Genomic DNA, 54,589 nt, shown 5'->3' with positions numbered 1-54,589 from the left:
CAGGCGGCCGGCCAGCAGCCGCTCGTGTTCGGTCCGGTCGAGGGGGCCGAACCGGAACAACATGGCGTCCACCGCCGGCTCGTCGAGATCCAGGAGAGAGCGCACCTTCTCCTCGGAGAGAGCGCGGCTGCCGGCCATCGCCACCTGGGCGGAGGGGCCGTGGGCGGCCACCACCGTCTCGCGGACCGCCGGGGACGGGTTGCCGAAGACGAGGAGGTGCTGCACGGCCCGCTCGTCGAAGTGGGGCACGACGGCGAGTTGGGCCTCCTCGGAGGCGCACGCCAGTGCCTTGAGGTAGGCCGACCGGGCACCGTCGGGTTGCTCGGCCGGGAACTGCGCCGGGGCCGGCCGTGGCCAACTCTTGTGACGCTGCATGCGGGCATCGGTCGCGTTGGCGTCCGTGGCGGTCACGTTCGTCACGGTGGCTTCCGTCGCCGTGACGTCCCTTGCAGCGGCGTCCATCGCGGTGACGTCCGCGACGAGTTCAGTGACGCTTCCGAAGGCCGTGCTCAGCCGGGCATAGAACGTCAGCCAGTTGACGGGGTCCGGGCCGAGCGCGTCCAGCAGATCCGTGAGTGCCTTCCTGGTCGGGCCGTGGTCGAGCGGGAGATGCGCCAGGACCGCCTCGGCCGGACCCACCTCGGCCAGCACCCGCTTCACGGGCAGCCGCCCAGCGAGGATGCCGCGCTCCAGGGCGTGGTACAACACCCCGTTGCGCTCCTCGCGGTCGGTCCACAACACCGTGAACGCCTCGAACGGGAGCTCCGCGGCGTACTTGGCGGTCTCGACCGGATCGGCCCGGAAGCTCTCCCACAGCAGATGGGCGGGACACCCCTCCCACTGGGTGAGCAGGAGCAGCGGGGTGACCGCCCGGCCGGTGTCGTCCGCAGGGAGGTTGTCCCGGTGGAAGGACAGGCGCTCGTGCTCCCGCCGGATCAGCGCCCAGTCCAGGCCGTCGGGCCTGGCTGTGAGGCCAGGGCATCCGCAGCGCACCCTCGCCAAGGCGTACAGGTGCTCCGGGTCGGTCCACTCCTCCGTGGCCCGGTGCCCCCGGAGGTACGTCTCCGGGTCGGGGACCGCGAGGGCGGCGCGCAGCATGTCCGGCAGCCACGGATGCCAGTGGCTGAGCAGCGGTACGTCCTCGTGCATGCGCAGGAATTCCTCAAGGGCCGCGGTGGTGCCCCAGAGGGCGAACAGGCTCAGACAGGCGTCGACGACGGCCGGCGGCGGGAGGTACGGGTTGAAAGCGGCGAGGAGATCCATGGAGAGCCCTGCGGCCCCACTGGTCAGGGCGGGGACCATCATGGCCCCCTCGGCTTCGTAGACCATGTTGAGCAGGCCGTCTTCGGCGTACCAGCGATCATCCATGAAGTCGGCGGCCTCCAGCAGGATCGCCAGCAGCCCCGGCGCCTCCTCCACCGCGCGGTTCTTGCTCCCGTCGTCGTCGCGGTATTCCGCACGCCACAGCGCCGGGCCGAGGACCGGATCTCCCGTCCCAGCCGCCGTGGCGAGCCATTCGACCGGGTCCTCCTCCAGGAGCGCCCGCAGCCGTCCGGCATCCTCCCCACCGAGGAGTTCGCCCACCAACTCCCGAGGGAGGCCCAACCGGTCGGAGAGCAGGGCCAACAGCTGCGGCCGCATGCGCTCGGCAAGCGCGTCGGCGGTGGCCGGATCGGCGAGGCGCAACGCGAGACGAAGCGCGGAGCGGGAGCTGTCGCTCACGGTCGGGTCCCTTCACGGCGGTGTGGACGGGCGGGAATGCGGTGTCTGCGCGCGGGCCTGCTGCGCAGCGGTCCGTACGCACCGACCCGACGTCTACGATCGTGACACAGCGCACTGACAACGCCCGTCGGCGCCCAACCCTCGCCCTGGTAACGGCAGTTCCCTCCCGGGCAGTCGAAATGTCCAGCCGTCAGCCACGGAGGCGCTCACCTTCCCCCACGGCGGCGCCCCCACCACCTACCGCCCGACCGCCCGACACGGAACTGCTGCGGCGCCTCCGCACCGCCGACCGGAGCCGGGAGCGCGGGGGCGACGGCCGGGTCGTCCGGTCCGGCCGGTGGTGATGCGGGCTGCGCGGGCACGGAGACGGAGACGGGCGAATCCTGTGGTGTGGACGGATCCTGTGGTGTGGACGCGTCCTGTGACGTGCACGGGTCGGTCGGTGCGGTGGCGGCCGGTGGGCGTGGCTCGGGTCGGGGTGCGGTGCGGTGGGCCTCGGCGCGTACGAGGGCGGCGAGGGCGGCGAAGACGTCGGCGGGCATGCCGGAACTCCTGCGGTGCGGGATGTCGTGGACGCTGCTGCGGCAGGCCGCGACCTCCCCTTCGGCCCTGTGGTGCGGGGGCGCGCGGGGAATGGTGGTACGCGGCCGGGCGCGCTCAGCAGCGCAGAACGGTCACCCGCGCGGGCAGGCCGGTGGCGGCAGACGGGAGGGCGGCCCAGAAAGCGGCGCGTCCCGGTGCGGCCAGGGGCTCTTCGACATGGGATTCCCGCAGGGCCTTGCCGTTCGGCCCGGACGGCACGTGGTGACGCAGATGGCAGGCGGTGGCATGGCACAACCGCCGGAAGCCGTTGCCCGGATGGTGGTGAGCGATGCCCTCCGTCGATGTCAGCACATGACTCGTGGTGTCGCAGATCCGGTCCGCGGCACTGGTGACGGACGGAGCGTCGACGCGGGTGGGGCACCGGCCGGCCCGGACGTCCGCCGCGTCGGCGTAGCCGGTGGTGAGCGCAGCGAACAGCAGGGCGAGCAGCCCCAGGAAAAACAGCATGCGGCGACCGCCGGACGCCGCGGAGCGGCCGGTGTCGACGGTGTGACGCATGCGGATCTCCCAACGCTCTTCCGAGAAGAAATTCCCCTGGGAGAGATCGGGACATTCGGGAGACACGGGAAAGAGTCGGTTATTCCACTCGTTCCGGCTATGTGTCGTATGCGTGACCCCACCGTGGCGGCGTGCGCCTCAGTGGCGAGCGACGGCATACGGCGTCATCGAGGCGGACGCCGCTCACCGGCGAAACCTGCGCCGGCCGCGCCGGCCGCGCCGGCCGCGCTACCTCAACGCCGCCGGGCGACTGCCACGTTGACGCACCCCACCGGCCTTCGTCACTCGCTTTCCCGGGCGCGGGCGTAGTAGTGGGAGAACCGCTCCAGCGGCTCGCCCTCCGCGTTCCACGGCCAGGGCGTCCCCACACCGCCGGTGGCGCGCAGCACGTTCGCGGCCTCGCCGGGGCGCGCCGCCTTCATCAGCGCATACGCCAGCAGGTTCAGGTCGGCGAGTGCCTGCGCATGATGGAGGAAGCCCTGGCTCGGCCAGTAGTGCGCCGCGTGGTCGAGCACCGTCACGGCGTCGTGCCGGCGCCAGAACTCGCCCGCGCCAAGCGCCGTGACCCCTCCGGGGCCCATGGTCCGCTGGTGGTTGCGGACCAGGGCGGTGAGTTCCAGGCCGGCCGCGGGAGCGTTGGTGGGCATCGCGGAGCGGACGCTGTCGAGCAGGTCGAGGACCTGGCTGCTGGAGCCGCACTCGTCCGGCGAGAGGTAGCCCAGTGCCTGGAGGTGGGCCTCCCGGTTCCACGGGTCGCGGGCCTTGATCTCGCGCCAGATCGCGGCCAGTTCGGCGGACGGGCGGCGCTCCAGGCGGAGGATGGCCAGATGCAGGGTCCAAGGCGTGGGGTCGGCGGGCAGGAGTTCGGCCGCGCGGTGGCAGGTCTGCCGGGCGGCGTCCAGGTCGACGGCGGAGCCTTCCTGGCGGGCCTGCAGCAGGTCCGACCAGGCATGCAGCAGCAGGGCGTCCTGGTTGTGCGGGTTGTGCTCGCGCCAGATGCCGGGCAGGGCCCGTCCCGCGGCCGCGGCCAGGACGCGCAGACGGTGCGCTTTGCGATCCCAGTCGTCGCCGACGTCGCTGAGCACGTCCGCCATCAGGGCCATGACAGGCGTGTCGAGCGAACCGCGGTCCCAGCAGGTCTCGACGCGTCGCCTGACCTGTCCCAGGGCGGCGTCGTCGAGTTCGGGGAGCATGCGGGGACGGCTGCCTTTGCGGCGTCTGAAGACGGGCATTCCGCGGTGGCCTTCCGGATGAGGTGCGAATGGACGGAGTTCCGGCATCGTACGGGCGACGGTCGGCCACGCAATCCGCCGCCCGCACTCCGAGACGCACCCGATACCCGGGCGCGTCCATTTCGATCCCAGAACATACTTGTCCAGAACCTTCACCCGCGTGGCACATACTTTCAACCAGTTTGTAAAAGCCTGGCCATGAATTGATTACCTTTGTGCATGCGGTGACACCGGCCTCAGTCGCGAACGATCACCGGTTCCTCATCCGGGGAAACCCGGGCGTACCGCACCGGCCCGGTCAGCGGCACCCCGCCCACCGTCGGCGAACGTGCCGGCTCCGCGCCGAGCGCCACCACCACCCAAGTACCGCCGGGAAAACCGGCGATGACGGTGGTCCCCTCGACGGTGCATCGTACGACCGGAGGCATGGGGTCCGCGCCACGGCCGGTGAGACCGACCAGGGCGACGTGCACAGTCCGGGCCGTCGCGCGCCGGCCGACGGCATACGGGACGGCGGTGTACCGGCCGAAGGCGCTGGTGCCCTCCGCGGTCGCCACGTCGAGCCGCGTATGGCCGGCGAGGGAGACGAATGTGCTGGTCAGGCCGTTGTCGGCGGCGGCTTCGGCCCGGTGGTCGACGAACCGGACGCGCGGGGGCCGGTCCCCCGCGAGCTGCCACCCGCTGTCGTGCAGCGGCAGGTACGGGGGCGCATCGACGAGATGGGCGCGCAGTTCGAACGCGCCCCAGACCACGCTCGCGGTCTCGATCCGGGCCTCGGTGTCTGTCCAGTCATGCCGGTCCGCTCGAACTTCTTGGCGAGCGAGATGCTGCCGCGCTGGTCGATGCCAGGCAGGTTGGTGCCAGGACGCGGCACAGTGGTCGTGGAAGTGCAGGCGGTGGATGCGCGTGCGGCGGGACAGGCCCAGCTCGGGGTGGTGGAGCGCCACGTGGTTGTCGGCCAGGAGACGAGGGGATGCGTCGGCCAGGTGGCACGGGCCGGTCGCCGTGGAGTAGGCGAACCGCGAGTAGAGCGGATCCCCGGTTGTCCGGATCGCCGTGTAACGGCCTGCCGCCCGGCGGCCCCGCGCCTGGTCGCCACCGTCGTCGGCCGTCGCGTAGTTGTCGCTGCCGTGGTTGAGGAGCCGCACCACGCCGTCCGCGCGGGTCGCCGAGATCAGGAAGCCGGGGACGGGCAGGGCCCGGATCCGGTCGCCCCGTTCGACGGGCAGCGGCTCCTCCGGCTCCGTCCAGCACGGGTGGTCGGCCGGCAGCAGCAGGCCGAGGAATGCCTTGGCGAGCCAGTACGGGGACGCCGGGCCGGAGTAACCCTGCACCAGTGGTGGGTACGGCCCGTACCAGCCGAGGGTGGGGATGCCGTTCCGGTCACGGAAACCGCGGTCGGTGAAGTGCCGCAGGGCACCACTGGCCAGTCGCCGGGTCTGGCCCGGTCCGAGCGGGGTCGCGTCGACCAGTGCGCCCAGCCACGGGGCGGTGGCCGCCGCGAACCGGTAGATCAGCGAGCGGCCCTGGTGCACGGGGGCGCCGTCCGCGCCGAAGAACAGCGCGTAGTCGGTGAGGAAGCGCCGCAGTCGCGCCTTGAGGGTCGTTCGATCCATTCGATCCGTGGCACGCTCGCCGGCCATCGAGGACCACAGGAGGGGGTAGGTGTGCAGGGCCCAGCCGTTGTAGTGGTCGAAGTTGTCGGCGGTGCGGGCGTCGCCGCCATCGCGGTACCAGCCGTCGCCGACGTAGAACTGCTCGATACGTGCCAGGTCGTCGTCCATCGCGGCGCGGTCGTGGGCGGCTCCGACACTCGCCAGGAACTCGCCGACGATCACCCGGAACATGTGCCAGTTGTTGTCGGGTATCCGCAGCCCCCAGGCACCCTGCAACCACGTGACGACCCGCTCCTGCACCCCGTCCGGCAGCTGATCCCACAACCACGGCCGCGTCAGGTGCAGCCCCAGGGCCAGGGAGCACGCCTCGACGAGGGTCTGCCGGCACTCCTGGCCGAGTGCCGGCCACGCCTCGGAATGTCCGGGGTCGGTGCCGGCGCCGATGCCCGCCGCGTAGCGCTGGAGCAGGCCGGCAGGCGCCTGTCCTGCGCAGCCCGCGGTGCGGAAGGCCAGCAGGAGGAACGTACGGGCGAAGCCTTCGAGTTGGTCGGAATCGGTGCCGGAGGACGACGGCCTGCCGGGCAGCACGAGGCGTGCGCCGGACGGCGAGGCGAACCGGTGCGCGTCCGTCAGCAACCGGTCGGCGAGGGCCAGCCAGTGCGCGCGACCGTATCCCGTGAAGGGCGAGAGCGTGCGGTCCTCAGGTGGCAGTGACGGTCCGGTCCCGCTCGTACGCGGCATGGGGCTCCTTGAGTCCGGTGCTCTGCGGTGGTGTGGTGGTCGTCGGGTCGCCGTGCGGCAGGTGTCGGGTGTGCCCCGCGTCAGCATGGCCGCCTGCCGGCGAAGGCCACAAGCACCCGAAACGGACGGGACGCGGGAGCCCCGGGCCAGCTGCCTCGCACGCCGGCCGACCCGTCGACGTCCTTCGAAGGAAAGGCTGATGAGGTTGTCCAGCAGTACGGAGCAGGAACCGAACGACCGTCAAGTGAGGGGAAATCAGGAGGAGTTGGACGTGTCTGAGGCGTCCGAGGATCAAGAGACGTCACCGACTTCGGAGGAGCTGCGGCTCGCCGTGGTGGGGCTCGGGATGCGTGGGACGCTCGGCGGGCATGTGGCCGAGGAGCGTCTGCGGGCGCGGGTGGTGGCGGTGTGCGACCCGGTCGCGGCTCGCCGGGAAGGAAGCCGGGAACTGTACCCGGGGGCCGAGCGGTACGCCGACCACCGCCCGTTGCTCGATGCGGGGCTGGACGGGGTGATCCTGACGACGCCGGACGACACCCACGAGCAGCTGGCCGTCGACTTCCTGACGGCCGGCGTCGCGGTGTTCGTCGACAAGCCCCTGGCGATCACCACCGCCGGATGCGACCGCGTACTGGAGACGGCGCGACGCACCGGCACCCGGCTCTACGTCGGCCACAACATGCGGCACATGCCGGTCATCCGGACCATGCGCGACCTGGTCCGCAAGGGCACCATCGGCGAGGTCAAGGCCGTCTGGTGCCGTCATTTCGTCGGCCACGGCGGGGACTTCTACTTCAAGGACTGGCACGCGGACCGGCGTCGGACCACCGGTCTGCTGCTGCAGAAGGGGGCGCATGACCTGGATGTGATCCACTGGCTGGCCGGCGGCTACACCGTGCGGGCCCAGGCGATGGGCGGGCTGACCGTCTACGGCGACATCACCGCGCGGGGCGGGCAGGGCGAGCGGACGCTGGCCGAGTGGTTCGATCCCGAGAACAACTGGCCACCCACCTCCCTGACCGGCCTGAACGACGTGGTCGACGTCGAGGACCTGTCGATGATGACCATGCGCCTGGACAACGGGGTGTTCGCCACGTACGAGCAGTGCCACTACACGCCCGACTACTGGCGCAACTACACCGTCATCGGCACCCACGGGCGGCTGGAGAACTTCGGTGACACCGAGGGGGCGGTGGTCAAGGTGTGGAACGGCCGGCGCAGCGGCTATCGCGCGGACGCCGATCTGGTCGTCGAGGTGCCCTCGGACGACGGCGGGCACGGCGGGGCCGACCCGCGACTGATGGCCGAATTCGTGGGCTTCGTACGCGACGGCGGGCACACGCTCACCTCACCGGTGGCGGCCCGGCAGGCGGTGGCGGCCGGCTGTGCCGCCACCGCATCGCTGCGTGCCAACGGCGTACCCGTCAATGTGCCCGCATTGTCACAGGAGTTGGCCGACCATTTCTCCACCAATGGCCAGGGAATGTGAGGTGAAATCCGTATTTCGCGGAGGCAAAGCCTTCGTAGTGTGCAGATCGGTGGATTCCTTCGGCGGGTGCGGCTCGGTGTGAATCACGTCCCATTGTGGCCATTGGTGCGGCATGGACACCGTAGGGCGGCTGATGTGGGTAGCAATGACCTGGACGACCACGGGGATTCCGGAATCCGGGTTGCTGTGCCTCTCGGCCGACACACATGCCTTGATGCCCGGCAATCCGGTTCGGAATGCCCCGTGACCATCGAGCGAAACACACAAAAGGAGCGAGGGAATCATGGGCATGGGAAAAGTCATGGGCAGCAGAGCCGCGCTGGTACTGGGGCCCGTGCTGGGCGCGTTGGTGGCACTGCCGCTCCCCGCGCAGGCGGCCGTTCGCCCGGAATCACTGCCGAGCAAGAGCGAATGGCTCAAGGACGTCGCTCCGGTCGCCGCCTCCCTCCAGGACTACCTGACGCACCGTCTGGCCGGGGGAAAGAGCAACGAGAAGCCGGCGATCGTCCTGGACATCGACAACACCTCCCTGGCCACGCACTACGACCGGGGGAAGCCGATCGAGGCGATCCTCAAAGCCACGGAGTATGCGCACGAACACGGCGCGGCGGTGCTGTTCGCGTCCTACCGCGACCCCAACGAGCAGGACGCCACGACCCGGGAACTCACCGCGGCCGGCTACACCGTCGACGGCCTCTGCCTCAAGCCGCACGGCGACAGCCCAGGAAAAGCGCAGGTCAAGCTCGGCTGCCGGAAGAAGTACGAGTCGCAGGGCTACACCCTCGTCGCCAACGTCGGGAATCGCAGCACCGACCTTGAGGGCGGACATTACGAAAAGGGCTTCAAGCTGCCCGACTACGACGGGCAGTTGAGCTGATTGCCGGACTCCCGGACCCTCTCCTGGACCTCGGACTCCCGGATTCCGCTGTCCCCGACTTCGCAGCACGCGTCATGACTTGTGAGTGTGGGCCCACCAAGCACGGTGGGCCCACACTCATGTTGAATTCCAGGCAACCGTATCGATCGCTACGCATCCGCCTCGACGATGCGCACCGCCCGGGACGGGCAGAGCAGACCGGCCTCGCGTGCCGCCGTACCGTCGTCGCCGGCCGGGGCGGACTCCAGCACCGTGACGATCCCGTCGTCGTCCTGGTCGAAGACGCCGGGGGCGGTCAGCGCGCACAGTCCGGCGCCCACGCAGACCGTCCGGTCGGCACTCACTCGCATGGTCATCGCACTCCCCCTTCCTCTCCCCGCGTCACCAGGCGACCAGAAGCTCGTTCACGCCCTGGATCGTGGTGCCCGGTCGCAGCTTCAACTGGTCCACGGGCGTGGCGAGTCGAAGTGTCGGCACGCGGTCCATCAGCGCGTTGAGGATGACCTCCAGCTCCAGGCGCGCGAGGTTCTGCCCCAGGCACTGGTGCACGCCGAAGCCGAAGGACAGGTGGTGGCGAGCGGAGCGGCGGACGTCGAAGGCGTCCGGGTCCTCGTACACCGTGCCGTCCCGGTTGGCTATGGAGTTGATGACGAGCACGCCCTCGCCGGCCCGGATGAGTTGGCCCTCGATCTCGATGTCGGCGGTGGCGACGCGGCCACCCGCGATGTCCGCGATGGCCAGGTAGCGGAGCAGTTCCTCCACCGCACCGGGAACAAGGCTGCGATCGTCGCGCAGGGCCGCGTACTGCTCGGGGTGTGCCAGCAAGGTGATCGCGCTGAGCGAGGTCATCGAGGCGGTGGTCTCGTGGCCGGCTACGAGCAACAGCAGCGCCGTGGAGATCAGTTCCTCTCGGTCGATCTCGCCGTTGGCGAGCTGCTCGGCGACCAGGCTGCCCACGAGGCCCGAGCCGGGCTCGGCCTGGAAGGCGGTGATGAGGCCGTCCATGTAGTGCCGGAGGTCGTCGCGTGCCGCGGCGGCACTCGCCACGTCCGTGGACTGCACCAGGCGCCTGCTCGCGTCCTGGAAGAAATCGTGGTCGGCGTAGGGCACGCCGAGCAGCCGGCAGATCACCATGGACGGCACCGGCAGCGCGAACCGGCTGACCAGATCGGCGGGCGAGCCGGCGGCGAGCATCTCGTCGAGGAAGCCGTGCACGATCTCCTCGACCTCGGGGCGCATGCCCTTGATCCGCTTGACGGTGAACTCGCTGATCGTCATCCGTCGCGCGACGCCGTGCTCGGGCGGGTCCATGCCGATGAACGCCGGGCGGCTCTCCCGGGCGATCTCGAAGCGCGGTGAGGTGGCAGGGAAGTTGGCGTCGGCGCGGTCGGAGGACAGGCGCGGGTCGGCGAGCAGCTTGCGCGCGGCCTCGTGCTTGGTGACCACCCATGCCTGGCGACCGTCGTAGAGGGTCACCCGGTGCAGCGGGCCGGGAGCGTCCCGGAGCTGGGCATAGCCCGGCGGTAACTGGTACGGACAGGTCCGGTCGCTCGGGAAGGCGGGCGCTTGGGTTGCCTGGGGCGTGGTGGCGATATCGGCCATCGGTCCACTCCGAATCGAAAAGCTCATGGTTAAAGAACGCGGTGTTCTCTAATTTGGAGAATAGACTGGGCCCATAGAGAACACAACGGTCTCTACGAGACATCTTCGGGAGTCACGCTGTCACCCCACGCCGATCCCACCGCCGCACCCGCCGCCGACCACCGCAAAGGCCCCCGCCGCCGCGGCGCGGAGCTGGAGAAAGCCATCCTGAGGGCGACCCTGGAGGAGCTCAGCGAGACCGGCTACGCCCAGCTGACGATGGAACGGGTGGCCAGTCGGGCCCGCACTGGCAAGGCCGCCCTCTACAGACGCTGGTCCAGCCGTGCCGAACTGGTCATGGACGCCTGCCGGTCGACCGGCCTGACCGCCGTCGAGGCGCCCGACACCGGCGCCCTGCGCTCGGACGTGATCGACCTGATGCGGCACCTCGCCGCCAAGGTGGCCAGCCCGCTCGGCGGCATCCTGCGCGGCCTGCTGGCCGAGATGACCCGCGACCCCGACTTCGCCAAACTGGTCCGGGAAAGCGTCCACACCGTCGGCCCGGCGGCCCTGCGGACCATCCTGGAACGCGCGGTCGAACGCGGCGAGATCCAGCCCTGGATCCTGGACTCCCGGCGCGCCACGGTCGCCACCGACCTCCTGCGCAACCAGTTCCTGCTCTTCGGCACACCCGTCGCGGACGACGTCATCACCGACATCGTCGACGACATCTACCTCCCCCTGATCCTGCATCCGGCCCCGAAACGCGCGGACGACGGGACTTCGGACTCACTCACCTAGGGAACCACACCGCCCCAGGCTGCCCCACGAGTTGACTCTCACATCGATGTGAGGCCCTAGCGTCCCCGGCATCAGCAGGCGCCCGCCACGTCCGTTCGCGGGGCCACACGAGATGACAGGGAGCATGCCATGACCACCAACCGTCCGCTCGACGGGAAGATCGCCCTGGTCACCGGAGGCAGCCGAGGCATCGGCCGGGCCATCGCCGAACGCCTCGGGCACGATGGCGCCGCGGTCGCCCTGACCTACGCCCGCGACGAAGCGGCGGCGGACGAGACCGTCGCACGCATCCGCAAGGACGGCGGCCGGGCGGTCGCGCTGCACGCCCCGCTCGGCGCCCGCGGCGATGCCGCGGCGCTGTGGTCGGCCTTCGACGCTCGCATCACGGAGCTGTCGCCCGACACCGGCACGGCGGTCGACATCATCGTCAACAACGCCGGTATCGGCATGCATGTGGCGCTTTCCGCACTGACCGAGGACGACTTCGACAAGGTCTTCGCGGTGAACGTCCGCGCGCCGTTCTTCGTCGTCCGGGAAGGGCTCACGCGGCTGCGCGACGGCGGCCGGATCATCAACGTCTCCAGTGCCGCGGGCCGCCTCGCCATGCCCGTCGCCATGGCCTACGGCGCGACCAAGGCCGCCCTCGACAACTTCACCCTCAACCTGGCCCAGGAACTGGGCGCCCGGGGGATCACCGCGAACGGGGTCGCCCCGGGGGTCATCGACACCGACGTCAACGCCGACTGGCTGCGCGGCAATCCGGCCGCGGAAGCGGATGCGGCCGCCCGCGCCGCGCTGGGCCGGGTCGGCCGGCCGGACGACGTCGCCGACATCGTCGCGTTCCTCGCCTCGCACGACTCCCGCTGGATCACCGGCAAGGTGCTCGACGCGACCGGCGGGGTCCGGCTCTGACGGGCCATCAGCCAGCTGGTGCGCTCCCACGGGAACGGCGGCGGCCCGCCGTTCGAGGGACTACGGGCGCGGCGACGGGTCGCGGGCCGGGTGTCTGCCGTTACGAAGGGACCGACCCTGCGCCGCCGGGGCGCTCCGCCCGCACGGTCGGCGTACGACTCGGAACGAAAGGACCCCACGTGTCCGCACCGACCGCGATCGACCACCGTGCGAGAGCCGGCTACAGCCTGCCGTTGGCCTACTGGCTGGCCCAGGCATCGGATCTCGCCTACAAGGACGAGGCCACCATCGAGTCCCGGGCACGCGACTGGGGCTTCGACCAGGTGCGCCACCATCAGACACGGTTCACGCCGCCGTTCCCGCTGGAGGACACCCAGGCGTACACCGCGGCCAGCGACCACATGATCATCACTGCCTTCCGCGGCACCGAGCCGGCGCAGATCCGTGACTGGCTGTCCGACGCCAGCACTCCCCCGTGGCCCGGCCCGGCCGAGACGGGCTACGTCCACTACGGATTCGCCGAGGCCCTCCAGTCGATCTTCCCGGATGTCAAGGAAACCCTGGCGGAGCTGCGCACCGACAACCAGACCGTGTGGTTCACCGGGCACAGTCTCGGCGGTGCGCTGGCCATGCTCGCCGGCGCGCGGATGTACCTGGAGGAGCCGCGGTTGCAGGCGGACGGCGTCTACACCTACGGGCAGCCCCGCACCTGCGACCGCATCCTGGCAGCCGCGTACAACAAGGGCTTCAAGAACCGCATGTACCGCTTCGTCAACAACAACGACATCGTTGCGCAGCTGCCTCCCGAGCCGGTCTTCACGCACGTCGATGCGCTGCGGTACATCGACTCGGGCGGCAGGCTGCACGAGTCCATGGGGCTGCTCGGCGGCATGGCGGACCGTGCCAAGGGGCTGACCGCGGACGCGTTCGCGCCGGCCTCGGACGGACTCCGGGACCACTCGATCAAGCGCTACATCGCCGCCATCGAGCAGAACCTCTCCTGACGGTCGGTCAATTGACGGCCGGCTCGGGCCGCGAGGGGTTCGCGGCCCGAAGGGCGACCGGGGGGGGGCGGTCGCGGCGTCCGTCAGGCGGTGTTGAGGCTGGTGTGGTTCCACCAGCCCTGGCGACCGACGATGAAGTCCACCGTCTGGTTGCCGGCGCTGATCTTGCCCTGGTACTGCTGGTCCTTCTTCAGCAGGCTCTCCTTGATCACGCCGTGGGGGTCGTTGATCGAGTCGATGACGACCGGCGGGACCTGCTTCAGCGTCGCGTCATCGATGGACTGCTTCGTCGTCACGGTGATGACCTCGTCCCAGTTCGGGCGCTCGGCGAGTTGGTGGGCGAGGTGGACCTCCTTGCCCGCACCGAACGCCAGGTAGGTGAGGCGCTGGGGGTAGGGCAGGGGCCGGTCCGCCATGTCCCGGAAGTACAGGACGTCCTGCGGCCGGCACGTCACCGGTACCGGCGCCTCGGTCGGGGTCATCTGCTCGAACTTGCGGCTGCCGTCGTTCTGGACCACCACCCGCTCCAGGTAGACCCGGAATTCCTTGCCGTTCTTGAGCTCCGGCAGCTCGAAGTGGTGCGGGCAGCGCAGGGCGTAGAAGACCCGCTTGTCCTCGTTCTTCTTCAGGTCTTCCAGGTACATCTTCTTCAGGTCGTCGCCCTCGATCTCGAAGGTGAAGACCGCCTGGTAGTGGTGGCCGAGGTCCGGGTTGTAGAGGGACAGGTGGTAGAAGAACAGCTTCTCCTTGCCCAGGATCAGGAAGCGGTGGATGTGCTCGTGGCCGCCGTGCTTGGGCGATGCGTAAGGGGTGTTCATAGGGCGTGACTGCCTTTCGCTTTCGTGGGGTTGGGGGTGGGATGCCGCCTGGCCCAGAAGGGGTGGTCGGCCCATCGGGTCTCCTGGGCGTGGACGGCGCGGTGGCCGTCCAGGTAGGCGGCACGTGCGGTGTCGACCTTCGCCGCGTAGTCGGCCAGTGCCGTGCCATCGCCGCGCAGGTGGCCGTCGACCGCCTCGCCCGCGCTCAGCCCGGTGTAGAGGGCGGTCAGGATGCCCTGGGAGCTGAGCGGGTCGAAGGCGGCGGCCGCGTCTCCGGCGGCGGTCCAGCCGTCCCCGTGCACCCGGTCCAGATGGGCGGTGTGCGCGGGGGCGCGGCGGGGCGGCCGGAGGGCGCCGAGCCCGTGCGGACGAGCCCGGCGGGAGACGTGCCGGGTGGCCAGCAGCCGGTCGCGGAACCCCTCGGCGCCGCGGACGGCGGCGAGGGGCAGGTCGGGGTCGGTGAAGTAGGCGACCAGGCGCTGCCGGGAGGGCAGCAGGGCGGTGTACCACCAGCCGTCCTGGTCGGACTCGACCAGTGAACGGCCGTCGGTGGCGCCGTCCCGCGCCGGGTCGAGGAGAACGTGCAGGGCGGTCAGCCGGTCGCCGGTCCGGCGGCGGGCGCCGGCGCGGACGGCGAGTGCGGCGCCCCGGCCGGTGGCGTCGACCAGCCACCGGCAGCGCACCGTGCGCTCGCCGCCCCGGGTGCCGCGGTCGCGCAGGGAGACCCGCCAGCTGTCATCGGGCTGCCGGACGGGGCCCCGTACGGCGGTGCGTTCGGCGACGTCCGCGCCCGCGGCCCGGGTGGCCGCCCGCAGCCGTCGGTCGAACAGCGCGCGATCGAGATGCCATCCGTGGCCGTGGGGGTCGCGGAGGAAGTCCACCTCGTGCAGTGCGGACGAGCCCCAGGCCGACTGGTTGCCGTGGCAGGGCAGATGGCCACTGCCCAGCACCGGGCGCTCGACGCCGAGGTCGGCCAGGATCAGCCGCCCCACGGAGACCAGCGCCTCGCCGACCTTGGGCGGGCCGGTGCCGGCGTCGGCCAGCAGCACCCGGTGCCCCGCCCGGACGAGGGTGAGCGCGGCGGCGCAGCCAGCCGGCCCGCCGCCCGCGACCACCACGTCATAGGTGGGCGCGGGGCTCAGCGGTTCTCGGCTCACTGGCTCTCGGCTCACTGGTTCTCGTGGAACGGGTCGAGCTTCTCCAGGTAGCCGGCGGCGATCGCCGTCTCGTCGTAACCGGTCAACTCCTTGGCCTCCTCGACCGCCTGTTGGACCAGGGCGGACTCGACGTCCTCGGCGGAGAGGGCGCCGCGCCAGGTGCCGGCGGCCGCGGCCAGCTGGGGCACACCGGCCTCGGGCACATGGATGTTGATGAGGTTGGCGTGGTCGGGGACCGGGCCGTAGCCCGGCTCGGACTCGACCTGCATGTACTTGGGGAACTTGTCGTCGCCGACGGTGTATTCGTGGGGCTCGACGATGCCGAACTTGAACCAGTCGTCGATCATCTGGCGGCGCTGCTTGTTGTAGGACACCTTCTTCAGGCCGCGCAGCCAGACCGCCCGGTTCTCGAACGCCTTCTCCCTGGCGGTGTCGTCGCCGCCGCCCGGCTTGGTGTTGACGGTGTCGAAGTCGGCCTTCTTCAGGACGTGGTTGGGCATCTGGGCGGGCCAGAAGGTGGGCAGGTAGGGGCTGTAGCGCGGGCCGAGCTGGCTCACCACCTGGTAGCCGAAGCGGCAGCTGGCGGTGTCGCACTGCCAGGGTGCGGCCATCCAACGGGTGAGGTCGCCGGGGCCCTGCGCGTAGAGCGGGCCGTTCTTGCCCAGCATCTCGTCGACGGTGAACTCGTCGCCGTAGTCCGGCTCCTGGGTGCCCTCGGCGCGGTGCAGGATGCGGAACGGCTCCGAGAACATGGTCTTGTGGCGGACCGGCCAGGTGACCTCGCTGCCGGGGTGGAAGGCGTCGGCGGCGCAGTTGTCGAGTGCGGCGCGGTCCAGCAGGCCGGGCTGTTGGGCGACGGGGGCCTTGTCCACGTCGGGGTGGCCGGTGCGGGCCGCCCCGGGGACGAAGTCGCCGTCGGCCCACCGGGCCAGGATCCGGTCCTGGGTGGGCGAGAGGGCGAGGTGCTGCCGCACGGAATCGGGCTTCTTGGCCGTCATGGCGTCGCCGTACAGCCATGGCCAGGGCACCGGCGACATGCCGTCCCGGTCGTAGTCGCGCATCTGGTGGTAGATCTGGCGGCGCAGGTCCCGGCTGGTCTCACTGGTGTCGTTGAGGCGCTTGCGCATGGCCCGGTCGAGGAAGTGGTACGGGCCCTTCCAGCCGAACTGGGTGGCGAAGCCGTGGTTGACCCACTGCAGTTCACAGAAGCGGGCCAGCAGTGGTTCGACGTCCTCCGGGTAGGAGGGCGGGTCCTTCAGTTCCAGGGTCTGCTCGGTGACGAACACGTCGAAGAGCAGGTCGTAGAGGGTGCGGATGGTCTTCACGCCGGGGGCGTAGTGGGGCGGGCCGACGACTACCCAGGCCGGACTGGCGGTCTTGGTCACGCCTCCGATGGTCACCTCGGCGGTGATCGGGCCGTCCGAGACGTTGTCGTACCAGGTGTCGTTGTTGGCGACACCGGAGATGGGGTTGTTCTTCTCGTCCCAGGAGGCCGATGCACCGTCTCCGCCGGTCACGACCAGCCGACCGCCGGACTCGGCGAACGCCTGGCCGAGCTTGATCGGCTTCCCCATGATCTCCCCGGCGAGGGTGAAGGGCTTCTCCTGAGGCACCTCGATGGCCTGCCGGCCGGAGTCGATGACGAGCTTCTTGCGCTCCTCGCCCTTCACGCCGGCGTTCCGCCGACGCCGCATCTCCGGCTTCAGCTTCGTCGGGTCCTTGGCCTCCGGGATGTCGAGCGGGAAGTGGAACTGGTACCAGGCGGCCTTCTTGTTGGCCAGGTGCACCGACCACCGGATCTCGGTGACGTCGTCCTGGCCCATCTTCAGTTCCCGGACGACCTCGCCGGCCTTGTTGTAGCCGTACAGCCGGAAACGCGCGGCCTGCTTGATGATCCTGCCTGAGCTGTCCTTGTACGAGCCGGGTGGCAGCGGCGGCTGGTCCGGCGACTCCGGCCCGATGAAGGCCGTCTGGTCGCTGTTGCCGACCCGGGCTATGCCGATGGCGGGGTGGATCTTTACCTGGGCGATCTGCTGATCCATTACGGGACCTCATAGTGGAGTGGTGTCTATAGCCCCCTCAGTTACGTAATAGTCGTTACCTTCGGATGCCCCGGCGATCCGGCCGCGTCCTAACGGGTACACCGTTCACTCCGTTGCGCCGCCGCGCCGGAGAGGACGGCTTCCCGGCGCGGCGACGCGGGGCCGGACGGGTGGTCTCGCCCCTCCGGTCGGGTGCTGCGGGTGAGGCGGACGATTGCGGCGCGGTCAGGCGGTGTTCGTCACCGTGGCGAGCCGCCGGCCGGAGACCGGGTAGACCGGCGACCGCGTCGACGGGACCGTCCGCGTAGGCGTCCCCGTCGGGGTGGACGGCATGCACCGTCAACCAGGCCACGGAGAACCGCAGTTGTCGCAGCTCACGCCGGGTCTCTTCACTCCCGGGTCGGCGGTCGGTCGACACCGAGTCCGATCGTATGTCAAGCAACTGACGTGAAACCGGGCGCGCTTGTGCCGTGGCGGAGCCGCTCCGGCCCGCGGCGCGGACCAGCTCAACTGATCGAGTGCACTCCGGGTCAGGTCGTCGTTTCGGGGGCGCGAGCCGGATACCCTCCGCGCCATGGGGACCTTCGCCGACGAAGCCCGGTCACGGCTGGCGAATCTGCTGCGCATGGCAGGGAACAGCGAGCGGGACCGGGCGCTGATCATCGCGTATGTGGAGTCCACGCCCGAGCCGCCGCCGCTCGGGCCGCGCGGCATCCACACCAGCGGCTGCCCACTGTGCCGGAACACCATGTGGGGCCAGCGCGATCGGGACGGGCATCCGATCGCCGTCTGTGCGCGGTGCGGATTCGTCAAGGAGGCCGACTGTGGACTGTCCTGACTGTCGCTTGCCGATGCTTCAGCCCGACCCGCAGAGTAATCGACACTGGTGTTATCGATGCGGTCGCGTTGCGGCGACCGGTGAGACCCCGGACGACATCACCCTTCGCGAGCGGTGTCGCCAGGAGGCGTTCGTCCTGCTCGACTACGCGATGGCGCTGCGCGGCAGGTGCCGCATGCGCTCCCCGAGGGAGGATCTGCCCATGGGCCAGCTCATTCAGACCCGAGGCTGCAGCAAGTGCGGCGGCACCATGTACCGGACGGTCGAGACGGACCGGGACGGGAACCCGACACAGGAGAGCCAGTTCGTCTGCTCCGCCTGTGGCCACATTGAATGACGGATCGTCAGTTTACCGCTGCAGACCTGCTGTTGACGGTGCGTGCCAGGTCGTAGGGGCAGGGTCCCCCTCGTTCGGAGTGGTGGGAGGGGCGGGGTCGAGATGCGCAGCAGCAGCGCGTGCAGGGTGGTGCGTTCGCCCTCCGCCAGGGGTTGGAGCAGTTGGCCGGTGACGTGGCGGCTCATCCGGTCGGTGTCGCGCAGGAACGCCCGTCGGTGAGGACCACGACGCGGCTGCGGCGGTCGCCGGCCGCGGCCGGTCCCGAGACACCGACCGGCTTCGCGGGCTCACCGCCGGGCGAGGGCGCGGTCGGTGAGCGCCGCCGCCGCGCCGGTGTAGTGCGCCGGGTCGGTGAGGGAGACCAGGTCAACGCCCCTCAGGGCGGGCTCGGAAGAGAGTGCCTGGGCGAGACTGCCGCCGCTCGTGCGGACGGTGTGGGCGGCCTCGCTCAGCAGGTCGCGGGCGCGGGCCCGGCCCAGCCGGGCGGCCAGGACGGCCGTCAGCCGCTCCGAGACCACCATTCCCCCGGTCAGATCGAGGTTGGCCCGCATCCGCTCCGGGTGCACCCGCAGGCCGGTGGCGAGTTCCCCGGCGTCCCGGGCCGCTCCACCGACCAGTCGGAGCAGATCCCGCAGGGTCTCCCACTCCGCATGCCAGGCACCGGCGGGGCGCTCGTCCTCCGCAGCGACGCAGCCGTACAGCACGGCGGCCAACGCGGGCGCCCGGCGCGCGGCGGCGGCCAGCAGCGTGGCCCGGACCGGGTTCGCCTTGTGCGGCATGGCCGACGAACCGCCGCCGGCGCCCTCGCTCAACTCGCCGATCTCCGTGCGGGAGAGCACCAGGACATCGGCGGCGAGCTTGCCCAGCGCCCCGGCGGTGAACGCCAGGGCTCCGGCCAGATCGGCAACCGGGGTGCGCAGGGCATGCCAGGGCAGCGCGGGCTCGGCAAGCCCGACTTCGCGGGCGTAGGCACCGGCCAGGGGAAGCGTCGATTCGGCCGGCACCGGGCCCTCGTCCGCCGCCTCCACCGCCGCCTCCGCGTACGCCTGGAACGCCGCCAACGTGCCAGCGGCGCCACCGAGTTGGGTCGGCAGGCTGCGGCGTACGGCACCCAGACGGTCCCGGGCATCCAGCACCAGACTGCGCCACCCCGCGGCCTTGAGTCCGAAGGTCGTGGGGACGGCGTGCTGGGTGAGGGTGCGGCCCGGCATGGGGGTGTCGCGGTGCGCGGCGGCGAGACGGGCCAGGGCGCCGGCCGTGCGCTCCAGGTCGGCCAGGACCGGCCGTGTCGCCCGGTGGGCGACCAGCATCGACGCCGTGTCGAGTAGGTCCTGACTGGTGGCGCCGCGGTGCACATACGGCGCCTGGGCGTCGGGCACCGCCGCGGTCAGCGCGGCGACCAGCGGGATGACCGGATTGCCGCCGGCCCGGGCCCGCAGTGCGAGATCGCGTACGTCGAAGCGGTCGGCGCGGGCGGCCTCGGTGACCGCGTGGCCCGCCTCCTCCGGCGCCAGGCCGACGGCGGCCTGCGCCCTGGTGAGGGCGGCCTCCGCGTCCAGCATCGCCTGGAGGAACGCGGTGTCGCCGGTGGCCTCCTCGGCCGCCGAGCCCACACGCACCGGGTCGAGCAGGCCGGCGTCTCGGTCGTCGCTCATACACACTCCACGCACACCGTCTCCGCCGCACCGTGCAGCCGGATGTCGAAGCGAAGGGTGCCCCGCGGTTCCCCGGTGGCCACCAGCGTCGCGCGCCGTTCGGGTGGCAACGCGGCCGGCAGCGGATCACCGGCCGGCACACCACCGCACAGCAGGCACCGGGCTCCGTCGCACTCCGCTCTCATCAGCGCCCCTTCTCGATCCAGGTGGCGGTGGGACCGTCGAGGACGATGTCCCAGTGGTAGCCCAGGGACCACTCCGGCACCGACCGGCCGTGGTCGTAGCGGGCGACCAGCCGTTGCCGCGCGGCGTCGTCGGTGACGGACTGCAGGATGGGATCGTGGCGGAAGAGGGGGTCGCCGGGGAAGTACATCTGCGTGATCAGCCGCTGGGTGAACGCGGTGCCGAAGAGCGAGAAGTGGATATGGGCGGGCCGCCAGGCTCCGGTGTGGTTCCGCCAGGGATAGGCGCCGGGTTTGATGGTGGTGAAGGTGTAGCCGCCGTCGTCGCCGGTCAACGTCCGGCCGACGCCGGTGAAGTTCGGGTCGAGCGGCGCGGGGTGCTGGTCTTGCCGGTGGGCGTAGCGCCCGGCGGCGTTGGCCTGCCAGATCTCGACCAGCTGGCCCCGCACGGGCCGGCCGGAGCGGTCGAGCAGCCGGCCGCTGACGGTGATGCGCTGGCCGAGCGGTTCGCCGGGGTGCCGGCGGGTCAAGTCGTGGTCGAGTTCGGTGACATCGGTGCGGCCGAAGGCGGGCGAGGCAAGTTCGACGGCCTCGCGGTCCTGCCGCAGTGCCACCTGGACCAGGGGGTGCCGGGGATGGCGCAGCGTGCTGGAGCGGTACGGCGGGTAGTTCCGGGCCGGATGCGCGGTGCGCGGGGCGCCCTCGGCGACGGCCTGCCCGTACGCCTCCCGCTCCCGCGCGATCTCGCGGTCGATCTCGCCTTGGGTGGCCGTCATGCGTGCTGAACTCCCTTGCTTCCGTGACACGGCACCCGTACCGGCGCGCCCGTCTTCGCGACGATCTCCTCGACCGTGACACCGGGCGCCCGCTCGACGAGGACGAAGCCGCCCTGCGCGAGGGCGAGGTCGAACACGCCGAGATCGGTGATGACGCGGTCCACGCAGGCCCGTCCGGTCAGCGGGAGCGTGCACTCCTCGACGAGCTTGGCCGAGCCGTCCTTGGCGGTGTGGGTCATGGCGACGAGGACGGTGCGGGCGCCGTGCACCAGGTCCATGGCACCCCCGATCCCGGTGATCAACGTGCCGGGGACGGCCCAGTTGGCGAGGTCACCGCGCTGGGACACCTGCATGGCGCCGAGCACCGCGACATCGATGTGGCCGCCGCGGATCATCCCGAAGGACAGGGCGGAGTCGAAGTAGGCGGCGCCGGGCAGGACGGTGACGGTCTCCTTGCCGGCGTTGATGAGATCCGGGTCGATCTCGTCCTCGGTGGGATACGGCCCGGTCCCCAGGATTCCGTTCTCCGACTCCAGGATCGCCTCCACGCCCTCGGGAAGGTGGTGGGGAATGAGGGTCGGCAGCCCGATGCCGAGGTTGACGTACTGGCCGTCCCTCAGCTCGCCGGCCGCCCGCGCGGCCATCTCCTCACGGGTCCACGGCATCAGCGGGCCTCCGTTCCCGGGTCTCCGCTACGGCGACGGTGCGCCGTTCGATGTGTTTGTCTGCGGCCTGTTCCGGGGTGAGCGCCACGACGCGCTGGACGAAGATGCCCGGCAGATGGACCTGGTCCGGATCGATCTCGCCGGGCTCGACCAGCTGCTCCACCTCGGCGAGGGTGACGCGTCCGGCCATCGCCGCAAGGGGGTTGAAGTTCCGGGCGGACTTGGCGAAGACCAGGTTGCCGTGCCGGTCGCCCTTGGCCGCCCGGACAAGGCCGAAGTCGGTGCGGATCCCCCGCTCCAGCACGTAGCGGTGCCCGTCGAACTCCCGCACCTCCTTGGCCGGCGAGGCCACTGCGACTCCGCCGGCGCCGTCGTACCGCCAGGGCAGCCCGCCGTCGGCGACCTGGGTGCCCACGCCCGCCGGGGTGTAGAAGGCGGGGATACCCGCGCCCCCGGCGCGCAGCCGCTCGGCGAGCGTCCCCTGCGGGATCAGCTCGACCTCCAGCTCGCCGGCCAGGTAGCGGCGCGCGAACTCCTTGTTGGCTCCGATGTACGAACCGGTGACGCGGGCGATCCGGTCCGCGGCGAGCAGCACGGCCAGGCCCCGTTCCATGGCACCGCAGTTGTTGGAGACGACGCCGAGGCCACCGACCCCCGTCTCGTACAGGGCCTGAAGGAGTACCTCCGGCACGCCGCTGAGCCCGAAACCGCCGACGGCCAGCGACGCCCCCTCCCCCACATCGGCCACCGCCTCGGCAGCCGAGGCCACCACCTTGTCCATCCCACTCCTCCCCGGTCCCGAGTGCCCGCCCCCGAGCGCCGCCACAGTGTCAGCGCTGCGCCCGGAGCAACAGTCAGCAGGACGACAGCCAGCAGCACCGACTCTGTGAAATAATCAGTGCACTGACTATCGGCTGGCAGTTCCGAAGCGTGACATGATGAGCAATCGAGGGCAAGGCCCTCAGTGCAGAGAGCATCGGCGAGAGGAACAGGACCCCACCGTGCCCGCGCTCGACCTCAGCACCCACCCCGGCCACCTGGCCCGGCGGCTGCAACAGGCACACACGCTGCTGTGGACCACGGTCGTGTCGGAGGACGTCACCTCCCCGCAGTTCGCCGTGCTCAACACCCTGGTCGGTGAGGACGGCCTCGACCAGCGGACGGTCGGCGAGCGGGTCGGCCTCGACCGCTCCACCATCGCCGAGGTGGTCCGCCGCCTGGCCGCGCGCGGCCTGGTCGACAAGGTCCGCGACTCCCGGGACGGCCGGCGCTCCGTGCTCCGCCTCACCGACGAGGGCACCAGGCTGCACCGCCGGCTCGCCGGACGGACCGCCCGGATGAACCAGATCTTCCTGGCTCCGCTGGACGCCCAGGAGCGCTCCACGTTCCTGGAGTTGCTGCAGCGGGTTGCCGACGCGGCCGAGGGGCTGCGCAACCCCGCCGCGAAGCCGGCGACGAGTCCGGCGCCCTGAGCCATCCGCGAGAACCGGCCGGCACACAACCGGACCCGCCCCGTCCCGACCGGGTGACCGGTGGGGACGGGGCGGGTCCGTAGTCTGACAACCGCGGCTCACACGCCGGCAGCGGTGGCGTCAGCGGCGGCCTTCGTGGCCGTGGTGCTTCTCCTTGTGCTTCCCGCCGTTGACGCAGACGTTGCCGAAGGCCGGGTTCAGCAGGGCCAGGCCGTCGACCGTGTTGCCGCACACGTTGATGGGAACGTCCACCGGGATCTGGATGAGGTTGCCCGACAGCACGCCAGGCGAACGGACGGCGGCGCCCCCCGCGTGACTGTCGGCGAAGGCTGCCGAACTCCCGCCCAGCGCGGTCCCGGCCGCGAGCACGGCCATGGCGGTGATCCGAGTGATCCGTGACATTCCGAACCTTTCGCTCAGTCCAAGCGACCCAACGCCGCTCACTTCTCCTCCCTTCGGCATACGGAACATCACCATTGAGCCAGCAGCTGGCAATTCCCTCTTTCGCGTCGTTTCAGCGACGCCGCCACCGCATCACTCCGTGCCCAGCGGCCCCGCCCGTCAACATGCCATCGACGCGTGGCAGTACGTGCAGAACGCGACCCCCTGGTACTCGGCGGGCCGCCCGCAGTCGGGGCAGACCTCGTCCAGCCAGCACGCGGCCTCGCCGCCCTCCTCCCGAAAGGCGTCCGCCGCACCGGTCCGCAGCCGCCCCGCCAGGACCCGGGCGTGGCTGAGGTGTAGCGGGGTGACGGCGGTCTGGAGGATCAGCGGCCCGCCGCGCGCCAGTCCGTGCAGGCGCCGGAGGCCGGCGGCACGCACCGGCTCGGCCAGCTCGCGCTCGTAGCGGCGGGCGAACGCCGGGTACCTGGCCTCCTGGACTCCGTACCAGCGCCGCAGCGCGGCCGACGGCGCGACGGCCGCCAGCCAGACGTCCGGGTAGGTGATCCCGGAGCGGCGGCCCAGCGGCAGGCTGCGGTCGACCAGCACCCGGGTTCCGGACCACCGCCGCGACGTGGCATACATCGATTCCGCCCAGACCCTGCGGGTAGCCTCACCTGCGGTCTGGCCGTGGCGTTCCGGTCGTTCCTCACCGCTCACCGGTCGAACTCCCTGTCATCAGGCGGCACTCCGAGGTTCTCATGCGCCGTTCGGCCGGGGGCGGTCCCGCGTGCGGCCCGAGGATCAGGCGCCGCGCGTGGTCGCCGGTCGGATCGGCTGGCTCCACTCGCTGGTCCACGGCGAGATCGGGCGGCGCATCGTGGCCGGCGAGAAGCCGGAGGCGATCGCGACGGCGATCCTGGAACTCCTGGACGTGGACGAGGAGATGCTGAGCACCACCGCGCTCACCGATGCCACCCGCCCGCCCGGTGCGGCGCCCGCGGCGGCCTCAGCGCAGGTATGACGCCCCGTTGACGTCGAGCACGGCGCCCGAGGACCAGGCCGCCTCCGGCGAGGCGAGGTACCGCACGGCGGCGGCGATCTCCTCGGGTGCGGCGACCCGCCCGAACGGGCTCTGCTGCTCGACGGCTTCGGTGATCCGGTCGGCGACCCGTTCGGTGGCGACGAAACCGGGGGCGACCGAGGCGACCGCGATGCCATGGGGAGCCAGGGAGACGGCGAGCGACTGGCCCAGGGCGTGCAGGGCCGCCTTCGTCGCGCCGTAGGCGGGGTGGTCCGGCTCGCCCCGGAAGGCACCGCGGGAACCGATGTTGACGATCCGGCCCTCGACCTTGTGGTCGATCATGTTCCGGGCCACGCAGTAGGTGACATGGGCCGTGCCCAGCAGGTTCACGTCCACGGTGCGCCGCCACGCGTCCTGCCAGTCCTCGTAGGAGGTGGTGGCCAGGGGGTGCGCGATGTTCGCCGCGGCGTTGTTGACCAGTACGTCGATCGGGCCGAGCGCCTCGACGGCCGAGGCGACCACGGCGGCCGCGCCGTCCGGGGTGCCGATGTCCCCCTGGACGAGGACGTGGCCGCTGCCCTCCAGGGCGCGCAGGGCGTCTTCGGCGGCCTCCCGGCTGGATGCGTAGTGCAGGGCGACCCGGTCGCCGTCGGCGGCGAAGGCCGCGGCAACGGCGCGGCCGATGCCGCGCGAGGCTCCCGTCACCAGTACGGTCCGGCTGCGGTTCATCGGGCATCCTCCAACGGTGGGCGGCACGGCGGCCGCACGGCGCAACGATCTTGCTGGACACCCTCGCACGCGGCCGCACAGGAGAGAAGAGCGGGAGAGAGCGCCCCTAAACCTCTCTTCCTGTACCTACTAGTATGTACACTCAGCTGAAGTTGCTGAAGATTTCCGTAGCCTTTCCGTAGGACGCTGTCCGTCATGGAGGAGAACCGGCATGCCCTTCGTACGCATCGACGCGCTGCGGGCCGACGGCGAGCGGCTCGACGCGCTCGGCCGCGCCGTACAGGACGCCCTGGTCGAGACGATCGGCATCCCGCCCGACGACCGCTTCCAGGTCCTGACCAGCCACGACGGCGTCAACAGCACGCTGCGACACGGCACTTACCTCGGCGTGCAGCGCGACGACGACATTGTCTACGTGGCCATCACCATGCGCTCGGGGCGCACGGACGAGCAGAAGCAGGCGCTCTACCGGCGGATCGCCGAACTGGCCCAGGAGTACGCGGGTACCGAGCCGCGCAATGTGTTCGTCCTGCTGACCGAGAACGCGTCCAGTGACTGGTCGCTCGGCAACGGGGTGGCGCAGTACCTCGCGCCCGCGTAAGGGCCTGCTCGGGCCTGTCCGAGGGGTCGGACAGGCCCGGTGGCCGGCCGGCGCGCCGCAAGGCGTTGCCGCCTTGCGCGTTGCCACCCTACTTGCCGGGTACCGCGTTCTGGTGGCGTTCGCCGCCGTTGTGCTGCTGCCAGAGGCGGTAGACGTCCACCGCCGCGTCGCTCGGTGCGTAGCGCATCGGCAGGCGGCGCTGGTCCCAGTCCTTGGTGAACTCGCCGTAGAAGGTGGCGAGTTCAAAGTACTTGCGGTCGTCCACGTAGTGGGGCTCGTAGGCGTCCCGCGTGGTGAGGAACACCACCTCGTCCGGGGAGCAGTAGTAGAGGGCGCCCAGGCACATCGGGCAGGGGTGGGCGAGGACGTAGATGGTCGTGCCGGTCAGGTGCTCGGTGCCGAGCTTGGTGCATGCCTCGCGGATGGCGAGGACTTCGGCGTGTGCGGTGGGGTCGTTGGTCTGGGCGACCTTGTTGGGGCTCTCGGCCAGGATCTCACCGTCCTTGACGATGACGGTGGCGAAGGGGCGACCGCCCTCGATGACGTTCCGGCGGGCGAGGTCGATGGTGCGTTGGACGAAGTCCATGGGAGGCGGCTTTCTGTGAGCGGGGGCGGGGCGGGCTGCTACGTGAGGTGAGTGGCCATCAGAAAGGCTTGGTGGGCAGGTACTTGCCGTCCAAAGTGATGACGGCGCGTTCGCCGCCCTCGGGGTCGGCGACCTTCTTCACGTCCAGCTTGAAGTTGATGGCGCTGATGATGCCGTCGCCGAACTGCTCGTGGACCAGGGCCTTGAGGGTGGTGCCGTAGACCTGGAGCATCTCGTAGAAGCGGTAGATGGTCGGGTCGGTGGGGATGCCGCCGGGAATCGAGCCGCGGGTGGGGATGGTCTGGAGCAGCATCGCCGCGTCGTCGTCGAGACCGAGCAGGTCGGCCACTGCCTGGGCGGACCGGGCAGGCAGGGCGTGCTGGCCGAGGACGGCGGCGGTGACGAACGCGACCGACAGCTGGGCGGCGTCGGCGATCTGCTGCCAGGTGAGGTTCTTGCGGGTCTTGGCCTCGACGGCGGCGTCGGCGAGTGCCTGGCGGGCGGCCGGGTGGAACTGGGCGTGAGGCGTGGCGCCGGTACGGGAGTCGGTCATGGGAGTGTTCCTTTCGGGGTGGGGGTTCTTGGTGGGTGGGTTCTTGCGGAGGGAATCCGCAAGGGGTCAGAGGGTGGGCGCCGGAATCGGGTCGTGCGGGGGTTCGGTGGGCTCGACGGTGCCGGTGGCGATGTCGTAGACCCAGCCGTGCAGCCGGACCGCGTTCTCGGCGAGGGCGCGGGCGACCGAGGGGTGGGTGGCCAGGTTGGCCAGTTGCGCCCGGACGTTCTGGCCGACCAGGGTCGCCACGTCCGCGGGTGTTCCGGCCGCCGTCGTGCGGGCCCGGGAGGCGTCGGCGTGGTCGAGCCAGTGGGCGAGCGCGGGGGCGCCGGAAAGGTCATGGCCCTCGGCGAGGGCGGTCATCGCTCCGCAGGCGGCGTGCCCGCACACCACGATGTCGGTGACGCCGAGGACGGCGACGGCGTATTCGATGGTCGCGGTCACCCCGTCGCCGTACCGGGGGTGGTACGCGGGGACGAGGTTGCCGGCGGTGCGGATGACGAAGAGTTCGCCTGGTTCGCAGGCGGTGATGAGCTCCGGGACGACGCGGGCGTCGGAGCAGCCTATGAAGAGGGTGTGGGGTTGGTGGTGGGTGGCCAGGTGGCCGAACAGGTCCGCCTTGGCCGGGAAGACGTCGCGTCGGAATCGGGCGACGCGCTCGGCGAGGTCAGGCATGGTCGTTCCCTTCGGTGTGTGCCGGCCTTCCGGATCGGCCGGATCCGCCGGGCGATTTCCACCTTGCACGACCTGCCCTTATTGAGTCCAAGAGCTGCTGAGCATGTCTGCCATAGACCGCATCTATAGACAGTTCTATAGTGGTGGGCATGGCCCTGGAACTGCGTCATCTGCGCTATCTGCTCGCCGTGGCGGAACGCGGCAGCTTCACCCGCGCCGCCGAGGACCTGCACATCTCCCAGCCGACGCTCTCCCAGCAGGTCAGGCAGCTGGAGCGGACCGTCGGGGTGCAGCTGCTGGACCGTACCGGCCGCACCGTGCGCCTCACCGACGCCGGCGAGGCGTACGCCCAGCACGCCAGGCACGCGCTGCGTGACCTGGCCGCCGCCGAGCGGGCCGTCCACGACGTGCAGGACCTCTCCCGCGGTCATCTGCGCCTGGGCCTGACGCCGACGTTCACCGCCTACCTCGTCGGCCCGCTCACCGCGGAACTCCACGCCAGGCATCCCGGGGTCACCCTGGCCGTGCGGGAGCTGCCCCAGGACCGCATCGAGGCGGGGCTGCTGGACGACGATCTCGATCTCGGTATCGCCTTCGCGGGGCCGCATCTGGCCGGCATCGAGGCGGCGGGCCTGTTCACGGAGACGCTCAGCCTGGTCACCGCCGCCTCGGGGGAAGGTGCCGGCCCGGATCGGCCCCTGCCCGTGGCTGAGCTGGCCGACCGTCAACTCGCCCTGTTGAGCGGCGATTTCGCCACCCGGATGCACATCGACGCCTATTTCGCCGAGCACCGCGCCGGCCCGCGGATCGCGGTGGAGGCCAACTCCATCCAGGCGCTCACCGAGATCGTCCGGCGCACCTCACTGGCGACCGTGCTCCCGGACGCCATCACGCACGACCATCCCCATCTGGCCCCGCTCCCGCTCGACCCCGCACTCCCCAGCCGGACCGTCACCCTGCTGCGTCGCAGCGACGCCTATCGGAGCGCCGCGGTCCGCGCGTTCGTGCGCCTGGCCCGGGAGCTGGTCCGCAGTCGCGGTTACACACCTGCTTGAACCGCCGGGCGGTGTCGGGTGGTTCAGGCGTCCGCGTCGGGGGCCAGCCAGGCGGCGATGTCGGCGATGACCGCGGGGTCCACGTGCTGGGGGCGTGCGTAGTCGGCGGGGGTGGAGGGTCCGGTGCCTGGGAAGAAGAGGTGGTCGGCGGCGTCGTGGACGTGGAGGGTGACGTCCGGGCGGTGTGCCAGGCCGGTCCGCCAGCCGGCGAGGTCGTCCTCGACGGTGACTTGGTAGTCGCGTCCGCCCTGGAGGATGAGCAGGGGGATGTCGAGCGTGGCGGCGGTCGCGACGGGGTCGTAGGCGCGCAGGTCGAGCCAGTAGGAGCCGGAAAGGCCCAGGGGCAGGTCGGCGGCGGGGGTGGTGGGTGACAGGTCGGGGCTGTCGACCAGCGCGGCCTGGCGGGTGAGGGTGTCGACGAGTGCCTGGACCGCGGGGGCCGGGGCGAGGGCGGCGAGGTGGCGGGCGACGCGGACGGCAGCCCGGTGCATCGGCTGGGTGTCGCCGGCGAGGATCGCCAGTCCGGCGACGGACGGTTCGGCGGCGGCGACGCGCGGGGCGACCTTACCGCCCATGCTGTGGCCGAGGACGAAGACGCGGGCAGGGTCCACGGCCGGGTGGTGCCGGAGCAGACGGACGGCGGCGACGGCGTGTGGGACGTACTCGTCCGTCATGGTGAGGTCGTGCCTGTCGGCCATGGCGGCGGCGTGGGTGTGGGTCACCTTGTCGAAGCGCAGGACCGCCACCCCGTGGGTGGCCAGCCCCCACGCGAGGTCCTTGAGGGGCTTGTTGGGTCCACTGGTCTCGTCGCGGTCGAAGGGGCCGCCGCCGCTGAGCAACACCACGGCCGGGCGCGGGCCGGGGGCGTGCGGCAGGGCGAGGGTGCCTGGGACGGCCAACGGCCCGGAGCCGACGGTGATCTCGTGTTCGGTGAACGTCCGCGGGTCGGCATAGGGCGGGGGCGCCCAGGACGTGGTGTCCGGTGCGGCCAGGCGCAGGCCGTTGAGCCGGCCCGCCTCGTCGACCGACATGACCAGGGTGAAGCCGCCACGCGCACAGGCAAGGGGGACGCTGACCCGGACCGATCCGGCCGCCGCCGGTTCGCTGACGGGTGTCTGGACGGCGGTGACGGGTCCGGCCTCGCCGAGACGCTCGTCCCAGGCGGTCCGTACGACCTCGGCGGAGACCCGCGGCCGCAGCGAGGGCGCGAACAGCGCCACGATCCCCTCGAAATCCCCCCGACAGGCCCTGTCCGCAACGGACTTGGCGACGGCCACCGGCCCGGATTCGGTTTCCCGCATGTCCTCCCCCAATCCTTTCTCAAGTTTTGCGAAAGGTAGCACGGCGTGCGAGCGTAGGGGAATGGATCCACTGGAGCTTCTGGCCCACCCGGTACGCCTGCGCATCGTGCACCTCATGCGGGGCGGGCAGCTGCTGACCGCCTCCGAGCTGTGCACACGGATCCGCGAGGTCTCCAAGGCCACCGTCTATCGCCACCTCGAACTGCTCGCCGCCGGCGGCGTCCTGGAGGTGGCCGACGAACGCCGGGTGCGCGGCGCGGTGGAACGCCGGTACCGGCTGTGCCAGGAGCAGGCGACGATCGCTCCGGAGACCGTCGCCTCGCTGACACCCGACGACCACCGCCGCGCGTTCGCCGTCGCCATGACCGTGCTGCTCACCGAGTTCAACGCCTATCTCGACCAGGAGCACGCCGCGCCGGCGGACGATCTGGTGGGGTACCGGCAGCACGCCGTGTGGCTCAGCGAGGCCGAACTCCACGCACTGATCGGCGAGTTGCGCGGCGTCATCGCGCCGCGCCTGGCCAACGGGCCGGCGCCCGACCGGTCCCGGCACCTCCTCAGCCCCATCCTGTTCCCGGTCGCGGAGCCACCGGCCGGGAGCGAATGAACGCGGCCACCACCGTCCCTCTCCGGCACGAAGGAGCAAGCCCCCGTGCAGATCGCGACAGACGACCTCTCCGGACCCGACATCGCCGCGTTCCTCGAAGAGCACGTCCAGCAGATGCGGGCGATATCCCCTCCCGAGAGCAAGCACGCCCTCGATCTCGACGCCCTGCGCAGGCCCGAGGTCACCTTCTGGACGGTGCGGGACGGCGACCGGCTGGTGGGCTGCGGTGCGCTCAAGCGGCTGGACGCGGAGCACGCCGAGCTGAAGTCGATGCGCACGACGCCCGCACGGAAGCGCAGCGGGATCGCCTCACTGCTGCTCACGCACCTCATCGACGAGGCCCGCTCCCGGGGCTTTCGGCGGTTGAGCCTGGAGACGGGTGCGGCTGACTTCTTTCTGCCTGCCCGGCGGCTCTACGAGAAGTTCGGGTTTGCGCACTGTGAGCCGTTCGCGGGCTACCGGCCCGACCCGAACAGTGCGTTCATGACGCGGGAGTTGTAGCTGTAGTCCGGGCGTCCTCCCGGTCGGAGTCGGGGCGAGGCCCGCCTCACGGTCGCCGCGCGAGGCGTGCGGGGGGGGGTGTGGATCCGCCGGCTGCGTAGCATGGAGCGGTGGCAGAGTTCCGGATCGAACGCACCGCGTCACTCTCCCCCGACGCCGCGTGGCAGCGGCTGACGTGCTGGGCGGCCCACTCCGCGCGGGTGCCGCTGACCACGATCACCGTGACGACGCCCCCGCCGACCCGCGAGGGCACCACGTTCGTCGCCCGCACCGGGCTGGGCCCGCTGACGTTCGACGACGTGATGCGCGTGGTGCGGTGGGAGCCGCCCGGTGCCTCGCCCGGCGAGACGGCGGCGGGGCGGTGCCGGATCGAGAAGCGGGGGCGGGTGGTGGCCGGGTGGTCGGAGATCGAGGTGGCCCGCCGGGCCGGGGGCTGCCTCGTCGTGTGGCGTGGGGAGGTGTGCCCGCGTGGGGTCCCCGGGGTGTTCCGGCCCGTGGTGACCCGTTCGGCGCGATGGCTGTACGGCCGCATCCTGGACGGGCTGTTGGGCCGCTAGGGCGCTTCTGACGGGTCTCCGCGGCGTCGCGGAGACCCGTCAGAAGCGCCCTAGGACTGTGAGACTTGTGCAGGGTCGGCGAGTGCGCGGTCAGAACCAGTGCAGGCAGTGTGGGGGACGCTCGGTGCGGAAGAGGGCGTCAGCGAGGGTGGCCGCGTCCGGGCGGTGGGCTCGTATGTGTCCGGCACGGACGAGCGTGCTCGGGGCGGTGCCGCCGAGGTAGACCGAGCCCAGGTCGCCGATGTCCAGGGACAGGTCGGGCTCCCGGTCCGTCGGGACGCAGTCGGCCTTGCCGTCCCGGACGGTCAGCAGGTGGCGGCCGTGTTCGCCGAGGAACGGGTCGTCGACGTCGAGGACGAGCTCGCCGTCCGTGGACCAGCCGCGCGCGGTGAGCGCACGCGGGACGTCCAGCAGCCGCACCCAGAGCCAGTCGGTGTCGCCGCTCACCTCGCCGGCGCGGAAGTCCGCGAACTGCCAGCGAAGCGGGTGGTCGGGCGGGACGTGCTTGAACACGATCTGAGAGACCAGGTCGTGTCCGAGCACGAACCGGGCCAGGGCGGTGAAGACGGCGTCGTCGGTGGCGATGGTCTCGTCGACGGTCAAGGTCTCGGCGTCGACCGAATAGCTGGCGTACCCGTCCGGGACGCCGTCGGCGTCGCGGTGGACGGCGACGTAGCGCGGCGCCGGCGAGATCGGGGGCTGCCCCGCGCCCAAGGTCCACCAGCGGTGCGGCCGGGACAGCGCGCCGGGCTGGGCGCGGCGATACCGGTCGTAGACCTCTTCCAGGATCTCGCCGCACTCGGCACGCCGCAGGACCTCGACCGAGCCGTTGTCCGGGCCGGTCGCCGGTGCATCGGCCGTTCCGCGCGCCCGGGGAAGGGCGAGGGTGGCCCGGTGGCGCTGCACCGTCAGGCGCCCCGTGTAGGTCGCCGGTCCGTAGCCGAACCTGCCGTAGATCGGGGCCTCAGAGGCCAGCAGCACGGAGAGGAACTCTCCGCGGGCCCGCAGCTCGGTGAGCTGATGCCGCATCATTGCGCTGAGCACGCCCCGGCGTCGGTGCGAGGGCAGGACGCCGACGCCGGTCACCCCGGCGGCCGGGACGCGGTTCTCACCGGGCAGGGTGAGCTCGAAGGAGTACGCGCCGGCGGTGCCGACGGGGCGCCCGTCCGCCGTCAGGGCGAGCAGGCCGCGGTCCATTTCGAGCGCCGACCACCAGGGCCCGCCGTCCTCGATCGGGGATTGCGGGAAGCGCCCGAACGCGGCATGGAGTGTCTCGACGAAGACATCCAGATCCTCATCGGTCGTGGGACGGATCTCCATTGCGGCCGCTGCCTCCTCGGGATACCTGCACCACGGCTCGTGGTGTCCGGCCACAGTGCAGCGTTGCCGCGTGGACGGGTCAAACGAATTACGGCTCGGCCCGTGCCCGGTCAGCCGAGGCCGCTGCTCACAACGTGGTCAGGAACTCCCTTACCGCGGCGGCGAATCCGGCCGGATCGTCGTCGTGCAGCCAGTGCCCGCAGCCGGGGAACTCACGCAGGGTGGTGGCCGGCCGGCGCTCGGCCATCTCCCGTGCCATCGACGTCGGCAGGACGGAGCTGTCCAGGCCGTGCAGCAGCAGCGCCGGGCAGGTGCCGGCCAGCCAGTCGGGCCACCAGTCGCCGATCAGGGCCTCCTGGGACCGCATCATGTCCGCGTAGTCGAAGAGGAAGCCCCAGCCGTCTGGGCGTTCGACGGCGCTCTCCAGGAAGTAGCCGGCGTCCGGGATGCCGCGCGCCTCGACCTCGTGGCGCAGGGCGCCCAGCGTCGGCGCGCGGCGCGGCCAGTCCCGGACGTCCAGGACCGGATGGGCCACCTCGGGGCGGCGGTTGAGCGCGCCGCCCTCCTCGACGACCAGGGCCCGGACCAGTTCGGGATGGCGCGCCGCCAGGCGGAACGCCACCACACCGCCCATCGAGTGGCCGAGCACCGGCAGCGGTCCCAGCCCGAGCGCCCGCACGAACGCGGCGGCGTCGGCCACATAGGCGTCCGGGGACTGGTTGTCGGGGTGTTCGCTCCAGCCGTGACCGCGCTGGTCGAGGGCGATCACCCGGAACTCCGGTGCCAGCGCGGCCGCCAGTCCGGCGAAGGCCCGGGCCCGCCCGAAGTGGCCGTGCAGGGCCAGCACCGGTTCGCCGGACCCGCCGGCGTCCGCATAGGCCAGCCGCAGGCCCCGCACCGTCGTGGTCTCGACGGTCATGGTCATGGGATCGGGATGGGTCATGGGATCGGTCACGGGCTGGGTCTGTTTCGTCGTCGTGGGCGATGTCATCGTCGTTCCTCCTGAGGGGTGTTGAGGATGTTGAGGGTCTTGAGGGGGCTCGGGGGGGCTTGAGGGGTCTGGAGTCACGATAGGCGCGATGGCTGCCGAGGGCGGTGCCCGGGCCGGTGGCGCCCGGGCCGGCGACGGCCGTGCCCGGCAAACCAGTTGCCATGGCCCGTACCGTCTCTCCTGTGACGAACATCGGCGGCTTGCTCGCGGCCTACGACGAGCAGATGCGGGGCGTACCGCCCACCCCGCCCGAGGGGGTCGGTTACGAGCAGGACGGTCCGCTGCTACGCATCGTCGGCCAGTTCCGCGGCTTTGTGAGCGCGCCGCGCGATGTCGGCGTGCGCGGTGCCGAGTTGGACCGGCTGATCGCCCGCCAGCGCGACTACTTCGCGGCCCGCGGCGAGGCGGTGGAGTGGAAGACCCGGGGGCACGACCGGCCGGCGGACCTCACCGACCGGCTGCGCGCCGCGGGCTTCGTCCCGGAAGAGCCGGAGACGGTCCTGATCGGCCTGACGAAGGGGATGGCCGCGGCACCGGTCCTGCCGGAAGGGGTGGGGTTGCGGCGGGTGACCGCGGACGCCGACATGCACCGTATCGCCGCCATGGAGTCGGCCGTCTGGAAGCAGGACTGGAGCTGGCTGGCCGAGGATCTGATCAGCCGGGTCGCGGCGGACCCGGACGAGATCGCCGTCATGGTGGCCGAGGCCGGCGGCGAGGTGGTCTGCGCGGCGTGGCTGGTCTTCCGCGACGGGACCGAGTTCGCCGGCCTGTGGGGCGGCTCGACGCTCCCGGGCTGGCGCGGCCGGGGAATCTACCGCGCGCTGGTCGCCGCCCGGGCCGAACTCGCCGCCGCCCGCGGGGTGAAGTACCTCCAGGTCGACGCCTCCGCCGACAGCGCGCCCATCCTGCGCCGGCTGGGCTTCCAGGCCGTGACCACCACCACGCCCTATGTATGGACGCCGCCCGCATCCTGACGCGCCGGGGCGCCGTCCTGACGCGCTGAGGGCCGTCGCCATCGCCCGCGACCCGTACCGGACCGGACCCGCCGGTCGGTCGTGCTCGCCTGTGTCCCGGGGGTCGGCGGGCTGCTCGCTCTGCGGAGGCTCTCCCTCGCTGCCGGGTGAAGGGGGTGCTGCGGGCCCCGGCACCGACGTGGGGAGCGGAAGCTGCCACACTGTGCGTGCCACAGCCGTGCCCCGCGCCATTCGAGGACGGCTGAGGACGGCCCGGCGGCACGCCCGGCGCCGTCGGCGAGCACAGTGAAATGCCTGGTGAAAGGGTGCGCATGGTGGCCTCCGCAGGGAAAACGGACAACGGTGGCGACGCGACGCGAAAGAGCTCCCGCGCCAAGTGGCGCAACTACGCGGTGACGGCCGTCGGCCTCGCCGTGGTCTGCGGAGCGGCGGTCGTGGTCGGCCAGTTCTCCCGCGCCAACGAGGCGACGGCGATCGAGCCGCCCTCCGGCGCCTTGGGGAAGACGGACGACACAAAGCTGGACCTTCCGGTCAAGCCGACCATCCCGGTCACGCTGACGGTGTACGAGGACCCGCGCAGCCCCGACTCGCGCGCCTTCGCCCAGCAGTACGCCGACACGTTCTCGCACCTGCTGGCGTCCGGCCAGGTCCAGATCAACTACCGGCTGGTCACCCAGAGCGACCGGCAGTATGGGGGCACCGGTGCGCGGGAGGCCGCCGCCGCGGCCGCCTGCGCCCAGGACCAGGGCCGCTTCAGCCCGTTCATGGAGCAGCTGTGGCAGCACCAGCCGGCTCCGACGACCGACGGCCTGAAGGACCGCAAGCTCCTCAAGGAGATCGCCAAGAAGGCCAAGAAGATCGAGCACGACACCTTCGACCTCTGCCTCGACCGCGGCTCGCGCCAGGGCTGGGTGAAGAAGGCGCAGGAGGACTACGCCGCCTCGGGCCTGGGGCCGGTCCCCGTCGTCCAGGTCAACGGGCGCACCCTCCCGGACCCCAAGACCCAGCTGACGCCGAAGAAGCTCACCGCCCTGGTGACCAAGGAGGCGCGCCAGGTGGCGGCCGCGGCGCCGGCCACTCCCTCGCCCACGCCCACTCCGTGAGGTGACCCGCCCGCTCTGTGCGGTGAGGTGGGACCAGGGCGCCGATCGGCCGTGAACGGACACGGCCGATCGGCGCTGGTCGCCGTCGGTCAGGCCAGGGTCACCAGGTCCCGGTACTCCTCGCTCCACAGGTCCTCGTCCGCGTCCGGCAGCAGGAGCACCCGGTCGGGGCGCAGGGCGTCGATGGCACCCTCGTCGTGGGTGACCATCACGAGCGCGCCGGGGTAGGAGCCGACGGCGGCCAGGACCTCGTCCCGGGAGGCGGGGTCGAGGTTGTTGGTCGGCTCGTCCAGGAGCAGCACATTGGCCCCGGAGTGGACGAGTCCGGCCAGCGCCAGGCGGGTCTTCTCCCCGCCGGAGAGGACCCCGGCGGGTTTGTCGGCGTCGTCCCCGGTGAACAGGAACGCCCCCAGTACCCGGCGGATCTCCTGGTCCGTGAGATGCGGGGCGGCGGCCGCGAGGTTGTCCCGGACGGTGCGGGTGCCGTCGAGTGTGTCGTGTTCCTGGGCGAAGTAGCCCAGCCGCAGTCCCTGCCCGTGCACGACCCGGCCGGCGTCCGGAGTCTCGGCGCCGGCGAGGATCCGCAGCAGGGTGGTCTTTCCGGCGCCGTTGAGGCCCAGGATCACCAGGCGGCTGCCCCGGTCGACGGCCAGGTCCACACCGGTGAGGACCTGGTGGTCGCCGTAGGACTTGGCGAGGCTGATCGCGCCGAGCGGCATCCGGCCGCAGGGATGCGGCTCGGGCAGCCGGATCCGGGCGACCTTCTCGCTCCGCCGGGCCGGTTCGAGTTCGGCCAGCATGCGGTCGGCGCGGCGGGCCATGCTCCTGGCCATCACGGCGGTGGCCGAGCGGGCCTTCATCTTCTCGGCCTGGGTGTGCAGGGCCGCGGCCTTGCGTTCGGCGTTGGACCGTTCACGGGTGCGGCGCCGCTCGTCCGCGGCCCGCTGGGCGAGGTACGCGGTCCAGCCGGTGTTGTGGAGGTCGATCGTCGCGCGGGTGGCGTCGAGGTGGAAGACGCGGTTGACGACGTCCGCGAGCAGGCCGGTGTCATGGCTGATCACCATCAGGCCGCCCTGGTGGGCCCGGAGGAAGGTGCGGAGCCAGCCGAGCGAGTCGACGTCCAGGTGGTTGGTGGGCTCGTCCAGCAGCAGGGTGCCCTGGTGCCCGGCGAAGAGGATGCGGGCCAGTTCGACGCGGCGCCGCTGGCCGCCGGAGAGGGCGCCGACGGGCCCGTTCAGCACCCGCTGCGGCAGCCCGAGCCCCGCGGCGACCCGGGCCGCCTCGGCCTCCGCGCCGTATCCGCCGCCGGCTTGGAAGGCGGTCTCCGCACGGGCGTAGGCGGCCATCGCGCGCTCCAGGCCGCGCGGGTCGGCGGCGCCGGCCATGGCGGACTCGGCCGCGCGCAGCCGGCGCAGCGCCGCGTCCAGGCCGCGGGCGGAGAGGATCCGGTCGGCGACCGTGCCGGCCGGGTCGGCGGCACGGGAGTCCTGGGCGAGATAGCCGACCGGGCCGGTGTGGGTGACGGTCCCCGCGGCGGGCCTGGCCCGGCCCGCGAGGGTGGTCATCAGGGTGGTCTTGCCCGCGCCGTTGCGGCCGACCAGGCCGATCCGGTCGCCGGGAGAGACGGTGAAGGAGACATCGGAGAGCAGCAAGCGGGCGCCGGCGCGCAGCTCGACATCGCGAACGGTGATCATGGGATAACGCTCCGAAAAAGCACGAGGACACACTTCTGGCGTGGAAGCGGGTCCTCGGCTAGGAAATTCGGGGCGTAGACATGCGGACACCGTAACGGAGGCCCGGGGAGCCGTGCATCCGCTTTTCTTCCGGCGGCGCACCCGGGCCGGCCCGCCGGGGCGGCCGGTCGGCTCACCGCAGAGCCCGGTCAGCCCGGTCACCCCGCCAGCGTGCCCAGGAGATCCCAGGTGCGGCGCCGATTGGTGTCGCCGGCGAGCTCCGTCCCGGCGAAGACCACTTCCGTCGCCCCGGCGTCGCGGTAGCGCTGTACCTCGGCGGCGACCGTCTTCTCGTCACCGATCACCGCGACATCGACGGCCCGCCGGGCGCCGGAGAGCTCGATGGCCCGGGCGTAGGAGGGAATCTGCTCGTAGAAGGCCAGTTGCTCGGTGGCCGTGGCGCGGACCGCGTCGGCGTCGTCGGTGACCACACCGTGGACGAGTGCCACGATCCGGGGCGCGGGGCGCCCGGCGGCCTCGGCGGCGGCGGTGACGGCCGGCACGATGTGCTCGGCGAGGGCGCGGGGCCCGGCGAGGTAGGGCAGGATGCCGTCTGCCAGCTCGCCGCTGACCCGCAGGGCCCGCGGGCCCATCGCGGCGACGAGCAGCGGGACACCGGACTCCGCGCCCGGCACCCGGGCGGGGAGGGGAGTGGTCGCGGTGAGCAGCTCGCCGTGGAAGTCGGCGCTGCCGGTCTCGGTCAACTGCCGTAGCGCGGTGAGGAATTCCCGCAGGCGGGCGACGGGCCGGTCGAAGGGGAGGCCGAAGCCGCCCTCGGTCAGGAGCTTGGTGCCGAGCGCGAGGCCGAGGTGGTAGCGGCCGTGGGTGGCCGCCTGCGCGGTCTGCGCCTGGCTGGAGACGATCAGCGGGTGGCGCCCGAAGACGGGGATGGCGGACGTCCCGACATGCAGTCCGGGCACTTCGCGGCCGACGATCGCGGCGAGCTGGGGCGAGTCCGCGCCGAAGGTCTGGCCGAACCAGGCGGATCTCAGTCCCGCGGTCGCGGCCTCCTTGGCGAGCGCCACGCTGGCGTCGATCTGGTTGGTGGGATCGGTCGGGTTGAGGGCAACTCCTACGGTCATGTCCGTTGGCAACAGCGTGCGTTGACGCATGATTCCCGGGATGTGGGAAGGGTTGTGGGCGGGCGGTGTCCGCCGTGCTCTTCCCAACGCCGCGTTTCGACGCCGGCTTTCGACACCGGCTTTCGACACCGCCTTTCAACGGCGGCTTCCGCACTCCTCGACAATCTAGGACAGCAGCTGTCCTCTTTGGTTCGTAGCGTGGTCCTCACCACCGCAGGAGAACACCGAAAGGCGGAGACCATGACCGACACCCAGGCGACCACCCGCGACCAGTCCTCCTCCCCGGCCAACGAGGTTCCGGCCGTCGATGCCCCGGCCGTCACCGGCGAGCGCGCCGAATGGCTGGAGGCACTGGCCAAGCACCGGCACTTCCTGCGCTTCACGACCCGCGACCTCACCGACGAGCAGGCCGGGCGGCGCACCACCGCCGGCGAGTTGTGTCTGGGCGGTCTGATCAAGCACGTCAGCGCGGTCGAGGAGGGCTGGGTGAACTTCATCCTGCACGGCACCTCGGCAATGCCGGACTTCACGGCGATGACCGAGGACGACCTGGCCCGTCGGGCGGACCAGTTCCGGATGCTGCCGGGTGAGACCCTGGCCGGCGTACTGGCCGACTACGAGGAGGCGGCCCGCCGGACCGACGAGGTGGTGGCCGCGCTGCCCGACCTGGACCGTGCCTGGCCGCTGCCCAAGGCACCCTGGTTCGAGCCCGGCACGCAGTGGTCGGCCCGCCGGGTGCTGATGCACATCGTCGCCGAGACCGCGCAGCACGCCGGGCACGCCGACATCATCCGCGAGTGCCTGGACGGCGCCAAGAGCATGGGCTAGGGCATGGCGGAGCGTCCGCCGGAGGCCGGGTCGGCCGCCGGCGGACGCTCGTACGCCGCGCTCAGGTCCGCGGCACGGGGCGGTGACTGATCACAGGGTGCGGCCCAGGCGGTCCGCCACCACCTTCACGAAGTGTGCGGGGTCGGCCGGCCGGCCGCCCTCGGCCAGGACGGCCAGGGAGTGCAGCAGTTCGGCGGTCTCGGCGAGGCCGGAGCGGTCCTCGCGCTCCCCGTATGCCTGGTTCAGGCCCTTCACCAGCTGGTGGGCGGGGTTGAGTTCGAGGATGCGCTTGGTGTGCGGCACCTCCTGCCCCATGGCCCGGTACATGTTCTCCAGCGCCGGGGTCATATCGTCGGCGCCCGCGACGATGCAGGCCGGCGAGACCGTCAGGCGGGACGACAGTCGCACCTCCTTGACGTCGTCGGCCAGTTGCTCGGTCATCCAGCCGAGCAGGTCCGCGTACTCCTCGGCCTGCTGTTCCCGCTCGTCCTCGGACTTCTCGTCCCCCTGCGCACCGAGGTCGATCTCCCCCTTGGTGATCGACTGCAGCCGCTTGCCCTGGAACTCGCCGACCACGTCGACCCACACCTCGTCGACCGGGTCGGTGAGCAGCAGCACCTCGATGCCCCGCTCCCGGAACGCCTCCACGTGCGGGGAGTTGTCGATGCTCTGCCGGGACTCGCCGGTGATGTAGTAGATGTCCTCCTGGCCGTCCCGCATCCGCGCCACGTACTGCTCCAGCGTGACCGGCTCGTCCTCGCCGTGCGTGCTCGCGAACGACGACACCGCGAGCAGCGCGTCGCGGTTGTCGGAGTCGGTGATCAGCCCTTCCTTGAGCACCGCGCCGAACTCCCGCCAGAACGTGCCGTAGCGCTCGGCGTCGTCGGCCTTCATGGTCTTGACCGACGCCAGCAGCTTCTTCGTCAGCCGCCGCTGCATCATGAGGATGTGCCGGTCCTGCTGCAGGATCTCGCGGGAGACGTTGAGCGAGAGGTCCTGGGCGTCGACCACGCCCTTGACGAAGCGGAGGTACGGCGGGAGCAGCGCCTCGCAGTCGTCCATGATGAACACGCGCTTGACGTAGAGCTGCAGCCCGCGCTGGTAGTTCTGGGTGAACAGGTCGTGCGGGGCGTGCGACGGGACGAACAGCAGTGCCTGGTACTCGAAGGTCCCCTCGGCCTGCAGCTGGACGGTCTCCAGCGGGTCGCGCCAGTCATGGCTGATGTGCTTGTACAGCTCGTGGTACTCGTCCTCGGACACCTCGTCGCGCGAGCGCGCCCACAGTGCCTTCATCGAGTTCAGCGTCTCGGGCTCGGCCGGCCCGTCGCCGTCGGCTGCGGTCTCCCCGACCAGCTTGACGGGCCAGGTGATGAAGTCCGAGTAGCGCTTGACGATCTCCTTGAGCTTCCACGGCGAGGTGTAGTCGTGCAGCTGGTTGTCGGAGTCGGCCGGCTTGAGGTGCAGCGTCACCGAGGTGCCCTGCGGTGCGTCGTCGACCTCCTGGAGGGTGTAGGTGCCCTCGCCGCGGGACGCCCAGCGGGTGCCCTTCTTCTCGCCCGCGCGCCGCGTCAGCAGGGTGACCTCGTCGGCCACCATGAAGCCGGAGTAGAAGCCGACGCCGAACTGGCCGATCAGCCCCTCCGCACCGGCCGCGTCCTTGGCCTCCTTCAGCTCCTGGAGGAAGGCGGCCGTCCCCGAGTTGGCGATGGTGCCGATGAGCTGACCGACCTCGTCGTACGACATCCCGATGCCGTTGTCCCGCACCGTGAGCGTACGGGCGTCCTTGTCGATCTCCAGCTCGATGTGCAGGTCGGAGACGTCGGCGTCGAGGGAGTCGTCGCGCAGCGCGGCCAGACGCAGCTTGTCCAGCGCGTCGGAGGCGTTGGAGACTAGCTCCCGGAGGAAGACGTCCTTGTTCGAGTAGATCGAGTGGATCATCAGCTGGAGCAGCTGACGGGCCTCCACCTGGAACTCAAACGTTTCGGTCGGCATGGTTCGCGATTACCTCACTTGATCATGGATCGCCGGACTTGTTGCCGTCACTCTAATCAGCGCGGCCGCTCGTGGACCGCACTGGTCGGCGAAACAATGATCACCGATCCGCGATCGCTGTCTACGATGCGGGCATGTTGGCCTTCTCCCCCGCGCTGTTGTTCCTTCTCCTCTTCTGCTTCGGTGTGCTCCGCGACCGCCGCCGCTTCGGCAACGCCGTCCATCTCGGACTGGCCGTGGCCTTCGGGCTGTTGGCGACGGTCGGCACCCTGGGGCGGTCGCATCCCGTGTGGGGAGCGGTCGCCGGGCTGGCACTGGTGGTGCTGCCCGCGCTCGGTACGGTGGTCCTCGCCGGCTTTCTGATCGCCAATGGTGTGACGATGGTGCGCAAGGAGGGCCGTCGCCCGGCCAACCTGCTGTCGCTGCTCGCCGGACTCGGCATCGTCGGCGTGCTCGTGTTGCTGGTCACGGCGGTTGTCCTGCACACGGTCGGCCTGCTGGTGAGCGCCGCGGTCACCGTCGGAGTGGTCGGCTATGTGTCGTTCCTCTTCCTCTGCTTCGTGGGTTACGCCTTCCTCTACGGACGGTGGCCGGTGCGGCGGCAGGCCGACTATGTGGTGGTGCTCGGTTCCGGGCTGACCGGCGGGTCCAAGGTGCCGCCGCTGCTGGCCAGTCGGCTGGAGCGGGGGCGCGCGGTGTACGAGCGGCTGGTGGCGCGGGGTTCCACGCCGCTGCTGATCACCTCCGGCGGCCAGGGGCCGGACGAGAGGCTCCCGGAGTCCCATGCGATGGCCGACTACCTCGTCGAGCGCGGGTTTCCCGCGGACCGGATCGTGCGCGAGGACCGTTCGCGGACCACGGAGGAGAACCTGCGGTTCAGCCGGGCGCTGATGGCGGAGGCGAAGCCGGACTACCGCTGTGTGGTCGTCACCAACAACTACCACGTGTTCCGGGCCGCGTTGATGGCCCGGAAGACCAGCCTCAACGGCCAGGTCGTGGGTTCTCCCACTGCCGCGTACTTCTGGCCGAGCGCGACCATCCGCGAGTTCGCGGCGGTGTTCCTGGCCCACAAGGTGGTCAATCTCGGCGTCTGTCTGCTGCTCGTCCTCGGCGGGGCGCTGATCTGGTGGGCCCGCTGAGCGGGGTGCGCGAAGGTCGACGGAGGGGCCTGCGGTGGTTGCGCAGGGTCGCGGACCGGGGACCGGCGTCCGGGATCAGCCGAGCTGGTCGATCAGCCCGGTCAGGAAGGCACCGGTCTCCGCCGGTGTGTTGGCCTCCGTGCACAGCCGGTCCATGACCGCCGTGTACTGGTCCACCGACTCCTGCTTGTCCAGATACAGGGCGCTGGTCAGCTGCTCCAGATAGACCTTGTCGGGCAGTTCCGGTTCGGCGAATCGGAGAATGCTGAACGGGGCGCCGGCCGCCGCGTTCGCCCCCACGCTGAAGGGAGCGATCTGCAGCGTCACGTTCGGCATCTGCACCGCCTTGAGGAGGTGGCGCAGTTGGGCGGCCATCACCTCGGTGCCGCCGAACGGCCGGCGCAGCACCGCCTCGTCCACCACCGCCCACAGCCGCGGGGCCTCCGGCCGGGTGAGCAGCCGCTGGCGCTCCATCCGCAGCGCGACCAGGCGGTCCACCTTCTCCTGCGGTGCGTTGGGGTAGCCGATGCGGGTGACCGCCTGGGCGTACTCCTCCGTCTGGAGCAGGCCGGGCAGGAACTGCACCTGGTAGGTGCGGATCAGCGCGGCGGCTTCCTCCAGGCCGAGGTGGAGCTCGAACCAGTCCTCCAGGACGTCGCTGTACTCGTGCCACCAGCCGTTGGAGTTGGCCTGGTCCGCCAGCTCGAAGTAGTCGGCCCGGCGCTCCGGGTCGAGTACGCGATAGAGCGTCAGCAGATCGGCCAGGTCCTGTCTCTTGAAGCCGACTTGGCCTCTTTCGAGGCGGGTGATCTTGGCGTGAGAGCCACGGATCGACTTGCCCGCGTCCTCCCGCGTGATGCCCGCGCCGGTGCGCAGCCTCCGGAGCTGGGCGCCCAGCACGATGCGCGCGGCGGTGGGCCCTACCTGCGTCTCCTTCAGGTAGCGCGTTATCGACAGCTCGGCTTCCGGCCGCATCATCGCGGTCATCCCAACTCCCGTGAGCGACAGTGTTGATACCACCAGTGTCGCATCTGCGGGTCACCAGGTACAGAAATGCGCCATCGTCGCGGTGTGCGGCGGACCCGTCGGCGGTGGGTCCGCCGCGCATCCGCCGCTCAGCTCAGCAGCGCGTCGAAGTCGCCGTCCTTGGCGCCGCCGACGAACGCGGCCATCTCCGCGTGGGTGTAGATCAGCGCCGGCCCGTGCGGGTCACGGGAGTTGCGGACGGCGAAGCCGCCGTCGGTCAGCCGGGCGACCTCGACGCAGTCGCCACCGGGCGCGCTGCGCCGGCTCTTCCTCCAGACCGCGCCCTCGATCAGGTCCGCGGCCACGCCGTTGTCGAACTGCTGCATCCCGCCACTCCCTTGTTATGCGCAGGTGTCTGACCAGCATCACGTGCCACCGCACTTACGGCTGCACTTACCGATGCAATTACGTCCGCCTCGAATGTAATTGCAGATGCACTTGCAGCGCCAGCCGCCGCCAAGGAATAGTGGAACCCCCTCACTCGATCGTGACGAAGGTCCGCAAGGCAGCCCGGAGTTCGTGATGACCACCCACCCGGCAGCACCGGCTGCCGAGTTCCCCGTCGAGCCCCTCGGCCACTGGCTCACGCAGGCGCCGCACGACGATCCACTCGGCGACCGTGCCGTCCGCCCCGCCGATCTGGCCACCCGCGCCCTGACGGCGGACGGCCGGGCCGGCTCGGAGGCCCGCCGCTTCACCGGGGCCACGCTCAGCGGATGGAATCTCGGGCCGCTCGTCGACAACGCCGTACTGGTCGTCACGGAGTTGCTCTCCAACGCCCTGCGCTACGGGCTCGCCAAGCCCGCCGGGCAGCTCCTGGGCGCCGCCCCGCGCCCGCTGTGGCTGGGGCTGCTGCGCTGCCGGGACCTCGTCCTGTGCACGGTCTGCGACCACAGCACGGACGTTCCGGTGGTACGGGAGCCCGACCATCTCGCCCAGAGCGGACGCGGGCTGCACATCATCGACTGCCTCAGCCAGTCGTGGGGTTGGACCACCCCGACGGCGGCCGGCAAGGCGGTATGGGCCGCGCTGCCGACCGCGGAGTGAGGCCCGCGGCATCGTCGTGCCGGTGCCGCGGGGCCGCCGGTCAGCTCTTGCGGCCGAGCCCGGCGTAGAGCGGCAGCTCCGCGTCGGAGAGGGAGCCGGCGCCGACCTCGACGGGGTCGGGGCGCCAGCGGTGGACCACGGTCAGGCCGGGGTCGACCAGCTCCAGGCCGTCGAAGAAGCGCAGCACCTCGGCCCGGGTGCGGGTGCGCACATGGGAGCCCTTGGACTCGAAGTTGTCCGTGATCTCCCGCAGGGCCTGCGGCTCGAAGTCGGCGGTGGCGTACGTCATGGCCACGTAGCTGCCCGGGGCGAACGCGTCCATCAGCTCGCGGACGACGGCGTAGGCGTCGCGCTCCGCCGGGAGCCAGTGCAGAACGGCGATCAGGGTCAGCGCCACCGGCTGACCGAGGTCGAGGGTGTCCCGCAGGGTCGCGTCCCGCAGGATGTCCTGGGGACGGCCGAGGTCGGCCTGGATGTAGGCGGTCCGGCCGTCGGGGTGGCTGGTGTGCAGCGCCCGCGAATGCGCCAGCACGATCGGGTCGTTGTCGGCGTAGACGATCCGGGCCTCCGGCGTGGCCGCCTGGACGACCTCGTGGAGGTTGGGCGAGGTCGGGATGCCGGTGCCGATGTCCAGGAACTGCCGGATGCCGGCCTCGCCCGCGAGATAGCGGGCCGCGCGGTGCATGAAGCCGCGGTTCTGCCGGGCGATCGTGGCAGCGTTGGGCAGCGACACGAGGGTCTGCTCGGCCGCCTCCCGGTCCGCCGGGTAGTTGGTCTTGCCGCCGAGCAGTACGTCGTAGACACGGGCGGCGTGCGGCCGATCGGTGTGCAGATCGATCGGCTCCTGGGGCCGCGCCCCCATCCAGTCCTCCGGCACCGCCATGTCCTGGTCATCCCTCCGTCGTGCTGACGCGCAGCCCCCGCAACTTCCCGGCCACTTTAGTGCGTTGGCGAAGCGGAGCGCGGCGGGGTGGCGCCCCGGCGGACGGGCGGTGGCACCGCGCGGGGCGGGGCGCGGCGGGACCGGTGGGACAGCGGCGCCCGGGTCTGACGACGCACGGCTGACAGGGCGTCAGTAAGGTCGCTTCCTCACCGGCGGGTGCTAGCGCTCGGCGGTGAGGAAGCGGCTGTGGGCCACGGTGCGCCCCATCGGGCCGTGGAGTTCCCGCCGGTAGGCCGCGGCGACGTCGTAGGCCGGGACGGTGCGTACGTCCCAGCCGGCGGAGGTGAGTGGGCGGCAGGGGTCCTCCTTGTCGTCGAAGTGCCACAGGTCGACGAGGTCGACGCCGAGTTGCCGGGTGGCCGCGCGGTACTCCGGCTCCTCGACGACTACCCGGACGCCGGGCGCCAGGTGTTCGGCGGCCAGCCGGCTGCCGGGCGCGGAGAGCCGGCTGACGCGGTCGAAGAGCAGCCGCTCGGCGGCGGCGGTCAGGAAGGGCAGCAGCCCCTCGGCCAGCCATACGGTCGCGCGGCCGCGGTCGAACCCGGCGTCCTCCAGGGCGGCGGGCCAGTCGTCCCGCAGGTCGATCGGGACCACGTGCCGGGCGCACCGGGGCCGGGCGCCGAGGCGGTCCAGCACGCCGTCCTTGAACTCCAGCACCCTTGGCTGGTCGATCTCGAACAGCTCGACGCCCGGCGGCCACTCCAGCCGGAACGCCCGGGCGTCCAGGCCGGCGGCGGCCACCACGACCTGGGTGATGCCGCCGGCCGTCGCGGTCATCAGGAAGCGGTCGAAGAACAGCGAGCGGACGCCGAGGTAGGCCGCCATCGAGGTCCACATGGCGCGGGCGGCGGTGGACAGCGGCTCCGTGTCCGCGAGCCGTCGCGGCACGGGTACCGGTGCGTCCGCCGCCGCCAGGAAGGCGTCGGCGTAGGGGTCGCTGACCAGGTGGTCGGGGCGTTCGGTCTCCAGCGCCCGCCCGGCCGCGACGCCGAGTGCGGTCAGCCCGATCCCGGTGACGATGTCCCACTGCTCGAACTCCGTCATACGGACTCCTCCACCGGTACGGACGGAACGGGAAAATCGGACACGGATGCCATCCCGTCACTCTGGTCGGCACGGCCGGGCCGCGCAAGCAGCTACGCCGTGGGCGCCAGTCGCCGGGCCGCCAGCTCCGCGTACACCGTCGCGCCGTCCGCCAGCACCGCGTCGTCGAACTCGGCCAGCGGGGAGTGGTTGTTGGGGCTGTGCTCGGGGTCGGCGCCGGCCGGCGGCGCGCCGAGGGTGAGCATCGCGCCGGGCACCTCGGCCAGCACCCGGGAGAAGTCCTCGGAGCCGTGCAGCGGCCGGGGCTGCGGGGCGAAGCGCTCCTCACCGAGGGCCTCGCGCACCACGTGAGCCGCGAAGTCCGCCTCGGCGTGGTCGTTGACGGTCACCGGGTACAGTTCGGCGAACTCCGCGTCCACCGCGACCCCGTAGGCCGCGGCGATCCCCCGGCACACCTCCACCGTGCCGTCCTTGACGCGGGCCTGGGCCGCGGCCGAGAAGCTGCGGACCGTCGCCTTGAAGACCGCGGTGTCCGGGATGACGTTCTCCTGGGTGCCGGCGTGGAACGTCCCGACCGTCAGGATCACCGGGTCGAAGACGTCGAAGGTGCGGGTGATCCATGCCTGGAGCGCGGTGACCATCGCACAGCCCGCCTGCACCGGGTCCTTGGCCCGGTGCGGCATCGAGCCGTGCCCGCCGGCGCCCCGGACGGTCACCCGCAGTACGTCGGACGCGGCCAGGGCCGGGCCGCCGCGGGTGCCGAAGACGCCGCCGGGCAGACCCGCGGACATCACGTGGACGGCGTAGGCCGCGTCCGGGCGCCGGCCGGCGGCGTCCAGCAGTCCTTCGGCCAGCATGTGCCGGGCGCCGTCGAAGCCCTCCTCGCCGGGCTGGAACATGAACACCACATCGCCGGCGAGCCGGTCGCGGTGGGCGCAGAGCAGGGTCGCGGCGCCGGTGAGCATGGCGGTGTGCAGGTCGTGGCCGCAGGCGTGCATCCGCCCGTTGTCGGCGGCGAAGTCCAGGCCGGTGCGCTCGGCGACCGGGAGGGCGTCCATGTCGCCGCGGAGCAGGACGACGGGACCGGGGGCCGCACCACGCAGCACGGCGGTCACCGAGCTGAGTCCCGTGCCGGTGGTGATCTCCAGCGGCAGCCCGTCCAGTCGGGACAGCACCGTCTCCTGGGTGCGCGGGAGGTCCAGGCCGGTCTCGGGGGTGCGGTGCAGGGTGCGGCGCAGCCGTACGAGGTCGTCGGCGAGGGCGCGGGCGTCGTCACGGAGGTTCATGCGTGCTCCTCAGAGGTCGGGGGGTAGCAGGGGTGATCCCGATGGTTCCGTGGGCGGCCGGCCACCGCGCGGGCACCTCACCCGCCGCGGCGGACCCGTCAGCCCGCCGGTGGCTTTGGCTGGTCCGCAGGCTCCGGCTCGCGCAGGAAGTCGAGGACGGTGTCGGTCTGTCCGAAGAGGGCGTGACCGGCCTCGGGCAGGAGGTGGACCGTCGCCCGCGGTACGCACGCCCGTACCCGCCGCGCGGTGCCGGCCGAGTCGAACAGCGCATCCCGCGCGCCGGCGATCACCAGTACCGGCATGGCGAGTCGGCGCAGCGCCTCGTCCGGGACGATCGGCAGCCGCTCGGTACGCGGTCGGAAGTGCGTGAAGACGAGGACCACCGTGTCGAGGACGGGCTGGAGCCCCGGGTCCTCCAGACCGGCCCCCTTGCGCACCGACCGTTCGACTCCCTTGCGCCCCAGGACGCGCAACAGCAGTGCCCTGAACAGCCAGCCCACCTTCTGGCGTCCGATCCCGCCCGGGCACAGCAGCGCCAGCCGTGTCACCCGCTCCGGCCGCCGCCGGGCGTAGTCCAGCGCCAGCCAACCGCCGAGCGAGGTCCCCACCACGGCCGTGGTGGAGATCCCCAGCCCGTCCAGCACCTCGTCCAGCCACCGCGCGGGGTCCTCCGAAGCCAACGACGGCCGGGCGGGCGCACTGAGACCGGGCTCGCCGATGACGTCCACGGCGTAGGTGCGGAAGTGCCGGGACCAGCCGGCGATGTCGCCCAGCCACATCGTCGCGTTCGCGCCGGAACCGTGCAGCAGCACCAGGGGCGGTGCGTCCGCGGGCCCGGACACGACGACGAACGTCTCTCCCTGCCCGGTCGGCACCCTTACGTGCTCGGCCGGCACCGGCCAGGTCTCCAGCGCCGCCTGGTAGCGCCGCAGGATCTCCTCCGCGCCGGCCTGCGACTTGTAGAGCGCCTGCGCGGCTCCCCCGCCCTGTCCTGTGCTCATGATGCGAGCACCCCCTCCATGTAGTCCAACAGTCGGGCCGTGTCGGCCAGTCCGCCCAGGACGATGACCTTCATCCGGGCCCGGTCCTTGTCGTGAACCGTCTCGATCCGCAGCGGACGCTCCCCCGGGCCACGGCCGGCGGCCGCGGTCATCATGAGCGTGCTCAGGCGGTCGGCCGTCGCCCGGTCGATGCCCTCGACCTCGACGATGCTCGACACCTCGGTGTGCCGCTGCCGCCCGGCCGGTCCGGTGTCGGGCGCGGGCACCGGCCGGCCGGTGAAGACCTCCAGGTCCTCGTGCGCGATGCGGTACTGCTTGCCGATCCGGACCGCGGGCAGCCGCCCGTCGCGCACGTAGTTGCGGACGGTGCGCACATGCAGCCCGAGTCGCTCGGCCACCTGCTCCACGGAGTACAAACGGTCACTCATGAAACTACCTTAACCTTCCCTATCTGCATACCCAATAGGGAAGTTTGAGGAGTCTTCAGGTACCCGTACAGCGGGGACGGGGTAGGAGGCGGAGGCGGGCGCCGCGCTCCCCTCATGCGTCGCATGGGTCAATGTTCGCGTTGAGTGGTCGTCAACAGAACGTTGATCGCGGCTTCCTAGCGTTTCCGGTGCATCGATCACCGATCAACGGTTGGGTGAAGTAGGCATGTTGTTCCGCACGCCAGGCAAGGGCAGGATCTCTTCCTTATGCGCCCGGGCGAACACGCCCCGGCGGCGGGCCGCGGTCATGGCCGGGGTGTTCGCGAGTGTGTCCGTGGTGGCGCTGGGCACGGCGTCCGCGGAGCCGCAGGGTTCGGCGGAGTCGACGAAGGCCGCCGTGCAGGCGGCTCCGGCGACCGACTCGGCGCGTGCGCACTGGCAGCCGCCGACGCACCGGAACGGGGGCCCCGGGGATCCCGGGACAGAGCCCGGCAAGCTCAACACCGACTACCTGATCAGCGAGGTTTCGCCGGCACAGTTCAGGGGCTATTGGTACCAGTCCCACGTCAAAGGGGTCAGTGTCACCTGGGTGGTGCCCTCAGGGCGGGATCCGTACAACGGCTGGGACTGGATCGAGATCCTGGACAGCAAAGGCAAACGCGTCACGTGGGACTGGGCTTGCGGCAACGCCAACTGCGCCGCGTACGGCTCGACCCTGATCGACGCGAACCTGACGAAGGGCGCGGAGTACAGGGCCCTCTACTACAGCGACGGAGGCCGGGTCACCAAGGGCAAGCTCCAGGCCGAGTTCGAGTTCTGGGCCTGACATGGGAGACACGGAAGGGATGACGCGGAGAGTTGATCCGGCCGAACGGTTCGCACGCGGGCCGGTTCGGCGGCGATTGGTCAGCGCGGCCGTGGTGGTTTCGGTCCTCGCGGGCACGCTGGGCGCGGGTGCGGCGGTCACCTACGGTGCACCGACCCGGCACCGGCAGGAGCAGAGCGTCCAGGCCAAGCCGCAGGAGCAGGCGCAGCCGAGGGAGCAGACGGAGGACGAGGATTTCGCCACCCTCTACACCCGCACGGTCGCGAACATCCGCAACGCAATGCTGGGCGAGGAGAGCGTCCGACGTCCCGGTGCCGGCCACCTGATCCGGAACCCCGATCCCGCGGCCATGCAGGAGATCAACCTCGGACGGTTCGTCGAGAACGAGTTCATCGGGGGCCACATGGTCCGATGACTCTTCCGCCGGGCCGACACCTATCTGCTCGGGTTCTTGGTGCAGAACGAGGCCGGGACCAGCCGTGTCCTCTACACGTTCACCGAGCAGAGAGACGGCCGCACGGTGGACATGGTCCCGGGCGACCAGTACCGGGGCATCCCCAGGGCGCGCTTCGGCTGGGGCATCCAGTACCGGGGCCTTGAGAACGTCACCGTCAGCCGGAGCCGCCTGCGGGACGCGGTGTCCGAGATCTACCTTCACGACCCGAACAGAAGCACCCACACGATGGAGGACCGTGTCCAGACGCTGGCCGTGGCCCTGGCCGAAGGGGCGCGGTTCCAGGCGATTCCCGCGCAGATCGCCCAGGCGATCCGTGGCCGGACGTCCTGGACCGTGCACAACCACGCGGACGAGATCAGGTCCTGGGACCAGCGGTCCGGGGTCGTCCTGCGGGCACGCGAAGGCGACTCGACCGGTAATGGCCAGGTGTGGCAAGAGCGCCGTGAATACCGCTGGAACGGGAACCAGGTGCTGTTCACCGCGCTGGATCTGGCCCGCCGGCTCTACCTGATCAAGCCGCCGCCGAAGCGCTGACGTACCGAAACATCCGGTCACCGAGAGCGGCCGCGGTCGCACCCGGTGACCTCGGCTGCGACCGCGGCCGGCCTCCTCCGACGCGGTCAGCGGGTCGACACGACCAGCATCCGCGTCACCGTGCCGTCGTCGCCGACCACATCGCGGACGTGCCGGAAGCCCAGGCGGGCGCAGAGCGCGAGGCTGGCGGTGTTCTCCGCGCCCACCATGCCGTAGACCTCGGGGAGTTGAAGGGTGCGGGCGGCGTAGTCGATCAGGCCGCGTACCAGCTCGGTGCCGAAACCTCTGCCCCAGCTCGGTCTGACCAGGGCGGCGACCAGTTCGTGCCCGTCGACGTTGCCGGTCTTCTTGATCTCCGCGTGGCCGACGTAGCGGCCCTCGGCCCGGACGCCCCAGACGTCGAACAGGGCCTTGGGGTAGATCTCGTCGAGGATCGCCCGGAACACGGCCCGGATCTCGTCCTCGGGCGCGCGTTCCTGGCCCATCCAGCGGCAGACCGTCTCGTCCCGCAGGAGGGCCACGAAGGCGTCCTCGTCCTCGGGGCGGTAGGGCGAGAGCAGCAGGCGTCGGGTGTGCACGGTCGGAGTCATTCCGGAGTCCCCTCTCATGGTGAGCGGGAGAACGTCCGGGGGGTGCCTTGCCGTCCGGGCACCGTGGCGGGGTGCGGACCGGCGTGCCTGGCGGATCCCCCGTGATCCGCGCTTCCCCCGCCTCGGTGAACGTGTCGGTTCCGCGGCCGGGCGCCCGGCCCGTGCGCGGTGTGCTGCGTGCGGTGGTGCTGGTGTGTACCGCCGTGCGGCGGAGGCGGGCCGTGCGGGCCGGCCCGGCGCCGGCCGGGCGCGGCCCGCACGGAGCGCCGGGTCAGGAGCCGACCTGGTCCATCCGCTCGCGCAGGCTGCGGGGGCGCATGTCGGTCCAGACCTCGTCGACGTAGGCGGCGCACTCGTCCTGGGTGCCCTCCTTGCCCACCGCGTGCCAGCCGGCGGGTATTTCCAGGTCGGCGAGCCACAGCGAGTACTGGTCCTCGTCGTTGCGCAGCACCTGGTAGCGGGCGTTCTCGTCCATGTCCGGTTCTCCTGTCGTGCGGTGGTCTGCGGTGCGGTGATCGGTCGGTTCCAGGGTGCCGCCGCGGGTCGGGGCGCGGGGGCCTTTCCCGTACACCGTGCCCACGCCGGTCGCGCCTCTCACAGGCTGTCCCGGGCGTGGCGGGCGATCCGTCCGAGGGCCAGCGCGAAGTCCTCGGCGACCGCCCGTACGGTGGCCTCCTCGTGGACATCGGGACGGTAGTGCCAGGTGAAGGCGAGCCGGCCGTCCTGCACGGCGCCGACCGCCTCCAGCAGGTGGGAGCCGCCGTCCCGGGGGTCGTGGTCCCGGCCGAAGGAGCCGCGCTCGGCGCGGACCAGCGCGCCGCCGGTGCCGTCGGGCCGGGCGTCCCACTGGCCCAGGTAGTTGAAGACCAGCCGGCCGTGGCCGGTGTGCGCCAGGCGCTCGCGGATCTCCGGGGAGCCGTGGGTGCGCAGGGCGCCGAAGCCCAGGCCGTTGCCGGGCACGGCGCGCAGCTGCCGCCGGACGGCCTTGACCAGCGCCCGCCAGTCCCGGTCGGGCCCGAGGTCCTCCGGGTCGAAGACCCGCAGGCCCACCGGGTGGACGGTGGTGAACCACCCGACCGTACGGGAGAGGTCCACCCCCTCCAACAGGTCCTCGCGGCCGTGGCCTTCGAGGTCCACGCAGACCCGTTCGTTCCCGGTCCAGCGGGCCAGGGCGAGCGCCAGGGCTGCCAGCAGGACGTCGTTGATGCGGGTGCGGTACGCGAGCGGGGCGGAGCGGAGCAGCGCCGTGGTGTCCCGCTCGTCCAGCGTCACGGTGACCGTGCGGGACGCGGCGCCGGGGGTGCCCGGGTCGTGGTCGACGGGCAGCGGGGCGGCGGACACCGCCTCCTCCCAGTACGGCAGTTCGTGGTCCAGGCCGCCGTCGGCGACGTGCGCGGCCAGGCCGCGGGCCCAGTCCCGGAAGGCGGTGGTGCGGTCGCCGAGGTCGACCGGGGTTCCCGCGACGGCCTGCTGGTAGGCGGTCTCCAGGTCGTCCTGGAGGATGCGCCAGGACACCGCGTCGACGACGAGGTGGTGGGCCACCAGCAGCAGGAAGGCGGGCCGGGTCGGGCCGCCGGTGAACAGCGCCGCCCGGAACAGCGGCCCGCGGCCGAGGTCGAAGCCGGTGTGCAGCGCGTCGGCCGCCCGGTCCATGGCGGCGTCGGCCTCCTCGGCCGACAGGCCGCTCAGATCGTGCCGGACGAGGAGGTCGTCCGGCACGGACGGCGGCGGGTTGTGCTGGTGCCAGCGGCCGTCCTCCTCGGTGAACCGCATCCGCAGCGCGTCGTGGTGCTCCAGCAGCGCGGCCAGCGCCGTGCGCAGGGCCGACGGGTCGGGGGTGCCGGTCAGTTCGAGCAGCGCCGACTGGTTGAAGTGGTGGCGGGCCGCGCGGGGGGTGGCGAAGAACCACTCCTGAATGGGGGTGAGCGGCAGTTCCCCGGTCACCGGGCCGCTGTCGGGGCGGGTGGGACCGGTGGTCACCACGGTGGCCAGCGCGGCGACCGTCTGATGGGTGAACAGGTCCTTGGTGGCCAGGTGGAGCCCGTCCCGGCGCAGCCGCGAGACGACCTGCATGGTCAGGATGGAATCGCCGCCGAGGTCGAAGAAGTTGTCGTCGGCCCCGACGGTGTCGAGCCCGAGGACGTCGGCCCAGATCTGCGCGATCCGGCGTTCGGTCGCGGTGCGCGGGGCGACGTGCGGGGCGGCGGGGGCGGCTGCCGGGCCGGGGTCCGGCAGGGCGCGCCGGTCGGTCTTGCCGTTCGGGGTGAGCGGCAGCGCGGCCAGCGGGACGAACAGCGCGGGCACCATGTGCGGCGGCAGCAACCGGGCCAGGTGGTCGCGGAGTTCGGGGACGGGCAGCGGCTCGGGGGTGCCGGAGGCCGGGACGACGTAGGCGACCAGCCGCCCGGGGCCGGCCGGGTGCTGTCCGTCGCGGCCGGCGGTGCGGACCGCGACCACCGCGTCGCGCACCAGCGGGCTGCGGCGTAGCGCGCTCTCGATCTCGCCGGGCTCGAGGCGGAAGCCGCGCACCTTGACCTGGTCGTCGGCCCGGCCGACGAACCGGAGTTGGCCGTCGGTGTCCCACCGCGCCAGGTCCCCGGTGCGGTACATACGGGAGCCCGGCGGGCCGTACGGATCGGCCGGGAAGCGGCTCGCGG

56 protein-coding genes and 1 pseudogene (1 of these 57 cut by a window edge) are annotated in these 54,589 nt (G+C 71.5%); 21 read left to right on the top strand and 36 right to left on the bottom strand.

What is annotated here, in order from left to right:
• The 5 genes from B073_RS46465 to B073_RS40300 all read right to left on the bottom strand — a co-directional run.
• Positions 1-1,722, bottom strand: the 5' portion of a protein-coding gene (locus tag B073_RS46465; protein ID WP_026247500.1) for a hypothetical protein. The gene continues 888 nt to the left of window position 1, outside the view; only the first 1,722 of its 2,610 coding nucleotides appear in the window; the start codon lies at positions 1,720-1,722; the stop codon falls past the left edge of the window.
• A 206-nt stretch (positions 1,723-1,928) separates the two neighbouring features.
• A complete protein-coding gene (locus tag B073_RS46460; protein ID WP_158690151.1) occupies positions 1,929-2,264 on the bottom strand; it encodes a hypothetical protein in 336 nt (111 codons plus the stop codon).
• 115 nt (positions 2,265-2,379) lie between these two features.
• Positions 2,380-2,823: a hypothetical protein gene (locus tag B073_RS0118160; protein ID WP_018539506.1), complete on the bottom strand. Its 444-nt coding sequence runs from the start codon at positions 2,821-2,823 to the stop codon at positions 2,380-2,382.
• Between the two features lie 281 nt (positions 2,824-3,104).
• Positions 3,105-4,055: a hypothetical protein gene (locus B073_RS0118155; RefSeq protein WP_018539505.1), complete on the bottom strand. Its 951-nt coding sequence runs from the start codon at positions 4,053-4,055 to the stop codon at positions 3,105-3,107.
• A gap of 236 nt (positions 4,056-4,291) precedes the next feature.
• Positions 4,292-6,412 carry a DUF2264 domain-containing protein gene (locus tag B073_RS40300; RefSeq protein ID WP_018539504.1) on the bottom strand — a complete coding sequence of 707 codons (2,121 nt, stop codon included), beginning with the start codon at positions 6,410-6,412 and terminating at the stop codon, positions 4,292-4,294.
• A gap of 271 nt (positions 6,413-6,683) precedes the next feature.
• Here B073_RS40300 and B073_RS0118145 point away from each other — a divergent pair, with 271 nt between their 5' ends.
• Positions 6,684-7,901: a Gfo/Idh/MocA family protein gene (locus B073_RS0118145; RefSeq protein ID WP_018539503.1), complete on the top strand. Its 1,218-nt coding sequence runs from the start codon at positions 6,684-6,686 to the stop codon at positions 7,899-7,901.
• A gap of 283 nt (positions 7,902-8,184) precedes the next feature.
• Complete coding sequence (locus tag B073_RS0118140) at positions 8,185-8,778, top strand: HAD family acid phosphatase (RefSeq protein WP_234025116.1); 594 nt, start codon at positions 8,185-8,187, stop codon at positions 8,776-8,778.
• 149 nt (positions 8,779-8,927) lie between these two features.
• On the opposite strand, the gene B073_RS0118135 is transcribed toward B073_RS0118140, so the two are convergent.
• Both B073_RS0118135 and B073_RS0118130 read right to left on the bottom strand, forming a co-directional pair.
• A complete protein-coding gene (locus tag B073_RS0118135) occupies positions 8,928-9,128 on the bottom strand; it encodes a ferredoxin (protein WP_026247498.1) in 201 nt (66 codons plus the stop codon).
• Between the two features lie 31 nt (positions 9,129-9,159).
• Positions 9,160-10,380 carry a cytochrome P450 gene (locus B073_RS0118130; RefSeq protein ID WP_018539500.1) on the bottom strand — a complete coding sequence of 407 codons (1,221 nt, stop codon included), beginning with the start codon at positions 10,378-10,380 and terminating at the stop codon, positions 9,160-9,162.
• 117 nt (positions 10,381-10,497) lie between these two features.
• On the opposite strand from B073_RS0118130, the gene B073_RS40295 reads away from it, so the two are divergent.
• From B073_RS40295 to B073_RS0118115, 3 genes are all read left to right on the top strand, one after another.
• Positions 10,498-11,160 carry a TetR/AcrR family transcriptional regulator gene (locus tag B073_RS40295; RefSeq protein ID WP_037812014.1) on the top strand — a complete coding sequence of 221 codons (663 nt, stop codon included), beginning with the start codon at positions 10,498-10,500 and terminating at the stop codon, positions 11,158-11,160.
• Positions 11,161-11,289: 129 nt separating this feature from the next.
• Positions 11,290-12,072: an SDR family oxidoreductase gene (locus tag B073_RS0118120; RefSeq protein ID WP_018539498.1), complete on the top strand. Its 783-nt coding sequence runs from the start codon at positions 11,290-11,292 to the stop codon at positions 12,070-12,072.
• A gap of 179 nt (positions 12,073-12,251) precedes the next feature.
• Entirely contained in the window at positions 12,252-13,076 is an 825-nt protein-coding gene (locus B073_RS0118115) for a lipase family protein (protein ID WP_018539497.1), read from the top strand.
• 83 nt (positions 13,077-13,159) lie between these two features.
• Here B073_RS0118115 and B073_RS0118110 read toward each other — a convergent pair whose 3' ends face one another.
• Genes B073_RS0118110 through B073_RS0118100 form a run of 3 tightly spaced genes read right to left on the bottom strand, consistent with a single transcriptional unit; the run spans position 13,160 to position 17,093 of the window.
• On the bottom strand, positions 13,160-13,894 hold the full coding sequence (locus B073_RS0118110) for a hypothetical protein (RefSeq protein WP_018539496.1): 735 nt from the start codon (positions 13,892-13,894) through the stop codon (positions 13,160-13,162).
• Positions 13,891-15,051: an FAD-dependent monooxygenase gene (locus B073_RS0118105; RefSeq protein WP_018539495.1), complete on the bottom strand. Its 1,161-nt coding sequence runs from the start codon at positions 15,049-15,051 to the stop codon at positions 13,891-13,893. The genes B073_RS0118110 and B073_RS0118105 overlap by 4 nt, the downstream gene beginning before the upstream one ends.
• Positions 15,052-15,062: 11 nt before the next feature.
• Positions 15,063-17,093, bottom strand: a complete 2,031-nt coding sequence (locus B073_RS0118100) for a LodA/GoxA family CTQ-dependent oxidase (RefSeq protein ID WP_018539494.1) — start codon at positions 17,091-17,093, stop codon at positions 15,063-15,065.
• A 574-nt stretch (positions 17,094-17,667) separates the two neighbouring features.
• On the opposite strand from B073_RS0118100, the gene B073_RS0118095 reads away from it, so the two are divergent.
• On the top strand, positions 17,668-17,931 hold the full coding sequence (locus B073_RS0118095; RefSeq protein WP_018539493.1) for a hypothetical protein: 264 nt from the start codon (positions 17,668-17,670) through the stop codon (positions 17,929-17,931).
• Between the two features lie 624 nt (positions 17,932-18,555).
• Here the strand turns inward: B073_RS0118095 and pcaB are convergent.
• The 4 genes from pcaB to B073_RS0118065 form a co-directional block, all read right to left on the bottom strand.
• Positions 18,556-19,923 (bottom strand): 3-carboxy-cis,cis-muconate cycloisomerase, encoded by a 1,368-nt coding sequence (gene pcaB, locus B073_RS0118085; RefSeq protein ID WP_018539491.1) that lies wholly within the window; start codon positions 19,921-19,923, stop codon positions 18,556-18,558.
• A 184-nt stretch (positions 19,924-20,107) separates the two neighbouring features.
• A complete protein-coding gene (gene pcaH, locus B073_RS0118075; RefSeq protein ID WP_018539489.1) occupies positions 20,108-20,881 on the bottom strand; it encodes a protocatechuate 3,4-dioxygenase subunit beta in 774 nt (257 codons plus the stop codon).
• Positions 20,878-21,546 carry a CoA transferase subunit B gene (locus B073_RS0118070; protein WP_018539488.1) on the bottom strand — a complete coding sequence of 223 codons (669 nt, stop codon included), beginning with the start codon at positions 21,544-21,546 and terminating at the stop codon, positions 20,878-20,880. The genes pcaH and B073_RS0118070 overlap by 4 nt, the downstream gene beginning before the upstream one ends.
• Positions 21,530-22,327: a CoA transferase subunit A gene (locus B073_RS0118065; RefSeq protein ID WP_018539487.1), complete on the bottom strand. Its 798-nt coding sequence runs from the start codon at positions 22,325-22,327 to the stop codon at positions 21,530-21,532. The genes B073_RS0118070 and B073_RS0118065 overlap by 17 nt, the downstream gene beginning before the upstream one ends.
• Before the next feature lie 220 nt (positions 22,328-22,547).
• On the opposite strand from B073_RS0118065, the gene B073_RS0118060 reads away from it, so the two are divergent.
• Positions 22,548-23,018 (top strand): MarR family winged helix-turn-helix transcriptional regulator, encoded by a 471-nt coding sequence (locus B073_RS0118060; RefSeq protein ID WP_018539486.1) that lies wholly within the window; start codon positions 22,548-22,550, stop codon positions 23,016-23,018.
• Positions 23,019-23,138: 120 nt separating this feature from the next.
• Here the strand turns inward: B073_RS0118060 and B073_RS0118055 are convergent, their stop codons facing one another.
• Positions 23,139-23,420 carry a chaplin gene (locus B073_RS0118055; RefSeq protein WP_018539485.1) on the bottom strand — a complete coding sequence of 94 codons (282 nt, stop codon included), beginning with the start codon at positions 23,418-23,420 and terminating at the stop codon, positions 23,139-23,141.
• A gap of 159 nt (positions 23,421-23,579) precedes the next feature.
• On the bottom strand, positions 23,580-24,044 hold the full coding sequence (locus tag B073_RS40290; protein WP_051094054.1) for a DUF488 domain-containing protein: 465 nt from the start codon (positions 24,042-24,044) through the stop codon (positions 23,580-23,582).
• A gap of 172 nt (positions 24,045-24,216) precedes the next feature.
• On the opposite strand from B073_RS40290, the gene B073_RS0118045 reads away from it, so the two are divergent.
• Complete coding sequence (locus B073_RS0118045; protein WP_018539483.1) at positions 24,217-24,423, top strand: hypothetical protein; 207 nt, start codon at positions 24,217-24,219, stop codon at positions 24,421-24,423.
• Here the strand turns inward: B073_RS0118045 and B073_RS0118040 are convergent.
• Positions 24,409-25,152 (bottom strand): SDR family NAD(P)-dependent oxidoreductase, encoded by a 744-nt coding sequence (locus B073_RS0118040; RefSeq protein ID WP_018539482.1) that lies wholly within the window; start codon positions 25,150-25,152, stop codon positions 24,409-24,411. The two genes, B073_RS0118045 and B073_RS0118040, sit on opposite strands and share 15 nt — an antisense overlap.
• A 211-nt stretch (positions 25,153-25,363) precedes the next feature.
• Between B073_RS0118040 and B073_RS0118035 the strand changes: the two genes are divergently transcribed.
• Positions 25,364-25,753, top strand: coding sequence for a tautomerase family protein (locus tag B073_RS0118035; protein ID WP_018539481.1), 390 nt, complete (start codon positions 25,364-25,366; stop codon positions 25,751-25,753).
• Between the two features lie 88 nt (positions 25,754-25,841).
• On the opposite strand, the gene B073_RS0118030 is transcribed toward B073_RS0118035, so the two are convergent.
• The 3 genes from B073_RS0118030 to B073_RS0118020 all read right to left on the bottom strand — a co-directional run bounded on the left by B073_RS0118030 (position 25,842) and on the right by B073_RS0118020 (position 27,567).
• Positions 25,842-26,339, bottom strand: a complete 498-nt coding sequence (locus B073_RS0118030; protein ID WP_018539480.1) for a nucleoside deaminase — start codon at positions 26,337-26,339, stop codon at positions 25,842-25,844.
• 58 nt (positions 26,340-26,397) lie between these two features.
• Complete coding sequence (gene cynS / locus B073_RS0118025) at positions 26,398-26,892, bottom strand: cyanase (RefSeq protein WP_018539479.1); 495 nt, start codon at positions 26,890-26,892, stop codon at positions 26,398-26,400.
• Positions 26,893-26,958: 66 nt separating this feature from the next.
• Positions 26,959-27,567 (bottom strand): carbonic anhydrase, encoded by a 609-nt coding sequence (locus B073_RS0118020; RefSeq protein WP_018539478.1) that lies wholly within the window; start codon positions 27,565-27,567, stop codon positions 26,959-26,961.
• A gap of 149 nt (positions 27,568-27,716) precedes the next feature.
• On the opposite strand from B073_RS0118020, the gene cynR reads away from it, so the two are divergent.
• Entirely contained in the window at positions 27,717-28,622 is a 906-nt protein-coding gene (gene cynR / locus B073_RS0118015; RefSeq protein WP_018539477.1) for a transcriptional regulator CynR, read from the top strand.
• Positions 28,623-28,645: 23 nt separating this feature from the next.
• Here cynR and B073_RS0118010 read toward each other — a convergent pair whose 3' ends face one another.
• Positions 28,646-29,923: an alpha/beta fold hydrolase gene (locus B073_RS0118010; protein ID WP_018539476.1), complete on the bottom strand. Its 1,278-nt coding sequence runs from the start codon at positions 29,921-29,923 to the stop codon at positions 28,646-28,648.
• 61 nt (positions 29,924-29,984) lie between these two features.
• Here B073_RS0118010 and B073_RS0118005 point away from each other — a divergent pair, with 61 nt between their 5' ends.
• From B073_RS0118005 to B073_RS0117995, 3 genes are all read left to right on the top strand, one after another.
• Positions 29,985-30,530 (top strand): helix-turn-helix domain-containing protein, encoded by a 546-nt coding sequence (locus B073_RS0118005; RefSeq protein WP_018539475.1) that lies wholly within the window; start codon positions 29,985-29,987, stop codon positions 30,528-30,530.
• 45 nt (positions 30,531-30,575) lie between these two features.
• A complete protein-coding gene (locus tag B073_RS0118000; RefSeq protein WP_018539474.1) occupies positions 30,576-31,031 on the top strand; it encodes a GNAT family N-acetyltransferase in 456 nt (151 codons plus the stop codon).
• Positions 31,032-31,141: 110 nt separating this feature from the next.
• Positions 31,142-31,588 carry a hypothetical protein gene (locus B073_RS0117995; RefSeq protein WP_018539473.1) on the top strand — a complete coding sequence of 149 codons (447 nt, stop codon included), beginning with the start codon at positions 31,142-31,144 and terminating at the stop codon, positions 31,586-31,588.
• Between the two features lie 90 nt (positions 31,589-31,678).
• On the opposite strand, the gene B073_RS0117990 is transcribed toward B073_RS0117995, so the two are convergent.
• Complete coding sequence (locus B073_RS0117990) at positions 31,679-32,908, bottom strand: GNAT family N-acetyltransferase (RefSeq protein ID WP_018539472.1); 1,230 nt, start codon at positions 32,906-32,908, stop codon at positions 31,679-31,681.
• A gap of 127 nt (positions 32,909-33,035) precedes the next feature.
• Entirely contained in the window at positions 33,036-33,863 is an 828-nt protein-coding gene (locus B073_RS0117985; protein ID WP_018539471.1) for an alpha/beta fold hydrolase, read from the bottom strand.
• Positions 33,864-34,060: 197 nt separating this feature from the next.
• Here B073_RS0117985 and B073_RS0117980 point away from each other — a divergent pair, with 197 nt between their 5' ends.
• A complete protein-coding gene (locus tag B073_RS0117980) occupies positions 34,061-34,873 on the top strand; it encodes a GNAT family N-acetyltransferase (RefSeq protein WP_051094052.1) in 813 nt (270 codons plus the stop codon).
• A 311-nt stretch (positions 34,874-35,184) separates the two neighbouring features.
• A complete protein-coding gene (locus tag B073_RS0117975; protein WP_018539469.1) occupies positions 35,185-35,976 on the top strand; it encodes a DsbA family protein in 792 nt (263 codons plus the stop codon).
• Between the two features lie 89 nt (positions 35,977-36,065).
• Here B073_RS0117975 and B073_RS0117970 read toward each other — a convergent pair whose 3' ends face one another.
• Positions 36,066-37,670 (bottom strand): ABC-F family ATP-binding cassette domain-containing protein, encoded by a 1,605-nt coding sequence (locus B073_RS0117970; protein ID WP_018539468.1) that lies wholly within the window; start codon positions 37,668-37,670, stop codon positions 36,066-36,068.
• A 197-nt stretch (positions 37,671-37,867) separates the two neighbouring features.
• On the bottom strand, positions 37,868-38,791 hold the full coding sequence (locus B073_RS0117965) for an LLM class F420-dependent oxidoreductase (RefSeq protein WP_018539467.1): 924 nt from the start codon (positions 38,789-38,791) through the stop codon (positions 37,868-37,870).
• Between the two features lie 240 nt (positions 38,792-39,031).
• On the opposite strand from B073_RS0117965, the gene B073_RS0117960 reads away from it, so the two are divergent.
• Entirely contained in the window at positions 39,032-39,619 is a 588-nt protein-coding gene (locus B073_RS0117960) for a DinB family protein (RefSeq protein WP_018539466.1), read from the top strand.
• A 90-nt stretch (positions 39,620-39,709) separates the two neighbouring features.
• On the opposite strand, the gene htpG is transcribed toward B073_RS0117960, so the two are convergent.
• On the bottom strand, positions 39,710-41,611 hold the full coding sequence (htpG, locus tag B073_RS0117955) for a molecular chaperone HtpG (protein WP_018539465.1): 1,902 nt from the start codon (positions 41,609-41,611) through the stop codon (positions 39,710-39,712).
• Positions 41,612-41,745: 134 nt separating this feature from the next.
• On the opposite strand from htpG, the gene B073_RS0117950 reads away from it, so the two are divergent.
• Positions 41,746-42,750, top strand: coding sequence for a YdcF family protein (locus B073_RS0117950; protein ID WP_018539464.1), 1,005 nt, complete (start codon positions 41,746-41,748; stop codon positions 42,748-42,750).
• 75 nt (positions 42,751-42,825) lie between these two features.
• On the opposite strand, the gene B073_RS0117945 is transcribed toward B073_RS0117950, so the two are convergent.
• Positions 42,826-43,737, bottom strand: a complete 912-nt coding sequence (locus tag B073_RS0117945) for a helix-turn-helix domain-containing protein (RefSeq protein WP_018539463.1) — start codon at positions 43,735-43,737, stop codon at positions 42,826-42,828.
• Positions 43,738-43,865: 128 nt separating this feature from the next.
• Positions 43,866-44,102, bottom strand: coding sequence for a DUF397 domain-containing protein (locus B073_RS0117940; protein WP_018539462.1), 237 nt, complete (start codon positions 44,100-44,102; stop codon positions 43,866-43,868).
• 196 nt (positions 44,103-44,298) lie between these two features.
• Here B073_RS0117940 and B073_RS40285 point away from each other — a divergent pair, with 196 nt between their 5' ends.
• Positions 44,299-44,823, top strand: coding sequence for an ATP-binding protein (locus tag B073_RS40285; protein WP_018539461.1), 525 nt, complete (start codon positions 44,299-44,301; stop codon positions 44,821-44,823).
• A 40-nt stretch (positions 44,824-44,863) separates the two neighbouring features.
• Here the strand turns inward: B073_RS40285 and B073_RS0117930 are convergent, their stop codons facing one another.
• From B073_RS0117930 to B073_RS0117910, 5 genes are all read right to left on the bottom strand, one after another.
• The gene (locus tag B073_RS0117930) at positions 44,864-45,706 is read right to left on the bottom strand and encodes an SAM-dependent methyltransferase (protein ID WP_018539460.1); all 843 of its coding nucleotides are present in this window, start codon (positions 45,704-45,706) and stop codon (positions 44,864-44,866) included.
• 219 nt (positions 45,707-45,925) lie between these two features.
• Entirely contained in the window at positions 45,926-46,810 is an 885-nt protein-coding gene (locus tag B073_RS0117925; RefSeq protein WP_018539459.1) for an SAM-dependent methyltransferase, read from the bottom strand.
• A gap of 92 nt (positions 46,811-46,902) precedes the next feature.
• On the bottom strand, positions 46,903-48,096 hold the full coding sequence (locus tag B073_RS0117920) for a M20 metallopeptidase family protein (protein ID WP_018539458.1): 1,194 nt from the start codon (positions 48,094-48,096) through the stop codon (positions 46,903-46,905).
• Positions 48,097-48,194: 98 nt separating this feature from the next.
• The gene (locus tag B073_RS0117915; protein ID WP_018539457.1) at positions 48,195-49,097 is read right to left on the bottom strand and encodes an alpha/beta fold hydrolase; all 903 of its coding nucleotides are present in this window, start codon (positions 49,095-49,097) and stop codon (positions 48,195-48,197) included.
• Positions 49,094-49,525: a helix-turn-helix domain-containing protein gene (locus tag B073_RS0117910; RefSeq protein WP_026247497.1), complete on the bottom strand. Its 432-nt coding sequence runs from the start codon at positions 49,523-49,525 to the stop codon at positions 49,094-49,096. The genes B073_RS0117915 and B073_RS0117910 overlap by 4 nt, the downstream gene beginning before the upstream one ends.
• A 226-nt stretch (positions 49,526-49,751) precedes the next feature.
• Here B073_RS0117910 and B073_RS0117905 point away from each other — a divergent pair, with 226 nt between their 5' ends.
• The 3 genes and pseudogenes from B073_RS0117905 to B073_RS0117895 all read left to right on the top strand — a co-directional run.
• On the top strand, positions 49,752-50,351 hold the full coding sequence (locus B073_RS0117905) for a hypothetical protein (protein ID WP_106731888.1): 600 nt from the start codon (positions 49,752-49,754) through the stop codon (positions 50,349-50,351).
• A gap of 91 nt (positions 50,352-50,442) precedes the next feature.
• Positions 50,443-50,766 carry a hypothetical protein gene (locus B073_RS0117900; RefSeq protein WP_158690150.1) on the top strand — a complete coding sequence of 108 codons (324 nt, stop codon included), beginning with the start codon at positions 50,443-50,445 and terminating at the stop codon, positions 50,764-50,766.
• Between the two features lie 15 nt (positions 50,767-50,781).
• Positions 50,782-51,342, top strand: a pseudogene (locus B073_RS0117895) (ribosome-inactivating family protein); the annotation flags it as partial.
• A gap of 86 nt (positions 51,343-51,428) precedes the next feature.
• On the opposite strand, the gene B073_RS0117890 reads toward B073_RS0117895, so the two are convergent.
• The 3 genes from B073_RS0117890 to B073_RS40280 all read right to left on the bottom strand — a co-directional run.
• Positions 51,429-51,932: a GNAT family N-acetyltransferase gene (locus B073_RS0117890; RefSeq protein WP_018539452.1), complete on the bottom strand. Its 504-nt coding sequence runs from the start codon at positions 51,930-51,932 to the stop codon at positions 51,429-51,431.
• A 271-nt stretch (positions 51,933-52,203) separates the two neighbouring features.
• A complete protein-coding gene (locus B073_RS0117885; RefSeq protein WP_018539451.1) occupies positions 52,204-52,407 on the bottom strand; it encodes an MbtH family protein in 204 nt (67 codons plus the stop codon).
• A 119-nt stretch (positions 52,408-52,526) separates the two neighbouring features.
• Positions 52,527-54,589: condensation domain-containing protein (locus B073_RS40280; RefSeq protein WP_037812010.1), on the bottom strand; the 2,063-nt coding region annotated here is incomplete at its 5' end.

The sequence above is a fragment of the Streptomyces sp. MspMP-M5 genome, from assembly GCF_000373585.1.
Classification (GTDB): domain Bacteria; phylum Actinomycetota; class Actinomycetes; order Streptomycetales; family Streptomycetaceae; genus Streptomyces.
Note: the sequence above shows the minus strand (reverse complement) of the source record. Positions and strands in the feature narration are given on the sequence as shown.

Excerpts from the sequence above, each read along its gene's own strand:
- B073_RS0117885 (WP_018539451.1), bottom strand. The coding sequence starts at position 52,407 with ATGGACGAGAACGCCCGCTACCAGGTGCTGCGCAACGACGAGGACCAG.
- B073_RS0117890 (WP_018539452.1), bottom strand. The coding sequence starts at position 51,932 with ATGACTCCGACCGTGCACACCCGACGCCTGCTGCTCTCGCCCTACCGC.
- B073_RS0117905 (WP_106731888.1), top strand. The coding sequence starts at position 49,752 with ATGTTGTTCCGCACGCCAGGCAAGGGCAGGATCTCTTCCTTATGCGCC.
- B073_RS0118055 (WP_018539485.1), bottom strand. The coding sequence starts at position 23,420 with ATGTCACGGATCACTCGGATCACCGCCATGGCCGTGCTCGCGGCCGGG.
- pcaB (WP_018539491.1), bottom strand. The coding sequence starts at position 19,923 with ATGAGCGACGACCGAGACGCCGGCCTGCTCGACCCGGTGCGTGTGGGC.
- B073_RS0117930 (WP_018539460.1), bottom strand. The coding sequence starts at position 45,706 with ATGGCGGTGCCGGAGGACTGGATGGGGGCGCGGCCCCAGGAGCCGATC.
- B073_RS0118030 (WP_018539480.1), bottom strand. The coding sequence starts at position 26,339 with ATGGACTTCGTCCAACGCACCATCGACCTCGCCCGCCGGAACGTCATC.
- B073_RS0117975 (WP_018539469.1), top strand. The coding sequence starts at position 35,185 with ATGGTGGCCTCCGCAGGGAAAACGGACAACGGTGGCGACGCGACGCGA.
- B073_RS0117925 (WP_018539459.1), bottom strand. The coding sequence starts at position 46,810 with ATGACGGAGTTCGAGCAGTGGGACATCGTCACCGGGATCGGGCTGACC.
- B073_RS0117915 (WP_018539457.1), bottom strand. The coding sequence starts at position 49,097 with ATGAGCACAGGACAGGGCGGGGGAGCCGCGCAGGCGCTCTACAAGTCG.
- B073_RS0118020 (WP_018539478.1), bottom strand. The coding sequence starts at position 27,567 with ATGCCTGACCTCGCCGAGCGCGTCGCCCGATTCCGACGCGACGTCTTC.
- B073_RS0117910 (WP_026247497.1), bottom strand. The coding sequence starts at position 49,525 with ATGAGTGACCGTTTGTACTCCGTGGAGCAGGTGGCCGAGCGACTCGGG.
- B073_RS0117965 (WP_018539467.1), bottom strand. The coding sequence starts at position 38,791 with ATGACCGTAGGAGTTGCCCTCAACCCGACCGATCCCACCAACCAGATC.
- B073_RS0118010 (WP_018539476.1), bottom strand. The coding sequence starts at position 29,923 with ATGCGGGAAACCGAATCCGGGCCGGTGGCCGTCGCCAAGTCCGTTGCG.
- cynS (WP_018539479.1), bottom strand. The coding sequence starts at position 26,892 with ATGACCGACTCCCGTACCGGCGCCACGCCTCACGCCCAGTTCCACCCG.
- B073_RS40285 (WP_018539461.1), top strand. The coding sequence starts at position 44,299 with ATGACCACCCACCCGGCAGCACCGGCTGCCGAGTTCCCCGTCGAGCCC.
- B073_RS0118140 (WP_234025116.1), top strand. The coding sequence starts at position 8,185 with ATGGGCATGGGAAAAGTCATGGGCAGCAGAGCCGCGCTGGTACTGGGG.
- B073_RS0117920 (WP_018539458.1), bottom strand. The coding sequence starts at position 48,096 with ATGAACCTCCGTGACGACGCCCGCGCCCTCGCCGACGACCTCGTACGG.
- B073_RS0117980 (WP_051094052.1), top strand. The coding sequence starts at position 34,061 with ATGGCCCGTACCGTCTCTCCTGTGACGAACATCGGCGGCTTGCTCGCG.
- B073_RS0118095 (WP_018539493.1), top strand. The coding sequence starts at position 17,668 with ATGGGGACCTTCGCCGACGAAGCCCGGTCACGGCTGGCGAATCTGCTG.
- B073_RS0118130 (WP_018539500.1), bottom strand. The coding sequence starts at position 10,380 with ATGGCCGATATCGCCACCACGCCCCAGGCAACCCAAGCGCCCGCCTTC.
- pcaH (WP_018539489.1), bottom strand. The coding sequence starts at position 20,881 with ATGACGGCCACCCAAGGCGAGATCGACCGCGAGATCGCGCGGGAGCGG.
- B073_RS0118005 (WP_018539475.1), top strand. The coding sequence starts at position 29,985 with ATGGATCCACTGGAGCTTCTGGCCCACCCGGTACGCCTGCGCATCGTG.
- B073_RS0118065 (WP_018539487.1), bottom strand. The coding sequence starts at position 22,327 with ATGGACAAGGTGGTGGCCTCGGCTGCCGAGGCGGTGGCCGATGTGGGG.
- B073_RS0118120 (WP_018539498.1), top strand. The coding sequence starts at position 11,290 with ATGACCACCAACCGTCCGCTCGACGGGAAGATCGCCCTGGTCACCGGA.
- B073_RS0118100 (WP_018539494.1), bottom strand. The coding sequence starts at position 17,093 with ATGGATCAGCAGATCGCCCAGGTAAAGATCCACCCCGCCATCGGCATA.
- B073_RS0118160 (WP_018539506.1), bottom strand. The coding sequence starts at position 2,823 with ATGCGTCACACCGTCGACACCGGCCGCTCCGCGGCGTCCGGCGGTCGC.
- B073_RS40300 (WP_018539504.1), bottom strand. The coding sequence starts at position 6,412 with ATGCCGCGTACGAGCGGGACCGGACCGTCACTGCCACCTGAGGACCGC.
- B073_RS0117960 (WP_018539466.1), top strand. The coding sequence starts at position 39,032 with ATGACCGACACCCAGGCGACCACCCGCGACCAGTCCTCCTCCCCGGCC.
- B073_RS0118035 (WP_018539481.1), top strand. The coding sequence starts at position 25,364 with ATGCCCTTCGTACGCATCGACGCGCTGCGGGCCGACGGCGAGCGGCTC.
- B073_RS0118070 (WP_018539488.1), bottom strand. The coding sequence starts at position 21,546 with ATGCCGTGGACCCGTGAGGAGATGGCCGCGCGGGCGGCCGGCGAGCTG.
- B073_RS0117945 (WP_018539463.1), bottom strand. The coding sequence starts at position 43,737 with ATGACCGCGATGATGCGGCCGGAAGCCGAGCTGTCGATAACGCGCTAC.
- B073_RS0117940 (WP_018539462.1), bottom strand. The coding sequence starts at position 44,102 with ATGCAGCAGTTCGACAACGGCGTGGCCGCGGACCTGATCGAGGGCGCG.
- htpG (WP_018539465.1), bottom strand. The coding sequence starts at position 41,611 with ATGCCGACCGAAACGTTTGAGTTCCAGGTGGAGGCCCGTCAGCTGCTC.
- B073_RS46460 (WP_158690151.1), bottom strand. The coding sequence starts at position 2,264 with ATGCCCGCCGACGTCTTCGCCGCCCTCGCCGCCCTCGTACGCGCCGAG.
- cynR (WP_018539477.1), top strand. The coding sequence starts at position 27,717 with ATGGCCCTGGAACTGCGTCATCTGCGCTATCTGCTCGCCGTGGCGGAA.
- B073_RS0118110 (WP_018539496.1), bottom strand. The coding sequence starts at position 13,894 with ATGAACACCCCTTACGCATCGCCCAAGCACGGCGGCCACGAGCACATC.
- B073_RS0118135 (WP_026247498.1), bottom strand. The coding sequence starts at position 9,128 with ATGCGAGTGAGTGCCGACCGGACGGTCTGCGTGGGCGCCGGACTGTGC.
- B073_RS0117950 (WP_018539464.1), top strand. The coding sequence starts at position 41,746 with ATGTTGGCCTTCTCCCCCGCGCTGTTGTTCCTTCTCCTCTTCTGCTTC.
- B073_RS40290 (WP_051094054.1), bottom strand. The coding sequence starts at position 24,044 with ATGTATGCCACGTCGCGGCGGTGGTCCGGAACCCGGGTGCTGGTCGAC.
- B073_RS0117970 (WP_018539468.1), bottom strand. The coding sequence starts at position 37,670 with ATGATCACCGTTCGCGATGTCGAGCTGCGCGCCGGCGCCCGCTTGCTG.
- B073_RS0118155 (WP_018539505.1), bottom strand. The coding sequence starts at position 4,055 with ATGCCCGTCTTCAGACGCCGCAAAGGCAGCCGTCCCCGCATGCTCCCC.
- B073_RS0118040 (WP_018539482.1), bottom strand. The coding sequence starts at position 25,152 with ATGAACCGCAGCCGGACCGTACTGGTGACGGGAGCCTCGCGCGGCATC.
- B073_RS0117990 (WP_018539472.1), bottom strand. The coding sequence starts at position 32,908 with ATGGAGATCCGTCCCACGACCGATGAGGATCTGGATGTCTTCGTCGAG.